We start from the raw sequence: 57,671 nt of genomic DNA on the forward strand, positions 1-57,671 counted from the left end.
TTTCAACAATTCTATCGATCAATCCTGTGCTTTTGGCGGCAAAGGAGACATCTGCAAAAGCATCCACAAAGTCCGCTTTGGCAAACCAACCAAGGTCACCGCCTCTTTGGGCTGTTCCGTCCTGACCGTTTTGTGCTGCAGCAGTGGCGAAATCAAGGCCATCCTGAATTTCTTTCAAAACCCTTTCAGCATTCAGCTTCACCTCTGCTTTGGCATCTTCGGACAATTCAGGACCAGCGCTGAACAAGATATGAGAAGCCCTCATTCTTGGTGTTCCTTCAAATTTTGAAGTCACTTTGTGTGTAATGTAAGAAGACCTGTTGGTCAAGAATGGACCATAAGTCTCACCCACCTGAATATCGTCAACATTTGAAGTCAAGGTATTTGGAAGTTCTTCACCCGGAGCAACCACCACAAATGGGGATTGGCCGTCAGAATTACGGATGGCAAAGGCCGAATCAGCTTCTGAGGTCCTGAGTTCTTCAGTCAATTTTTTCATCTCTGAAATTACCGCAGCAGAATCCTCCGAACTTGGAATAAGCTCGAAGCTCACATATTCAAGGTCAGCAGCATTCTTAACTTTGAATTTCTCAGGAAATTTGGAAATATAGGCTTTCAATTCGCTGTCAGAGACTTCAACAGATGAATCTGAAATCGCATAAAAAGGAATGAACAAGTGGTCCACATCTGCGATGCTGTTTGCCATTCTATGCTCTAACTTGCCCTCTTTGGAATTGGCATATTCGGACGTGGAAAGCAAGTTGTCATACTTGATTCTCAATCTTCCTTTTGCAAATAACTTTTCTTGCTGTTCCCAAAAAGCAATCTGCTCAGGTCCGGCTGTTTCGAGGGATTGCAAAAAGCTGATGAGCTGTGATCTATCAAACTCCCCTGTAGCAGGATTGGTCAATTGTTGTCTCAATTCGGCTATGATGTTTTTGCCCTGAACCATATCCACCAACTCGGCATCGGAAATGGTCAGTCCCAAAGCCTCGTACTGCTCTGCAAATACCTTGTCTACGATCAAGGCCTGCCAGGCCTGTTCACGCAAAGTACTCATTTCATTTTCGGAAGGAGTCCTTCCTGTATTTTGTTGGAATGAGATTTTGATCTCTTCGATCTTTCGGATGTATTCCTCATAGGAAACGTCTTCACCTGCAATCTCTCCCACATTGTTTGCGCTACTACCCAAAAGGGTAGAATTAGGGCCCAATAGATCCCCTCCAACGAGGAAAAATATCAATCCAACTGCTATAACACCGATTGCAAGACCTGTTCTTTGTCTGATTTTTTTAATTAAAGCCATTCTCCTGTTTTTTGAAGTGCCGCAAAATAATTCAATCTACCTGTAAATTCAAAATATTATCACTGTCAATAAATTACTTATTGGATTCCGCCCCGAAATGTATCTTGATTTTTACCGTTTCTATCCTATGGTCTAGTTTTGAAACTATGGTAAAAGTATATGATTCAAAGGTAATAGACTCCCCTTTTTGCGGAAAGTCCTCTTTCAGCGAGATAATAAATCCTGCCAAAGTTTCGAAATCTCCGTAAGGAAGATCCCATCCATATTTTTCATTTAAATAATCTATTTCATGTCTCGCACTCAATAAATACTCATTGTCAGAGAGTTTTTGCTCAATCAGGTCATCCTGATCATACTCATCCTGGATCTCCCCGAATATTTCTTCAATGATATCTTCCATGCTGACGATCCCGCTGGTCCCCCCAAATTCATCGACTACTAAAGCGAGGCTTTTCCGGTCCTTAATAAATTGGATCAGGAGTTCATTGGCCAATGCTGATTCGGGTACGATGATGATCGGAGTCAGGATATCAGAGATCCTTTTGGGTTTTTTGAACATCTCCAATTGGTGGCAATACCCAATCACATCATCAATGGATTCTTTGTAAACAATGATTTTTGAATGCCCGCTCTCGGCAAAAACCTGCTTGAGCTCATCAATTGTATCCTCTATATCCACGGCCACGATATCTGTACGGGGTACCATACATTCTCTTACCCGGATGGTTTTGAACTCTATAGCATTGTCAAAAATCTTTGCGTCCAAATCCACTTTCACATCCTGCCCGCTGTGGTGTAGGCTGTTTTTGATAAAACTGTTGAGATCGGTCACTTTAAATACCGGCTTGTCTTCACTGTAATCAAGCCTCAGTACTTTGGTGATAAACAACCTTGACAACCCCACAATCAACCATACCAAAGGATACATCAAAAAGTAAATAAGCTGGAAGGGTAATGTAAAAAAGGACAGCAAGCTGTTTGGGTTGAGCATGAAAATGCTCTTGGGAAGAAACTCCCCTGTAATCAGTACTATAATTGTCGACAAAATGGTCTGGATGATGACCACATTTGCTTGGTTGTTAAAGGTGGCAGGAAGCCAATAATCAAGCCAAGTAATTATCTCCGGCTCCAGCAAGTAAGCCATAAAAATACCGTATAAAACCAGCGCGATGGTATTACCGATAAGGGTTGTCCCGATAAATTGGCCCGGCTTTTTTACAAATGCGGAAAGCACCCTGCCTGAAAATGATCCCTGTTTGTTTTGAAGCTCTATCTGCAGCCTGTTGGCTGAAATAAAGGCCATCTCCATACCTGAAAAAAAGGCGGAAAAAAGCAAGGTGACGATAACGTAAATGAGGTATTGTGATTCTATCATTTTGATTTTCGGCTTTTTACTTTTTTGACTTGGACTTGCTTCACTTCATCGGATTTTATGGTTGCTTCATTTTTTCTATACCTAAACCAAAACAGTAAGGCCATCGCAAACATAAAGACCGGATAAGAACTGATCAGCCCTGAGGTAATCGTCAGATGGGTGCCGATGATTACCAAGGCTGCCGAGAGTGACAATAATAAGAAGTCCGGTAATTTCATGCTCAAATTCCTTCTCCGGGAAGAATGGTCCTGCTGTTGGTTACTTTAAATAACTTATATTCACTGAATCTGTCATCCGATTCCATTCCGGTACCATTGAAGATGGTTTCTTTTTCTTGGATGGTTACGAATTTCTCCGTGTAAATCTTCTTTGCATTGGGATCCCAAAACAGCTCCTCAGAAGAAAGCTTTTGGTCCTTTTCGGTATTATGGACCCTCACGTCCCCTTCCCCCCTGTAAATATTTTTTGTCTTGTCAAAAAACCCTTTATCGGCACGCATCGTGGTAGTGGTATTTCCTTCTTTGTCAAAAAAAGAAATATCTATTCCTTCCGGAAACTCCAGATCCCCGGTTGCAAACTCCATTTGCTTTTTGGCTTTGACATGGGTCCGGATGATCGTAGAATCGCTGTGGAAAAGCTCAACATCAAAAGCCAGTCCGACTGGTCCTTTGTAGGTTTCCAAAATACTCGTGTCCACTTCTTCCCCACATGAGAGGATGCCAAGCAAAAGCAATTGAATTACATATTTGATGCTGCCTTTAAGACTCATGGCTGCAAAGATAGGAAAGATTGGTAAATCATCGAGGACATAAAAAAAGGCAGCCTTTTTTGACTGCCTCTTGATTTTATATGTTGGAAAGATTAATCCCTTGTAGCCAAAGTAACTGTCTCCCCGATCCAGCATCCTACGGTAATAGTCTCACCTACTTGTCTGCTTTCGGTAAACAATTCTTCCCTAGATGGGAATCTTGCCCTTGCCTCTGCCATACCTTTGGAGTCACCTGCTCTTGAGTAGGCATTGTATGCCGCGATGTAAATGGCTTGGTCCTCTACCCTGCTCACGCCTCTCCTACAATCTGAAGAAGAACTCATATACATTTCAGCGATTAACTTCCAGGCATCTTTTGATTTCTCAGCATCCAATTTGGCAGCAGAAAGTGCTTCTGACCTTGCTGCACTTTTTCTTCCATCCTGAGCATGAACTTTTGCAAGGTCATAGTGGATTTCTGCTTTTTGGACATCATTTTCTGCCAAAGTCAAGGCCTTTTGTAATACAGGAAGCGCTTTGTCATATTCCCTGTTTTGCATGTACCTCATTGCCCTTACTTGCGAAGTGGCATAAGTTGGATTTTGGTTGTCTATAATTTCCAATGCAGAAAGGAAAGAAGCTGAGCTAAAGCATTTGTATTTTACTGAATAATTGAAAATCTGTTGGGCCAAAGCCATATTCGCAGGATCAGCTGTAAGTTTCGGTCCCAAAGTATTTTCGATGAAATCACAATTGATCAATTCCATTGCGATAAGCAAAGATTCAACATTGGATTTTGGTGTGGCTACATCTTTACCGTTTGCTTCAGCCTCGTCCAACAGTTTGGTAATCTTATCATGGATTTCCAATACCTGTACAGGAGTGTAAGCTTTATTCAGAAGATAATGTCTTCTGACCAAATCAAAGTAAGCTGCGGTATAAGCAGGATTGATCGTACCATTTACTTCAAAAGCCCTATCATAATTGCCAATTGCTTCTGCAAGCTTGGTTTTATCTTCTCTGAAATACTGATAACCGTAATAAGCTTTGTTTTCGATCCATTTGGTCTCGTTATCAAAATTAGCTTTACGAAGGTCATAAACCTTCATCACAGAATCCTGATAAATCCTTTTTTGGGCAGGATCCTTTGTGGCAACTGCAGCGCCGTTATAAACGGTAACACCATTGATATAGATGGATTCATTCAGTTTTGGAACATTGACAAGCAACCAGTTAAGGGGCTTCGTCGCATCGACAAATTGTTCCGATTTCATGTAGTCCACATAGGCCGCATTTAATTCGCGGGCTTTCACTTCCAATTGAGGATCTGAAGGCCAATTGAATTCCTGGGCTTGAGCCATTCCTACAAGGCTGAGGGTAAATAACCCGATGAGTGCGTTTTTAAGTTTCATATCTGTTAGTGTTATTCGAATACGCGTTTGTAAAACCAAGTATTATCGTTCAATGAGAATCCTAAGGTTAGACCGAAGTAATCTTCCTTGATCAAGTTATTGTTGAGGGTACCTCTCGAACCAAACTTGAAAGCGAAGTTCATCAAAGATAAGCTGTTGATAGGAACCGAAGCTCCAAAATTGATGCCAATATCAGTAATTTGTGTCTGGTTCAAAATGAAGGGTGTTTGCTGGTATTCAACTCCAAACCGGATGGTTGATCTTTTGAATACATTACTGGCCATGGAGAAGTTAGGAACAATCTGGCCTCCGAGAGCAACCCTGTAAGTATCACCGAGTTCCCCCTGAACTCCTGCAAAAGAACGATATAGGCTAAAATTTTGCATTTGGGCTTCTAGACCAATTACAAATTTATTTATTTTTTCATAAGAAATTCCATATCCTAGGTTACTTGGAATAAAAATCGTCCCCTTTTCATTGTTTGACAAGACATCTCCATCTGAATCAGGCCTGCTAGCTTGACCAAAATCGGCAATCTTAGCAAATTCTTTTCCATTAATATTTCCAAATGCATGATAGGTGGCACCCACATGAAGGTTGCTTTTGCTTCCTGTTTTGAAATAATAATGGATTCCTCCCTTAAAAGTGACGTCACTGACGGTCAGCCTTTCGTAATATTCTGTCTGAAATCCGAATTCTGATTCATCGGGATTCAGCAAAGCCAATTGGTTGGTCCGAATCGTAGAACCGAAAAGGTAAGAACCATGAATTCCCAAACTCAGGTTTTTGGCCAAAACAAAACCATAAGACAAATAAGCCTCTGAGATACCTCCTTCGCCCTCCACCCTGTTGATCGAAGATAAATCAGAATTGGTTACCTGACCTTTTACAAGAATACTGTAATTCACACTTGAAATCTGTCCAAGACCCATTCCAAGGGTCCTTTTCCCTGACTTGACAGGAAAAGACATAGTCACATAAGAAAGACCACCGCCATCAATGGTGGCATTGTCTGTCCCGCTTGTGACATTGATTCTCTTGTAGTTTAAAGCTGCCTGGAAATTAAAAATGGTGTTGCGGGTTGACAGAGCCGGGTTCATGTAATTTACTCCCCAGCCTGTACCAAAACTTATTCCCAATCCGCCCATTCCCTGATTTTGGGTTAGGCCAGAATAGTTGAATTCCCCCAATCCAAGCGCACTGTATGTCGACGCACTTGACTGTGGAAAGGCTTGTGTGAAAATGAAAAAGGTGCATAAAACACCCAGAAATCTAATCCTATTGGTAATTGACATTGTAAGTTAATATTCTATTCAATCCACGTAGGACCAAATTAGGGATTACAAATATGTGGTCTTTTGTTAAGCTTTCAAAGATTTTTGAGTCACCTCCACAAATAATGACCTTCAAACCATCGTGTTGGGCCTGGTATGCCTGGATAAATCCTTGCATTTCAAACTGAATCCCATAGTATACTCCAGCCCTCAAACAAGCCACTGTGCTGTCTCCTGTCAGCTTTGGCTTGTCTTCTTGCCCCATTTCAACCAGGGGCAATCTCGCAGTATGTTGGTTCATCGCCTTGAATCTCATCTGCAGTCCGGGAGAAATTGCTCCACCAAAATAGCTGTCCGATTCATCCATGAAATCATAGGTAATACAGCTTCCCAAGTCGATAGCTAAAATAGGGCAATTTTGAAAAACCGTCCTGGCACCTATTACAGCCGCTTTTCGATCCACTCCCAACGTCTCCGGGGTAGCATAAAGATTTTGGAATGGCATCCGGGTTTTGGTGCTGAGAAACAAAAACGGAAAATCCAATAAATCAATAAGCTGCGATTCGGTATAAGTAACAGAACTTACGATGGCATGGCTGAAATCCTGGTTTTTGGAATAAGTCAAAAACTGGGTAAAATCCTCAAAACTACTTTCTTCCAACAGGTTGTCCTGCTCAAAAACAGCCGTCTTGATCCTGGTGTTACCGATATCAATGATAAGTTGCTTCAACTTTAAGACAGATTTTGACCTTTGCGAAATTAGTCAAAATCCGATACCCCACTTTTTGAATAAATTAAATTTAACTTTAGGGAGAATTATTTAACAAAAATTAACCCATGAAGACCCCTTCCACTTATAAAGTAATTGGCTTGATGTCCGGTACATCAGGAGACGGACTCGATATTGCCTATTGTGAATTTAAAAAAGGTGACAATTGGAGTTTTGAAATCAAAGCAAGTGAAACAGTACCTTTTCCAAAAAAACTGGGAAAAAAACTGAAGAAGTCCCATCTCATGAAAGGATACAAACTTTCGCTTCTTGATCTGGGATTTGGACAATGGATGGGAGAGCAAGTTGGAATTTTTATCAAAAAGAATAACCTGGAAGTAGAAGCAGTTGCCTCCCATGGTCATACTGTCTTCCATCAGCCATCCAAAAAACTTAGCCTTCAGATCGGAAATGGCTGGGCCCTACACGCAGCATGCGGAATTCCGGTGATCAATGACTTCCGGATGCTGGATGTGCAGCTTGGCGGTCAGGGTGCCCCTTTGGTTCCCATTGGTGATAAGCTACTTTTTGGAGAATATGATTACTGTATCAATCTGGGCGGCATTGCCAACATCAGTATGGAATCAGGCGGAAACAGGATTGCTTTTGATATTTGTCCCTTTAATCTTCTGCTCAACCATTTTGCAGAGGAATGCGGCAAATCCTATGATAAAAACGGGAAATTGGCCAAAAAGGGAAAACTGCTGAAAAAAGAACTCGCACAGCTCAATAAGTTGCCTTATTATCAGATCGAAGGGGCAAAATCTCTTGGCAGGGAGGACTTGGAAGGCTATCTGAAAATACTGAAAATGAGCAGTGACATGAAACCCGAAAACATCCTCCATACGCTCGTTATTCATTTTGTAGACCAAATTAACAAGATTCTGATCCCGGTGCCGGGGAGGAAAACAAAAGTACTTGTGACAGGAGGCGGTGCATTCAATAAATTTTTTATAGAAAAACTGGAAGCGTCTCTTGATCCTAGTATTGAGATGGTACAAGCAGATCCAATGCTCATCAATTTCAAAGAGGCCCTCGTGTTTGCTTTTTTGGGGGTGTTGAAATTGAGAGGGGAAAACAACTCCCTGGCGACAGTAACCGGAGCCTCGAGGGATAATTGTGGTGGACTAATTCATGGATAAGAAAACCGGGGCTTTTTGGCGTGGAGATTATTTCTATTTTTGCCAGCTAAATAAACCCAAATATTTACCATGAAAGAACTACTCAAAAAATTTGAGAACAAGCAACCTGAAATTATTTTCGAATGGAGTGACAGCGAATCTGAAGCAGAAGGATGGGTAGTCATCAATTCTCTAAGAGGCGGTGCTGCCGGTGGAGGAACGAGAATGAGAAAAGGACTTGATAAAAGAGAGGTGGAATCCCTTGCCAAAACGATGGAGGTAAAATTCACCGTTTCTGGACCTGCGATCGGAGGCGCAAAATCAGGGATCAATTTCGACCCAAACGACCCAAGAAAAGAAGAGGTACTCAGACGATGGTACAAAGCCGTCATGCCTTTATTGAAAAATTATTATGGTACAGGAGGCGACCTCAATATTGATGAAATCCATGAGGTCATCCCGATTACAGAAAATTATGGCCTTTGGCATCCCCAAGAAGGAATTGTAAACGGCCATTTTCATGCGAATGAACCTGAAAAAATCCGAAAAATAGGGCAGTTGAGGCAGGGAGTATCGAAAGTTTTGGAAGACCCCCATTATACTCCCAACGGACCTAAGAAATATAAAGTGGCCGACATGATTACAGGCTTTGGAGTAGCTGAAGCCGTCAGACATTTCTATTCAATCTGGGGAGGAAACCTTGCCGGAAAGCGTGCCATCATTCAGGGCTGGGGAAATGTCGGTGCCGCAGCGGCTTGTTTTTTGGCTGTAGAGGGTGTAAAAATCGTCGGAATCATTGACCGTGAAGGCGGCTTGATCAATCCATCAGGATTTACTTTGGATGAAATCCGGAACCTATTCATAAAAAGGGAAGGGAATAAACTTATTGCCGACCAAATGATCCCTTTTGCAGAGATAAATGAAAAAATATGGGATACCGGATGTGAGATTTTCATTCCTGCCGCAGCCTCGAGATTGGTGACCAAAGAACAGGCCGAGAGGATGGTCAACGCCGGGCTTGAAGTCATCAGCTGTGGGGCAAATGTACCCTTTGCTGACCCTGAGATATTTTTTGGTCCGATAGGTGTATGGCTGGACGAGAAAGTGTCGCTCATTCCAGATTTCATAGCCAACTGTGGAATGGCGCGGGTATTTGCATACTTGATGTCCGATCAGGCATTGTTGACGGATGAAGCCATTTTTGGGGATGTGAGCAAGACCATTAAAAATGCCCTCCAAAAGACTTATGCAAAAAACAGCTCCAGAAACAAGGTTGCCGAAACCTCATTAGAAATTGCATTAAAGCAGTTGGTATAAACATTTTACCAATCATCAGCCAAGAGGGGTTAATTTTAAATTAATTCCTCTTGGAGCTGATTTAGTATGCTTACCTTTTCATTCAAAATAAGTAGTTTAGCGAAAATAAAATCCAAATTTGTATATTGATTGACATTATTTCCCCGGTTTTTCTGAAACCAAGAGTGTTGAAAAAGACTGCTTAATTTTAAAATTAATGAAGAACCTATTTGCCATTTTATTACTTGTTTTCGGGATGGTTTTTTTGAACCATATTCCTGAGGCAACAGCTCAAACAGAAACCCAAACAGAAATGACAAATGGGGACAGCTCCATCCATCAAAATGACGGAGAGGCTGTCCATAGTGATGGTCATGAAGCTCATGGTTCAGCGCCGTTATGGCTAGTCATTCCTTTTGTAGCCTTGCTTTTGATGATTGCAACCGGACCTTTGTTCTATGAAAACTTTTGGCACCACAATTACCCAAAGATTGCTGTGGGATTGGCGATGTTGGTGGTTTTCTATTACCTGTTTGTCCTGCATAATGTCCACGGACCTGTACATGCATTGGCAGAATATATCCAATTCATTGCACTTCTGACATCGCTCTATATTGCGTCTGGAGGAATCCTGATTGAAATTGACAAGAAAGCTACTCCAATAGCGAATGTCACGCTTCTTTTGGTCGGAGCTTTGGTTTCCAATCTCATAGGAACAACGGGGGCCTCAATGCTTCTAATCAGGCCCTTTATACGCCTGAACAAAGGAAATATCCAGGCTTACCACATCATATTTTTCATATTCATGGTGAGTAATATCGGAGGATCTTTGACTCCGATAGGAGATCCGCCGCTTTTTCTTGGCTTTTTAAAAGGAGTTCCCTTTTTCTGGACAATCACTAATAACTTCCCAGCATGGTCGCTCACCTTAATCCTATTGGCAGGGGTATTTTACTTCATAGACAAGAAACTAGGAAAAGCGAATGATGCTGATGAAATGGAAAGAGTAACCTATACCAATAAATTTGCCTTGATAGGTTCAAGGAATTTCTTGTGGCTATTGGTCATCATAGGTTCGGTATTTTTGGATCCAAATGTGTTGGATTGGGTTCCTGCCATAAACTATGACGGGCAAAAATTTTCATTTCTTAGAGAAATCATTATGCTTTCTGTTGCATTTATGAGTTATAAATTTGCAGACCGAAAAGCCATTAAAGGAAATGAATTTAACTTCGAACCTATCCTTGAAGTAGCATTCATATTTATTGGGATTTTTGGAACTATGATGCCTGCCTTGGAATTGGTTGGTAATTTTGCCAAATCTCCAGAAGGAGCTGCTTTAATCACACATAATACCCTTTATTGGGGAACAGGCGCTTTGTCCGGAGTCTTGGACAATGCCCCCACTTACCTCAACTTCCTGGCCGCTGCCATGGCTTCGCAAGGTGCGGAAATCGGTAGCATAGAGGATGTGAGAAATTTTGCCTTAAACAATTATCAGGATTCGGCTTTTGAGCTAATGGCCATTTCCCTTGCCTCTGTATTCTTTGGTGCAATGACTTACATCGGTAATGGGCCAAATTTTATGGTCAAATCCATTGCTGAACAAAACGGCATCAAAATGCCTTCTTTCTTCGGTTATATCATCAGGTTTTCACTTCCGATTTTACTGCCGATCTTATTCATCATCTGGCTGGTATTTTTCGCCTTCGTTTGATCTTAAAAAATAATCAGGCCAATTCTAATCAATTGGCCTGATGGCTACCAAACCACAGAGGCTTTCAGGATCATTTTATTGGGTTTTAGAAAAATTACTTTTTGGAGAGTTTCGACTACGTAATGATCAAGTTTTCCTGTTAGACTTTGATTAAAAATGACTCCTCGGGTCTCAGAGTTATAGAACATATTTGAATTTTTGATTACAAAGGAGACCTCTTTGATTATCTTTTCTTCGAATTTAACGACGATCTTCTGAACCTCTCCTTTTTCTCCTTCTTTTAAAGTGTGGATGAGGTATTCTGGGCTTCTTTGGGTTTCATAGGAAGCGGAGAGACTCGGCCTGCTAATATCTGCCTTGATAAAGAAATCAAGTTCTTTTAACCAATTTTCTGAAGTCAATGTATCCCGGATTATTTCCTTTTCACCATTTACATTCAATTCTTTGATAATCCCAACTCCTTCCAGTCCCGAAGCTGTTACCTCAATATAATCTTTGAGTGGAAAATAAACGGTTTCTGATTGCTTTCCTGCCTCATTTTCAGAGGAACAACCCCCAACAATAATCAAAATCAAAACCGCAATAAAATTATGTTTCATTCTCATCTGGTATTTTCTTTTTTAAATCAAAGGACCATGTATCCATTTCTACAGGAAAGGATACATGGTCAATAAATTTGTTATGCTATTTTAAAAGGATATTGCCGGTCATTTCGGCAGGTATAGGAAGGCCCATCAAAGTCAGGATGGTCGGGGCAAGATCTCCCAGTTTGCCATCATTGATCTGAATTTGATCCTGATTATCCACCATGATACAAGGGACTAAGTTAGTGGTATGGGCGGTATTTGGAGTTCCATCCTCATTGATCATCATGTCACTGTTTCCATGGTCAGCGATGACAATAAACGTATACCCATTTTCCAGTCCAAGTGTAATCACCTGTTTGGCGCACTCATCTACCGTCTCACAGGCTTTGACTGCTGCGTCAAAAACCCCGGTATGGCCCACCATGTCAGGATTGGCAAAATTGAGACAGACAAAATCCACTTCTTTCTTTTTGAGTTCGGTCTTGATTTTACTTGCGATTTCAAAGGCGCTCATTTCAGGTTTAAGGTCATAAGTCGCCACTTTTGGAGAGGGACAAAGGATTCTGCTTTCACCTTCAAATTCTTTTTCCCTGCCTCCTGAAAAGAAAAATGTCACGTGGGGATATTTTTCAGTCTCGGCTATTCTGATCTGTTTTTTACCCTGTTTTGCTAAGACCTCCCCCAAGGTATTGTTCAGGTTGTCTTTGTCATAGAGAACTTTGACATTCTTGAAAGTATCATCGTAATTGGTAAAGGTGATATAATTCAGTTTGAGTTTTTTCATGTTGAAATCTTCAAAGTCCTTTTGTGTCAGGACTTCAGTGATTTCCCTGCCACGATCTGTACGGAAATTGAAACAGATTACAACATCACCCTCTTTGATCATTGCCAAAGGTTTGCCTGCCTCATTTACCTGAATGATAGGCCTGATAAATTCGTCAGTAACTCCGTTAGAATAGGATTTGGTGATTGACGCAATGATATCTTTGGATTTTTCACCTTCCCCATTTACCATGGCATCATAGGCTAGCTTCACTCTTTCCCATCTTTTATCCCTATCCATGGCGTAATACCTACCAATGACAGAAGCAATTTTTCCAACCGAATGCTGTAAGTGTTCTTTCAATTCATTGAGGTAATGAATGCCTCCTTTTGGGTCTGTATCCCTTCCATCCGTAAAAGCATGGATATAGGCATCAGACATTCCATTGGCTTTGGCAGCATCGCAAAGGGCCTTTAGGTGGTTAATGTGTGCATGCACACCTCCATCTGAAAGCAACCCGATGAAATGGACATTCTTCTTGGATTTTTTGGCATAATCAAAAGCCTCCACCAATACGGGGTGGCTATTCAATTCACCTTCTTTCGCAGCTAGATTGATCCTGACCAGATCTTGGTAAACTACCCTACCGGCACCGATATTCATGTGCCCAACTTCAGAATTGCCCATTTGGCCATCCGGCAATCCGACAGCCAGACCTGAGGCCTGAAGTTTGGAATGGGGATATTTGGAATAAAGGCCGTCGATAAATGGCGTTTTTGCTTTGTCGATTGCAGAAACCTCCGGATTGGTAGCAATGCCCCATCCATCCAATATCATTAGCACTACTTTCTTACTGTTCATAGAAAAAGAATTTGAAATATTGAAAACTGAATTCAATCAACTTGTAAAGTTGCCTATTCTTTGTCAAGGGGACAAAATTCCACCAGTTAATTTTTATCCAGCCCTACTACAAGTGACAAATACACCCTAGCCAAGGCTTTTTTATGGTTTAAAAAGCAATTTTTTTTGGAAAAACTAAAAAATCAAAATGATTTGGCTTAATATTTGAACTATGCTTCGCCATGAAAAAGTCCCCCCTACTAGTGATATTTTTATTTGCCATATTTGTGTTTTCGGAAGCCATTGGTTTTGACAATAACAAGTTGGTTGCCAACGATGTAATCGTACATTTTAAAGCCGGATCAAGTAAGGAAATCGCAAGGTATTTTGACCAAACAGTACTCCTGAATATCAATGGAACAAACGGTGATTATTCTAAAAGCCAAGCAGAATACATTTTAAGGGATTTTTTCCTAAAATATCCTCCTCTGGACTTCAGTGTGGTGCATCAGGCGGGTTCGCCCGGCCCAACAGTTTTTTATGTGGGTTCATATCTGACAAAATCTGAACAGTTCAGGGTCTTGATAAAAGGATATTCCAAAACCGAAGCATTGCGGATTTACAGCATTGACATTATTAAAGCCAAAATTTAAGAGGCGCACCGACTTTATTTTTTAATTTTGGGTGTGGAAAATTTACCTTATTTGTCAGCAGAAAAAATTCATGGGTTTATCCGGGAAGCACTTGTAGAAGATGTCGGCCCGGGTGATTATTCGACTTTGGGTTCTATACCAAAGCACCAATATGGACAGGCCAAACTGATCATCAAAGAATCCGGAATCATCGCAGGTCTTGAACTTGCCGAAAAGATTTTCCATCAATTCGACCCGAGTCTAGTTGTGGAAATTCTATTAAAAGATGGCGACTTCGTGAATCCGGGAGATATTGGCCTGAAGGTAAAGGGTTCAGCAGCTTCCATTTTGACTACAGAAAGGCTGGTATTGAATTGCCTACAGCGCATGAGTGGAATCGCTACCAAAACCCATCAGCTTTCCCAGATGATAGCGCATACCAAAGCCCGCCTGATGGATACCAGGAAAACTACCCCAAACTTTAGAATGATCGAAAAATGGGCTGTCGTGCTGGGTGGCGGACTCAACCACCGGTTTGCCTTGTATGACATGGTGATGCTAAAAGACAACCATATTGATTTTGCAGGAGGTATTTCTAATGCGATACAAAATGTAAAACGCTATTTGGACCAAGAAGGGCTCAATCTCAAAATCGAAGTAGAAACAAGAAATCTCAAAGAAGTCGAGGAAGTCCTAGCCATAGGTGGCATTGATTTCATCATGCTGGACAATATGGACTATGATACCATGCGGAAAGCAGTGAGCATGGTTGGCGGAAAATATCCGCTGGAAGCTTCCGGTGGAATCACCGAAGAAACGCTTAAAAATGTAGCGGAATGCGGGGTTGATTATATCTCAGTCGGTGCACTGACACATCATTTGAGAAGCATGGATATCAGTTTGAAAGCATATTGAAAAAAAATCCTGAATATAAAATTCGATACTAATTGATATCGGATATTGGTGGATATTGAATCAGGTGTTTTACCTTAATAGACATTAATAGCCATTGTAAATTTATAATTACCTTAAAAAAAAATGCCCAAGAAAATGAATTCTTGGGCATTTTTAATTCTTCTTATGTAATCAAATTAGTCCTTTGAAGCAAAGTCAGGATAAGCCTGCATGCTATGCTCGTTGATATCCAGACCTTCGAGTTCTTCTCTTTCATCGACCCTGATGCCCACTGTTTTCTTTAAAGTAAAGAAAATCAGCCAGCTTGACCCAAAGCAAAACGCTCCAACAATCCCGATTCCGATTAATTGAGACATTAACTGCTGCATGCTTGCAAGATTTCCGAATAATCCAACTGCCAAAGTTCCCCAGATTCCCCCGATCAAATGCACGGAGATGGCTCCTACGGGATCGTCAATTTTTATCTTGTCAAAAAACACAACAGCAAATACTACCAGAGTACCGCCAATCAATCCAATGATCGCTGCTTCACCAACGCCCATTTGGTCGGCTCCGGCTGTGATGCCTACCAATCCTGCAAGTATCCCGTTGAGCACCATCGTGATGTCATAAGTTTTGAATTTGAGGTACGAGGCAATCAAAGCTCCAAAAGCCCCTGCGGAACCGGCGATTGCGGTAGTCACAAACACCAAAGAAACAGTCCCAGGATTTGCAGTAAGCACCGAACCACCATTAAATCCAAACCATCCAAACCACAATAAAAATACGCCTATAGTCGCCATCGGAATGCTATGCCCCGGAATGGCCTTCATGCCTGTTGGTGTATATTTTCCCAATCTTGGGCCGAGCAAAAATGCTCCTGCCAAGGCGGCCCAACCACCCACTGAATGTACAATGGTAGATCCCGCAAAATCATAAAAAGGAGTTTCCATTGTCTTCAAAAATCCTCCGCCCCACTGCCACATACCAACGATTGGATAGCAAAGACCTACATAAATGAAAGAGAATAAGATAAACACACCCAATTTCATTCGCTCAGCAACAGCACCGGAAACTATCGTCGCCGCAGTGGCTGCAAACATGGCCTGAAATATGAAATCTGTGTAAAAAGTATAACCTGCATTGTAATTACTTGAATCCCAACCTTCGGGAAGATTCAGGCCAAATCCCGCAAAACCAAAAAATTGGCCTGCAAAATCACTACCGGGGTACATCAGATTAAACCCCACAAAAGCATAGCAAAGGATCCCGATGGCGGGGGTAATGGTGTTTTTGAATAAAATGTTGACTGTATTTTTTGCTCTTGTCAGGCCGGCTTCCAGACTTGCAAAACCCAGGTGCATGATAAATACCAAAATGGTAGCTACCATCATCCAAAGGTTATTGATGGTAAATAATTCTTGAGTCATAGGTTTGATAGGTTAATTTGTTCTATTTTCTTCATTCTTTGGTCTTGATGCACTACAGTGCTTCCTCGCCCTTGTCACTGTTTCTGATCCTGTAAGCTTCGATGGCCTCATAGATAAAAATCTTCCCATCTCCCACTTCCCCTGTTTTGCCCATTTTCAGGATACAGTCTACCACTGCCGGTACCAATTCGTCTTGGGTGACAATTTCGAGTTTGGTCCTGTGTATGTAAGTGGGTTCATAAGCGACTCCCCGATAGGTCTGAAGCTTGGCATGCTCCATCCCCATTCCCTTTACTTCATAAAATGTCAGGAACTTCACACCAAGCCCGGCGACGCATTGGTGGATCTCATCGAATTTGGATGTTCTAATGATTGCTTCGATTTTTTTCATTTTTTTCAATTTTAACAGTGATTCATTGGAAAAACATTGCTAATGTAATAGAAAAATTAAGCGAAAACATAATTTGGTTATTTTTTCAGTCTATTTATTTAAAAAAAACACTTTTATGGTGTTGCAAGCATATTTTTAGAACTGTTAATTATATTTTTTCTATACTTTGATTATTTTTCAATTCTTTTTTAGACCAAAGGATGGCTATTTACTATAAAATGAAGGAATTAATGCTCTTTGGTAAATAAACTTCGCCAAATCTTTGTCCGAAACCTGAAAAACCTAACTTTGAGGCCTGAAAAAACATGAGCAATATTTTATGAGCAAAAAACCGACACTTTTAGTCCTTGCCGCCGGAATGGGCAGCAGATACGGAGGAAACAAACAGATCGATGGATTTGGACCTAATGGAGAGACTATTTTGGAATATTCAATCTATGATGCTATCCGTGCGGGATTTGGTAAGGTAGTCCTGATTGTCAGAGAGGAAATCCTTCAAACTGCCAAAGACCTACTTTTACCAAAACTGGAGGGCAAAATTGAAGTGGACTTTGTACTTCAATCAATTAAAAGTTTTGTCCCTGTGGAATTCCAAAATCCTGAAAGGGTAAAACCTTACGGAACAGCCCATGCGGTGCTTTGTGCCAAAGACGCCATCGCAGAACCATTTGCAGTAATCAATGCGGATGACTTTTATGGAAAAGAAGCTTTTGAAGTTTTGGGTAAATTTCTGGTTGAAAATGTGAGACCTGACCTGCATGCCATGGTAGGATATGCGATTCAGAATGTACTTTCTGAGCATGGCACCGTCAGTCGCGGCGTATGTTCCATGAATGAAGCCAACCAACTCATCGGCATGATCGAAAGGACTTCCATCGCCAGGGAAGGAGAAAAAATCCTTGCCAAAGGAGACGGTGAAGTGATCGAAATCAAAGAAGGAACACCCGTATCCATGAATTTTTGGGGTTTTCACCAAGATGTGTTTTCCGATATTGAAAAGATGTGGCTTGATTTCTTGCCTGCCAACAAAGAGAATCTCAAGTCTGAATTTTATATCCCGACGGTGGCCAACAACCTGATCCAATCAGGCGAAGCTGCTTTCGAAATCCTGGAAGGTGGCAAAACATGGTTTGGCGTCACCTACACCGAGGACAAACCTGTCGTGATCGATTCATTGAAAAAAATGCACGAGTCAGGAGAATATCCTGAGAAACTTTGGAAATAAAAATTTTCAAATCAAAAAAAGGGCTGCCCAGAACGATCTGGGCAGCCCTTTTTTGTTTTCTAAACGAATCACATTCCCGAAATTTCCTTCAAAACCTCAAAGGCCTCATCTCCGGGTCTAGGTGCATTGACATCAATGATCTTATTGTCCTTGCCGATGATCAGGTAGCGGGGAATACCCCAAACTTTAAAGTATTTCATTATATCTGCTTCGAATCCCTTTCCCGCAAAGAGGTGTACTCCGCCCATTTTGTTTTTGCTGAGGTAGTTTTTCCACGGTTCGGGTTGCTCATCGATAGATATATACATCAGGACAATGTCCGGATTTCCTTCCAGCTTCTTTTCGAAAAAAGGTGTCTTGGTCCGGAAAGTATTGATGCACGGTCCGCACCAAGATGCCCAAAGGTCTAGATAAATTATCTTGTCTTTGTAATCCATCAGACTGACGGACTTTCCTTCCAAATCGACAAAAGAAAAATTTTCTATAACTGCTCCTTCTTTGAGTTTTTCGATGGCAGAGAGACTTTTATTGACATCTGCCAAATAGATGGAATTGGGATAAGAATTTCTGAAACCTGCCACTTGATTTTTGCTCGATTCATAGCCTCCTGTCAGCATAAGCATGTCATTCAAGATAAAGGCTGCCTGAAATAGCTCTTTTTTTGGTTCAGCCATTCCATTGATATAAGCTTCGACTTCGGTATTTGGCATTCCAAAAGGGATCCCCATGGCAGCATGTAAGGTCATCATCATCGACCTAGACAGGTCCTCTGAAAGGTTATCAATGTCTGAATTCAGGCCGATACCTTCAAAATATTGATCCAAGAAACCCAGTTTTTGTGCGGGTTCTAGGTCCTGCACCCTATCCAGATAGAGTTCGCCTAGTTGAAGCAACATGGTATGGGAAAAAGTCTGGGCTCCGATTTTCTCCTGTTCCAAAAGCCCTTTGGAATTTTGCTCGTAAAATTGACCGATTTCGGCTTTCACTCCTTTGCAAAATTGGATGTAATCATCGGCTGATGGAGCGGCTTCAGCATCATATAGGATGGTTGAAACTTTTCCATAAAGGTCGTTTTGGACATAATTTTCCAAGCCTGACATATAGTCCAAATAAGCTTGGGTTGGGGTTTGGGCAGATGCCGTCAATTGGGCCGAAAAGGTGAAAAACAGGGTCAGAGCCCGTAAAATGAAGTTGCGAGATGGTTTCATATTTATTGTTTGGATGATTAATTCGAGGTATTAAGGGTACAATTTAGAAATCTGATTTCGATTTCTTATTACATTTGGTTGATTAAACCACATTATGTACCATTTGGATTCCAAAAAATGAAAAAACTTATCTTCTCGACCTCATCCTATTTTCAGGACATCTCATTGGCAATTTTACGGATCGGCGCAGCTTTGCTGATGTTGACACATGGTTGGCCGAAAATTGCAAATTTCAGCACCTACCTTACCAAGTTCAGCGATCCGATCGGTTTGGGTCCGGCTATTTCTCTTCAGCTTGCAATAGTTGCAGAGTTTTTCTGTGCGATCTTATTGGCATTTGGTTTTCTAACAAGACTTTCACTGATCCCCTTGATGATTACGATGTCTGTCGCGGCCTTTATCGCCCATGCGGATGATCCTTTTGGTTCTAAAGAAAAGCCCTTGCTGTTTCTCCTGATTTTCATATTCTTGTTCCTTGCAGGTCCGGGAAAATATTCTGTTGACAGTCAGATCAAAAAGTAAATTATTGATTCCACGGGGAAATTTCGCCTTCCTCGATTAGGAAAAACCTGCTTTCGGCACCAATTTCACTTAGGATCGCTTTTGACCTCTCTGGCCTTGCATCTGTGATAAAAAGCTGACCAAAGCGGTGGTCAGCCACCAACTTCATCAGCTTTTCTATTCTGTTATCATCCAACTTGTCAAAGATATCGTCCAGTAGCAGAACAGGTTTTGTCTTTTTATGAGTCAGGAAAATCTGAAACTGCGCCAGCTTGAGTGCGATTACAAATGATTTCTGCTGTCCCTGAGAACCGAATTTTTTGAGGGGATAGCCACCGATTTCAAAGACAAAATCATCTTTATGGATTCCCATGTTGGTCCGCTTCAAGATGAAATCCCTTTGGGCATTCTGGAGAAACTGATTTGAAAAATCTTCTGATAGGCAATTGGTTTCGTAAGTGATATTCACCGCCTCGTGGTTATCAGAAATGATGGCATAATATTCTTTGAGCAGAGGAATATATTCTTCCAAAAAGGCATTCCTTGCCGCTGCCAAAAATTGTGAAAGCGAGATGATCTCCCTGTCGTATGGCTCAACATGGGACTTTTCCCACCTTCCTCTATCGGCAAATTGCTTGATCAGGGCATTTCTTTGTTTGAGAAAATGCTGATACCTGACAAGTTTTTCAAGGTACTGCTTGTCCATTTGGCAAAGCATGTTGTCAAAAAATCTCCTTCTCTCTTCGCTTCCATCCTTGATCAGCATCGTATCATCAGGTGCAATCATGACCACCGGCAATAGCCCTACGTGGTCACTCATTTTATCTATTGCCTTGCCGTTTTGCAGCAACTGCTTTTTCTTTCCACTTTCAAAAATACACCTGACCTCGATTTCTTTTCCCTCAAGGTCAAAGTCTCCAAAAACCGTAAAAAATTCTTGGTCATGAAGCACATTAAGTTGGTCCACGCCGTTGATAGCCCCTTTGGTCAGACAGAGATAATGAATCGCATCCAATAGATTGGTTTTCCCGCTGCCATTGACCCCAACAAAGCAATTGATTTCGGGGGAAAACTGCACTTCCGCCTTTTGGTAATTCTTAAACTGCTTAAGGCGGATATTTTTGAGGTGCATGCTTAGAATCTGTGGGGTTTTTGACTAATTTCGCACTCGGCCTTAAAATTCAGCCTGTTTGATTATATTTGAGGCCTAATTTAGCATATTTTACGTTATACGATATGGCAAAGAAGAGTACAGCTCCCAAAGCAAAAGTGAAATATTCCGAAGAAACATATGCATTCTGGTACGAAAGCATGCTGTTGATGAGGAAGTTTGAGGAAAAAGCAGGTCAATTATACGGACAACAAAAAATCAGAGGATTTTGTCATTTATATATCGGGCAGGAAGCATGCGCTGCAGGTGCGATCACCGCATTGGACAAAGATGATAAGTGGATCACTGCATACCGTGACCATGCGCATCCACTTGGATTGGGCACTGATCCCGGAGCTGTGATGGCTGAATTGTATGGAAAAGCTACCGGCACCACAAAAGGTAAGGGTGGATCCATGCACATATTTGATAAGGAAAGAGGATTTATGGGAGGCCACGGAATCGTGGGTGCACAGGTTCCTATGGGCCTTGGAATCGGTTTTGCTGAGAAATACAGAGGGACAAAAAACCTTTGTATCTGTCATATGGGTGATGGTGCGGTAAGACAAGGTGCTGTGCACGAGGCATTGAACCTTGCCATGTTATACAAAACCCCGGTGATATTCGTTATCGAAAACAATGGTTACGCCATGGGAACTTCTGTAGAAAGAACTTCCAATGTCACTGAATTATATACTATCGGTGAAGCTTACGATATGCCTTCATTCCCTGTAGATGGGATGAATGTAGAAGCAATCCATGAAGCTGTAGCTGAAGCTGCCGACAGGGCAAGAAGAGGTGACGGACCGACATTGTTGGAATTCAGAACTTACCGATACAAGGGTCACTCCATGTCAGATCCCCAAAAATACAGAACAAGGGAGGAAGTAGAAGAATATAAGCAGAGAGATCCAATCGAGCAGGTGAAGCAAACCATTCTTGACAATAAAATATTGACAGAGGAAAAATTAGCCGAAATCGACAAAAGAGTGAAGCAACAGGTAGACGATTCCGTCAAATTTGCAGAAGAATCACCTTGGCCTGATGGTGAAAAGGCATTTGAGGATGTATATATGCAGGAGGATTATCCTTTTGTAATGGAATAAAATACGACAAGAACCAAAACCGGTCATGGGTATAAGTGAACATATTCATGACTGGTTTTTTTTATTGTTATTTGTGAATTAAGTAAAAGCCTTATATTTGCGGCGGAAAATTTTAAAGAATGGCTACGAAACAAACAAAGAAATCCCAATCTGCGCATCAGCATGAGCTTCTGGAAAATCCGGAAGAAATCAAAGGAAGATTGGAAAGAGGGGAAGCCTTTATCAGAAAGAATTCAAAAATATTTGGTGGTATACTCGTAGGTGTAATCTTATTGATCGCAGCTATTTTGTACTTGCAGATAGATACCCAAAATAAAAACACCAAAGCCCAGGCTGAAATGTTTCAGGCTGTGTATTACTTTGAGCAGGACAGCATAGAATTTGCGCTGAACGGTGACGGTTCCAACGCGGGTTTCCTAAAAATCATCGACGATTATGGAAGAACTGACGCAGCTAACCTTGCCCACTTCTATGTTGGTTCGATCTATTTGTCTCAAGGCGAATTTCAAAAGGCAGTCGATCACCTAAAACAATTCTCTGCAGATGACTTTTTTGTTCAGGCAAGAGCATTTGCCCTATTGGGAGATGCTTACATGGAGTTGGACAATACCAAAGACGCGATCGCTGCTTATAAAAGAGCCATTGACCATAAGGAAAACAAATTTTTCGCACCTCGTTACCTGAGCAAATTAGCCGTGGCTTACGAAGAAGCAGGCGACCTTGACAATGCTATCAAAGCATATGGCGAAATCGAAGACAAGTACTTTGAGTCATTTGAATATACTAACGCACGAAAACACAAAGCGCGCTTGGAAGGCCTTGCCTCTAAGTAATGCTTTGATATTTCAAAAGCATTTTGGAAGAGTAAGGCCCTGTGGTCTTACTCTTTTTTATTTATACCAAAAACCCAACTCCCATGGCAACTTCATTGAAAAGTCTAAGTCAGTATTCTGACAAAAACATCCAGGATATTTCCGGTAAAAAATTCGGCATAGTCGTTTCTGAATGGAATGAGCAAGTGACGGAATCTCTTTTCTCCGGCGCGGTAGAAACATTGTTGATGCACGGTGCCAAGAAAGAAAATATATTCAGAAAGAATGTGCCGGGTTCCTTTGAGCTGACCCTTGGGGCTCAATGGCTTGCAGAATTGGAAGAAATCGATGCCGTCATTTGCCTAGGATGTGTGATTCAGGGAGAAACAAGGCACTTTGATTTTATCTGTGATGCCGTAGCCCATGGAATTACCAATGTTGCTCTGAAGTTCAACAAACCGGTAATTTTTGGTGTTTTGACTCCGAATACCCTTCAACAGGCTTTGGATAGGTCCGGTGGGAAACACGGTAACAAAGGGGATGAAGCAGCCATCACCGCTATCAAAATGTTGGGATTTTGACCCACTTCAAAAAGAACAAACCTTTTAAACCATATCCATTATGAAAATAATGAAGTTCGGGGGAACCTCAGTGGGCAAACCCGAGAGAATGCATCAAGTAAAAGACCTGATAACCCGAGACAACAACAAAAAAATTGTCGTCCTTTCGGCACTTTCAGGGACAACCAATGCCCTCGTGGCTATAGGCGAAGCTTTGGCAGATGCCAACAAAGACTTGGCTAAAGAAAAAATCGAAGCGCTACACCAGCACTACCTTACCTTCTACAAGCAACTGCTCAAATCCGATGCTGCGCAAAAAAAGGCCGAAAAAATCATCAAAGAACACTTTGAGTTTTTGAATATCATCTTGAAAATCTCCTTCAACGAAGCCATCAACAGGGATATTTTGGCACAGGGAGAGCTCCTGTCCACCAAGCTGTTTTTTACACTCTTGCAGGAATTAGGGATCGGAGCGGTATTCTTGCCGGCTTTGGATTTCATGAGTATCGACGAAAACCATGAACCGGAACTGAAGAAAATCTCCGAAAAACTCAAAGCCATTCTCGCAAACTATCCCCAAGACAGGATTTTTGTGACACAAGGTTATATCTGTAAAAACCACAGAAATGAAGTCGATAACCTCAAAAGAGGAGGTTCTGATTATTCGGCATCCCTGATCGGGGCAGCCATCAATTCTGAAGTGATTGAAATCTGGACTGACATCGATGGCATGCACAACAATGACCCGAGGATCGTGGACAAAACCCGTCCCATCGCCCAACTTTCATTTGACGAAGCAGCGGAATTGGCCTATTTCGGAGCCAAAATTCTCCATCCAGCTTCCATTTGGCCGGCACAGCAATATAACATCCCCGTCAAATTACTGAATACCATGGAACCGGATGCACCCGGAACAACTATCACCGCCAAAGAACAGGGCTCGGGAGTGAAAGCCCTGGCAGCCAAAGACGGCATCACTGCCATCAAAATAAAATCAAGCAGGATGCTGTTGGCTTATGGGTTTTTGAGAAAGGTGTTCGAGGTATTTGAAAAGTATAAAACATCCATCGACATGATCACTACTTCAGAAGTGGCTGTTTCGGTGACTATTGATGACCTTTCCCATTTGGCAGAAATCATCAAAGAACTTGAAATTTACGGAACCGTGGAGGTGGACAGCAATCAGACGATAGTTTCGATAGTGGGAAATATGATTGCCGAATCCAAAGGAACCATGGCCAAAATCATGAATTGCCTGAAGGATTATCCGATCAGAATGGTTTCTTATGGTGGAAGCCGCCACAACGTGTCTCTCTTATTGGATGCAAAATATAAAAATGAGGCCCTGAAAAGCCTGAATGAAGGCTTGTTTGAGTGGTAAGCAAAAGCTCGATTTAGACGAACCCACCCAATGATCGGGTGGGTTTTTTCATTTTACAGTTTTGACATATTATTTGTTGCTTTTTTTCTTTCAGCCGGCAAGTGGCCAATATTCCAAAATCTGATTAAAAGGGAGGGCCATTACGTAAAGTACGTTACGCACTTTACGTCACGTACTTTATGTAATGGATTTCAGATTTTCAATGCCTAATAATTACAATCTCCCTTAGCATTACTTAGCCATTTTCCCCAAATTCGGGCATGAAAAAACCTTTCTTCCTATTGGTGGCATTTTGCCTTGGCTTTTCAGCTATTGCCCAAAAAAAATATCAGACCCAATTTGAATCCAGCGGCGGAAAGGAAACTCCAACTTACCATGATGTGATCGCATATTTTCAGATTCTGGCTGATGATTTTAAGGAAGTAAGAATTGTGGAGATGGGCATGACAGATGCCGGACTTCCCCTGCATGTGGTCCTATTTGACCGAAAAGGCGCTTTTGATCCCAAAGAATGGCATGATACCAACCGGCTCGTACTCTTCATCAACAATGCCATCCATCCTGGGGAACCCGATGGCATAGACGCCTCGATGATGTTTTTGAGGGATGTTTTGCTCAAAAAAATCGAGGTTCCAGAAAACCTCGCCATGGCCATCATCCCGGTATATAATATCGGTGGTCACCTGAACAGAGGCTCATTTAGCCGCGTCAACCAAAACGGTCCAGAGGAATTTGGCTTCCGTGGAAATGCAAGAAACTTTGACCTTAACAGGGATTTTATAAAAGCAGATACCAAAAATGCCAAGTCATTCCAGCAGATTTTCAATTGGCTGAGGCCGCAGGTATTTATCGATACGCACGTCAGCAACGGTGCCGATTACCAGCATGTGATGACTTTGATCTCCACCCAACACAACAGACTTGGTGGCAAATTGGGTACCTATCTGGATCAAGAAATGAATCCAATGCTGTATGAAAAGATGAAAGCCAAAGAATTCCCGATGGTTCCCTATGTCAATGCCTATGGATCAAAACCCGAAGACGGTTGGAACCAATTCAAGGACAGCGGCAGGTATAGCAGCGGCTATGCGGCGCTTTTCAGTACGCTGAGTTTCATGCCGGAGACCCACATGCTGAAGCCCTGTGACCAAAGGGTGAAATCCACCTATGCGCTGTTTGAAACCTTTATTGAAGTCTTCCAAAAAGATGGTGATAAAATCGTTGAAATGGCAAAGGCAGACCGGATGGCAAGAAAAACCCAAAAAGAATTTGCCTTAAACCACGTGTTGGACAAAAATCAACATTCACTGATTGAGTTTAACGGCTATGAATCGGGTCAAAAACCTTCAGAAATCTCAGGGCTTCCCAGGCTATATTATGACCGGACGAAGCCCTTTTCCAAAGAAGTAAAATTCTTTGATACTTATTCCGATGGCTTGGTCATCGAAAAACCAAAAGCCTATATCATTCCTCAAGCTTGGTATCCGGTGATTGAAAACCTCCAGAGAAACGGAATCAGAACCGAACAACTGAAAACCGATACAACGATGCAAGTCACCGTTTACCATATCAAAGATTTCCAAACCAGGCAGCGTCCTTTCGAAGGACATTACCTGCATACCGGGATACAGGTTGAAAAATCCCAGTCTGCATTGACTTTCAGAAAAGGAGATTACATGATTGAAATGAATCAGGAAACCAACCGCTATATCATGGAAGTGTTGGAACCGCAGGGAGAGGACAGCTTTTTTGCATGGAATTTCTTTGATACCATTCTTCAGGCCAAAGAAGGTTTTTCAGCCTATGTCTTTGAAGACTTGGCTGCTGAATTCCTGAAGCAAAACCCCGAACTCAAAAAGCAGCTGGAGGAGGAAAAAGCAAAAGATGAGGAATTGGCCAAGAATGCAGGTGCACAGTTGAGATGGGTTCATGAACGCTCTCCATGGAAAGAGAAAGAACATAACCGCTATCCAGTCTTTAGGGTCGAAAATTGAATCTACTCTCCCTTAAAATTCACCCAAAGTCATTTCAAAATGTCCCTGAGATTCCCTTTACCTTTAAAAATCAAAAATGTCTCAAGAACCCAAACCGAACTTCCTGACCAGGCTTCAGACCAAATGGAAACTGAATAGCCTGCTACAGGTTGTCTTGATTCTCATCGTCTTTGCGCTGACAGGCTTCACGATTTTATTTATCAAAAAACCGATTTTTGACTTTTTGGGAGTTAGTATGGAAAGGGGCGGGTTTTGGAAAACCGTCCTCTACCTGCTCTTGGTATTGCCTCTTTACCAGATTATTCTCCTGATGTGGGGATTTGTATTTGGTCAGTTTTCCTTCTTTTGGGAAAAGGAGAAACAGTTTTTTAGGAGGATATTCGGGAGGAAATAGCTTCTTAAATTAATTGGCCTAATTTCGAGAAATTGATATTAATGGATATTAGATACTAATTGATATTGTACTTAATCCAACTTTTTATAGATGGGTACGCCTTCTTGACGCTGAACATTTAGGACTTGGAGTGAAGTTCATTTCCCGTGGCCATGGACTATCGACCGTGGACCGTGGACCACTTATTTTTTCAAGCTTTTCAAATACTCCATACTTTGGGGAACTTGAATATAGTACACCGGACTTTCATCCTCAATGTAGTAATGCTTCACTTTTGCTTTTTTGGCAGCAACCAAAATGGCCGGAATATCCAATTGTCCGGTACCAAGAGCAACATCATTTTCTACAGGTGTTCCTCCGGACATGTTTCCTTCCACTCCTTTTCGCAAGTCTTTCAAATGCATCAAAGCAAACCTTTCTCCGTATTTTTCGAGATAAACCACAGGATCTTCTCCGGGAAAAAACGTCCACAAAATGTCCATTTCATAACTCACATACTTGGGGTCAGTTTTCTGAATCATCAGGTCAAATAGTGTCCCGTCCCCATGTGGATGAAACTCATAGCCATGGTTATGGTAGCAAAAAGTAAGGTCATACTTTTCTTTCAACACTTTCCCAACTGCATTGAAATCTGCAATAGCTTTTTCTGCAGCCACCAAATCAAATGGAGCAGTGTGGGGAATCCATGCAATCCTGACATACTTTGCTCCAAGGGTCTTGGCATTTTCCCCTACCTGATCGGTTTTTTCCATCAGATCGGCATAACTCACCCCAAAAGACGAACAGTACATATTCCTCTCATCCAACATTGTCCGCAAGTCCGCTGCCGTCTTTCCAAACAGATTGGAAAACTCCATGTCCTTGATGCCCATAGCCTGCAAAGTGTCCAAAGTGGACGCTACATCCTTTTGAAAGCTGTGCCGGTAAGTGTAAGAAACCATCCCGGGTGTGTCAGGAAACAGTGCTTTTTTGGATTGGGCTTCGATGTTTTCTACCAAAAGCAGGCTTATTATCAATGTGGCAAATAAGAACTTGTTCATTTTTTGATCTTTTTTGGTTAGTGGTACTTATGTGATTAATCATGAGATAATCTCCTCCCGCAGATATCGCAGACAGCCGCAGAATTTCCTACTTATAGAGATTACTTTAGGAATTTATCTGCGAAAATCTGCGCAGTCTGCGGGATTTAAACATTAGTCTAAAGATACCTTTTTTTGAAAGCTTCCATCATCCATGCATTTACTTCCCATTGATTGACGAGGGGTTCACCGGTCTGGGGATGCAGGACCATGTAAGGCGGTGCTCCAAACTCCGGTGTCACCGTGAAGGTTTTTTTACCTTCTTTAGCAGCCTTTTCAATTACCTGATCCCACCACATAAAGTGCCTCTCCAAAGCGGGTTTCCATTCAGGAACTCTTGGATCAGGAACCTGCGGCCCTTCTGTATACCCAACCCTCGCATGAAGGTGAGCTGTCGACCTTATGGCCGTCTGAACAGCCTCCTCTTGGTCTTCCAAAAAGGATTCCGCAGTCACACACCAATGGGAAATGTCCAAGGCGATTTTCAGTTCAGGAAGGCGGTCAAGGTAACCTTTGGTAATATGGGCAGCAAAACTCCATTTGCCCCGATGGGTTTCATGAAGGACAGGGATTCCTGTTTCAATTGAAATTTGGGATGCCAATTCAAATAAGGCTTTGTTTTGATCAAAGGAATAGTAGTCCTTGCCGGTTTGGGAATTGATAAATAGGGGATTGGTCGCAGCCAAATTTCTGAGTCTTCTTTCAAAATTTTTGCTGTGGACCAAAAAATCAGCATCGACAGTTTCCCAATGTTGGGCTATCAACTTTAAACCATAAGAATTAATCAGATTTGCCTTTTGATCTCTTTCCTTTTCATCCAAAGGAAAACTCATTTCCACACCGTCATACCCTGCCTCTAAAACACGGTTTAAAAAATCTTCAAAATGGATGGCTTCGGAGCCCCAAAGCGGGCAAAAGTATGCTATTTTCATATTGATGAAATTGGAATCAAGAGGACTTTACATCTTTTTCCCAACCTGTTTCTTTTAGCGCGGGATCATTTTCCTTTTTGAGAAAATCGGCAGAGGAAAGTGAGTCTGCCTCCCATTCCAAAATGGCTTCATCCGGAACCATGTCTACAGGAGTTTTCCAAGAAGTGGATGTTTCATTGTAGGCTAGGTTGGATTGGGAATTGTAACAGGCAATGATGGACCAACGGGGTTTGTCAGAAAGATTGGCTTCTGACCTGTGCAGCAAATTACTGTGAAAAAACAAGGCATCTCCCGGATCGATTTCACAATACACCAATTCCATTGTTTTGAGGGCATTTTCGACCATGACCATGTCCGCGCCGACCTGTTCCCCCGAAAACCCGTGATTAACCCTTCCCAATTTGTGGGAACCTTTTATTACCTGAAGGCAGCCATTTTCCTTGTTGGCTTCCGTCAATGCCACCATGACGCTAAGGAGTTGGTCGGGAAACACAAACTGGTTCTTGTACCAATACCCATAGTCTTGATGCCATTCCCAAGCTCCGCCGACACGTGGTTCTTTTTGCATGAGTTTGGAATGAAAGTGACAGACAGGTGCATCACTGTCCAACAATTTAGCCACTGACCTCACCATTTTTTCACTCCTTGTCAGGTATCCAAAAACATCATTCCCGGGCTTAAACCAAAGTGAAAGTCTTGTTTTCTTCCCTGAAAGGTCATTGAGGTCCAATGCGTTTTTTCTCATGGCATCGTCTTCGATGGCTGTCCTGTACATTTTTTCTGTCTCTTCTTTAGAACAGAATCCTTTGACCAGGACGTAACCGTCCCGGTGAAAATCAGCTACTTGGGCGGGAGTCAAGGTAGAGGCGCTCATGGGTTTGAAATTTGGTTTTTTATAAAAATACACAACTTGTAATTGGACTGCCAGCCTATTTTCAAAATAAATATTTCAACAGTCAGGTTCTCTCCCTGAAAATCTGATCTTTTATCTTCGGTCTATGGGCATATTGTTTAGATTTGCAGGTTAGGAATTCAGAATTAAAAGTATCCATGGCAAAAAAGAGAGGCAATGCCCTTGAAGAGCACGAAAAGCGCAAGTTGACCAAACAGAATCTGAGTAAGCTTGGGGGGATTTTTAGGTTTATCTTACCTTACAAATTGAATTTTTTCCTGGGGATGCTTTTCCTCATATTTTCAAGTTTGACACTCTTGACTTTTCCCTATGTGGCGGGAAAACTCATCGATACAGCTTCAGGGAAAACATGGTTGGTAGATGACATCAACGGAATCGCTTTTATCCTGTTAGGAATATTATTGGTTCAAAGTATTTTCTCCTTTTTCAGGGTCTGGCTTTTTGCCAAAGTATCCGAGCGAAGTATGCGGGACATCAGGATTTCATTGTACAGCCAATTGGTGCAGTTGCCGATGACCTTTTTTGACAAAAGGAGAACCGGAGAATTGATCAGCAGGATCACGGCAGATGTCAGCATGTTGCAGGATACTTTCTCTACAACCTTGGCTGAACTGCTAAGACAGATTATCACTTTGGTAGCTGGGGTGATTTTCCTGATGATGACCACCCCCAAATTGACACTTTTTATGTTGGCGACATTCCCGGTTTTGGTGATCATTGCGATGGTCTTTGGGAAGTTTATCCGCAAACTCTCCAAAGAAACCCAAGATGAACTTGCTGCTGCCAATGTGATTGTGGAAGAGACATTGCAGTCCATCATGACTGTCAAATCATTTGCTGGTGAAGAATACGAATCCAACAGGTATAGAAAAGGATTGAATAAAGTCGTGGCGGTAGCACTGAAAGCCGCAGGATTCAGAGGCGCTTTTATCTCATTTATCATTTTTGCTTTGTTTGGCGGCATCGTAGCGGTGATGTGGTACGGCGCGACATTAGTCGCTTCCGGAGACATGAGCGTGGGAGATTTGGTTTCATTTGTACTCTATACCACATTTATCGGCGGGTCGATTGCGGGCTTGGGAGACATTTATGGCCAACTCCAAAAAGCCATAGGATCGTCTGAGCGGGTTTTGGAAATCTTGGGCGAATCACCGGAAGTTTCCACAGCAGATTTCCAAAAAGTCCCGATGGAAGGAAAAGTAAGCTTCCGAGGTGTGCGGTTTTCTTATCCTACCCGTCCCGAAATGGAAGTGCTCAAAAGCATAGACTTTGAAATTCCTGCCGGCGAAAAAGTCGCTTTGGCAGGTCAAAGCGGAGCCGGCAAGTCTACCATTATCCAGCTTTTGTTGAAGTTTTACCCGATAGACAAAGGTCAGATTTTGATTGATGGCAAATCTATCGACACCTGGAATCTGAAGCAACTCCGATCCAATATCGGAATCGTCCCTCAAGAGGTCCTATTATTTGGTGGAAGCATCAAAGAAAATATAGCTTACGCCAAGCCCGATGCTTCAGAGGAAGAAATCATCGAAGCCGCCAAAAAAGCAAATGCCTGGCAGTTTATAAGCAAATTTCCGGAAGGAATGGAAACCAAAGTAGGTGAGCGAGGGATCAAACTTTCCGGTGGACAGCGTCAGCGTGTGGCTATTGCCCGGGCCATCCTGAAAGATCCTGCGATTTTGATTTTGGATGAAGCGACGTCCTCTTTGGATGCTGAATCTGAGGCATTGGTACAAGAGGCATTGGATGAACTGATGAAAAACAGGACGACCATTATCATCGCCCACCGCTTATCCACGATCCGCAAGGTGGACAGGATTTATGTGCTCAAAGAAGGGGAGATTGTCGAGGAAGGAACACACGAACAATTGGCTTTGCAGGAAGATGGGTTTTATGCCAATCTGGTAAGGTTGCAGTTTGCGGAGTAGAAAGGTGTAAGAATCTTTTCCAAAGTTTGAAACTTTGGAAGAGTATTTAACTCTCCAAAACCTTAATCCTTATACAAAACCAATACATCAATTTCCCGAGATTCTTTTTTGATTGCCAAGCCTAAACTTTTTAAGGCATCGATAAGACTTTGGGGATTTTCCTGTTCAAAATTCAGGTCAAAGAAATAGGTGCCATTGAGATTGGTTTCGTTTATTACAGGTAAACCCAAAATATCAAAATCCTCAAGATATTCGGCCAAATCATTCATAGATGCTCCCTCACTTTGAAATGTACCGCTTCGTCCACTGTAGTAGCTATAATCTTTTGATTCTGTCAGGTTTGGCTGTCCTTTTGAATACAAAACGAATACCTCGGTAGCCCTTTTTTCAAGTTTTCCTTTTATCTCAAACCATTCAGTAAGCCCTTTTGCAAAATATTCATGAAGGTAAGGTTCACTTCCTTTCGACACAATCACGTCCACGCTGTATAGGTTTCCGGGTTTATAGGCTACCAATTCTTTATCAATTAAATGCTCTAACCTCATGGAGCTTTTTTGAAATGCCATCCTATAAAGTCCTTCTATTGAGAAATTATGGGCTGTTATTCTTCTATTTGCAAATGTTCCTTGATTTGGAACTTTGGAAAAAGTGGGAACACCTTCGAATTCCTTTTGGATCACAAAATATTGATCTACATCCTCGTCCACTTCAAAAAAATCATGGCTGGGATCAAAACCTACCTGCTCCTGTTTTAATGGCATAATAGGTTTTTCTCCATCCAATAAGTCCCGGATTGTTTTTTCGGTGATTTGATCCGGTGAGGTAATGGCTATCACTTCGCCGTACTTATCAATCAAAACTGTGTGCGGGATAATCCTGTGTGGGAAATATTTCTGCAGATTCTTCTCTTTATCTGATACAAAGGAAAAACCGAAAGGCCTGTTCACCATAAATTTTTTAATTCTTTCCGGACTTTCATCACTGACAGCGAGCACCAGAATTTCAGAAGTAAAAGTCTTTTGGAGACTTTCCAAATGCGGCATTCCCGCAATACAAGGTCCGCACCATGTTGCCCAAAAGTCGATTAGAATGATTTTTCCGGTTTGATTTTCAAATTTCTTAACCTCATCCGTCTTAAGATCTAGTACTTCAAATGCAGGGATTTTTTCTCCTAAACCTACCACTTGGGACATGGAAAAGTGACTAAAAAGCGAAAAAGCAAGGATCAGGCAAACAAATTTCACTCTCGGGTATGGGTTCATAAATGGGTCTTTGGTAAACATTAACGGGTAGGTATTTAAAAAAGATATGAGCAACTCTTGACTTAAAATTTGGAGACAGGATTAAAACCAAAATTTAGTGATTTAAAAGTTTTTGACCTAAACGTTTTTTTTTGATTATTTTTTCCAACCTTTAAACGAAGTATTAAATATCCGCAAGAGATGAAAAAATCTGCCTATCTCATATTGTTTATTATTCCCCTTTTGTTTTCCTGTATCGACAAAAGCGTCCCTGACTTCAGCGAATGTACAGCTTCAGGTTCTTTGGAAAAATCGGTCCTTGAAACAGAAGTATTGGGAACTTGGGAATGGCAGTTTACAGTCTGTTGTCCTGAATCAAGGGAAGGAATGAAAAAAGATTCCAATATGTATTCAGGCACCAAAATCACCTTTTACGATGATGGTACAGGCAAGAAGGAAGACAAATCCGGAATAGCGGATTTTTCTTGGACGCTAAAAACAGTAGATTTCAACTATTATGGGTTTGATACTGACCCGGCGATATTTTTGATTTCAGGGAGATTATTTATCTGCAATGACCAATTGTTTGCCAATGACAGCTATCGTGACGGGGCTGACAAGTACTTCAGGAAAATCAATGGAACTGAGATTAAACCCAAATAAAATCTTTTCCAAAGTTTGAAACTTTGGAAGAGTTATTCTTCAAAATCAAACCGTCACCCCATAGAGTTCTTTCAGCTTCTCCACAGTATAATCGATCTCTTCTTTGGTAGTGAACCTGCTGAAGGAAAACCTCACGGATTCTCTTTCGGGATCGTGGTTGATTGCCCGGAGTACATGCGAACCGACAGTAGCACCGCTGCTGCAGGCCGATCCGCCGGAAGCCGATATCCCATGTAAGTCAAGGTTGAAAAGCAACATGCCCCTGTTTTCTTCAGAAGGAGGCAGACTCACATTCAATACCGTGTAGAGACTTTTCTCAAAATCCGCTGAAAGCCCATTGAATCCGACTTCAGGAAGATGGTATTGGAGTGATTCAATAAAATGTTTTTTCAATCCTTCTATATGGGCGCGATGTCCTGCCATATCTTCATAGGCAAGTTCCAAGGCTTTGGCGATGCCTACGATGCCGATGACATTTTCGGTACCTCCACGCATATTCCTTTCCTGGGCACCGCCGTGGATGAAGGGATGGATTTTTTTATCCTTTCTCACATATAAAAAACCTGAACCTTTTGGTCCGTGGAATTTGTGCCCACCGGACACGATGGCATCTACAGGAAGATTTTTGAGATCATGGACAAAATGTCCCATGGTCTGCACGGTGTCCGAATGGAAGAAAGCCCCGTATTCTTTTGTCATACCACCGATGGCAGCCAAGTCATTGATATTTCCGATTTCATTGTTGGCATGCATCAGGGAAACCAACGAATTGGGATTCGCCTGAAGCAATTCCCTGAGTTGGTCAAGGTTGATTTCTCCTTTATTATTGACATCCAAAAGGCTGAGTTTTACCTTTCCTTTTTTGGCACAATCCTCCAAAGTATGCAAGACGGCATGATGCTCTATCGGGGAAGTGATGGCATGCTTGATCCCGTGAGTTTCTATGCCGCAGACGAGTGCAGTATTGTCAGCTTCTGTACCGCCTGAAGTAAAAAATATTTCAGTAGGAGAGGAATTGAGCAATTCCGCCACTTTCTTTCTTGCCTTTTCGATCGCAGACCGGACTTCCCTTCCATGGCTGTGTACGGATGAAGGATTGCCGTAATGCTGTCTCATAAAAGGAAGCATGGCCTCGATCACGCGGTCGTCCATGGCAGTGGTGGCGGCATTGTCTAAATAAACTCTCATTTTCTTCTATTTGGGCTGGGTATTGCGTATTTATTTGAAATCGTAGCCAATGGGGAAGGATTAGCGGTTCAGTGGATTGTGGACTGTCGTCCGTGGACGAGTATCTTTTAGCCAATGTTGTGTCTCCACAAACATTAATTAACTCAATAACCTATCATTTTGTATTCGTCACCACTTCTTTGATATCAAGAATAATTTTATTCGCCAAGTGGTCAGCAGTGGCTTGACTTTCGGATTCAGAATAAATCCTGATAATGGGTTCTGTATTTGATTTTCTCAAATGCACCCATTCCTTGTCAAACTCTATTTTGACACCGTCAATGTCATTGATCGGCTGCTTTTTATATTTCTTTTTGACTTCCTCTAGGATCTTGTCCACGTTGATTTCTGGAGTCAGTTCGATTTTGTTTTTAGAAATATGGTAATTCGGATAGCTCGCTCTCAGTCTGGAGATTGTCTTGCCAAACTTGGCCAGATGCGTCAAAAACAAACCAATTCCCACCAATGCATCACGTCCATAATGGGATTCCGGATAGATGACCCCGCCGTTGCCTTCCCCACCGATGATCGCATTTGTCTCCTTCATTTTGTTGACGACGTTGACTTCGCCAACAGCCGCTGCGTGGTAGTGTCCACCTCTTTTTTCGGTGACATCTCTCAATGCCCGTGTAGAACTCAGGTTGGAAACGGTATTGCCGGGAGTCTGCGAAAGCACGTAATCTGCCACAGCCACCAAGGTATATTCCTCCCCAAAAGGACTCCCGTCTTCATTCATAAAGCAAAGTCTGTCGACATCAGGATCGACGACGATGCCCAGGTCATATTTGCCTTTTTTAAGCTTATCGGCAATGTCCCTGAGATTTTCAGGAAGAGGTTCGGGATTATGGGGAAAATGTCCGTCAGGAGTACAATACATTTCCTCGATATCCTCCACGCCAAGTGCCCTCAGCAATTTTGGCAAGGCAATGCCTCCTGTGGAATTCACACAATCAATGACTACTTTAAATTTTTTGGCAGCAATGGCCTCTTTGTCTACAAGCTTGAGACCAAGAACATGCTGTACATGTCGGTCGATGTAATCGTCGATTTGGATATATTTTCCAATTTTTTTGACTTCCGCAAAGGAGAAATTTCCCTTCTCTGCATTATCCAAAATGGATTTTCCTTCCAGGTCTGAAATGAATTCCCCTTTGTCATTTAGCAGTTTCAAGGCATTCCATTGAATAGGATTATGGCTTGCGGTAAGGATGATTCCTCCACCTGCTTTTTCCAAAGGAACAGCCAATTCGACTGTCGGAGTAGTGCTCAGACCAAGGTCGATCACATCAATTCCCAAACCCTGAAGCGTTGCTGCAACAAGTTTGGAGACCATTTCACCTGAGATCCTTGCATCCCTGCCGATGACCACTTTTGGATTTTTTGTTTGGCTGATCACCCAACTGCCATAGGCGGAAGTAAATTTGACAACATCCAAAGGAGTCAATCCTTCACCGGGTTTGCCTCCGATGGTACCTCTAATACCGGAAATAGATTTGATTAACGCCACATTGAAGAGTTTTAAGTGCTAATTGAAAAATCCCGGTAAATCCGGGAGATGAAAAATTTTTATTTGAATTTGGCTAGAACTTTATCCGTTTCATTGTCTGGATTAGCACATGAACTGTTTGCGTCAACAACTTTGCCACAATAACTGCAAGTACCACCGTCCTTATTTAAGAATGGACTTTGTGAAGCACAGGTCCCTTTAAACTCGCCATTTTTGAGGAAAATAAGCCTAACAGACATCAAAACGAAGAACAATGCCAAGAATCCCAAAGTCAAATACAAGGTTGCCATATCAATATAATTTGCGCAAATTTACGTAATACTTTGAAAACGTCCTCACTTTCCGATTAGTTTCCCGAATATGTCTGATTTATCTTTAAGAAAAACCCAACTACAATCTTTTGATAGACTATTGACCATCATGGATGAGCTCCGTGAGCAGTGTCCGTGGGATAGAAAACAGACCCTTGAGAGCCTCAGACACCTCACTATCGAAGAAACTTTTGAGTTGTCAGACGCTATTCTTGAAAACAACCTAGAAGAAATCAAAAAGGAGTTGGGGGATATTCTCCTACATATTGTTTTTTATTCCAAAATCGGTGCCGAAAAAGAAGCCTTCGATATCGGAACAGTCATTGACAGCCTTTGTGAAAAGCTGATCCGGCGACATCCCCACATCTATGGAGATACCGTGGCCAAAGATGAGGAAACCGTCAAACAAAACTGGGAGAAAATCAAACTCAGTGAGAAAGGAAATACGTCCGTTCTTGGTGGTGTGCCGAAGTCTTTACCGGCTTTGATCAAGGCCATGCGGATCCAGGAAAAGGCACGCGGAGTTGGATTTGATTGGGAAGAAAAGCATCAGGTATGGGAAAAAGTGGAAGAGGAAATGCAGGAATTCAAGGAAGAATTTAACACCTTGGAGGGACAGGAAATTGATAAAACGAAGGCAACCGGGGAGTTTGGAGATTTACTTTTTTCTTTGATCAATTACGCAAGGTTTATCGATATCAATCCTGAGGAAGCATTGGAACGGACCAACCTCAAGTTTATCAAACGCTTCCAATACCTCGAAAATGCCGCAAAATCAGCCGGAAGAAAAATAGAGGACATGAGCCTGGCAGAAATGGATGTGTATTGGGAAGAAGCAAAAAAAATCTAGACTGGGATCAAGGAGCTGTTTCTCAAACTTTCTTTTTGTCAAAAAATCCCAAAATCGAATCCCGATTTTGAGCTATTTATTGAAAACAAAACTGCAATGAAAGCCAAATTTTTCTCCGACAGGATCGCCCAATTGGATCCAAAAAAGGACCACAGGGAAATCGCGTTTTTATTAACCTGTCACTGTTTTCCCTGGGATATGGAAAGGGCTTTGGAATTTGCTCTTTTCAGGACTTTTGCAGTTCCCTCCATTTCCAAAATCCTTGTTGGAACAGGCGAGTTTACTTCCCGGACAAGGAAGCGCTATGACGACACCGAACTGATCCTCTATGAAATTCTCGAACACGGAATGGACAGCCTACGTGGCGGGAAGGCCATAGACCGCATGAATGACATGCATGGGAGGTTTAAAATACCGAACGAAGATTTTTTATATGTCTTGTCGACTTTCATCTTTGAACCCATCAGGTGGATGGACAGATTTGGTTGGAGACCGTTTACTGAATTAGAAAAAGAGGCAATTTTAACCAATTACACTTTGCTTGGCCAAAAAATGCATATCACCGGGATACCCGAAACATTGGAAGCTTTTGAAGCTTTTAACCTGGAATATGAAAAAGTACATTTCCGCTTTGACCGCCACAACCAAATAATTGGCAATAAAACCATTGAATTGTTACTTGGATTTTATGTTCCAAAGTTTCTTTTCCCGCTTGGAAAACCACTTTTATATTCTCTCATGGACCGACCTTTACAAAATGCCATGGGATTTAAAAGTCCACCAAAAATTATTTCAGCATTGATGAGTTCACTTTTAAAAACCAGAGCTTGGTTTATTAAATTTTTGCCGGAAAGAAAAAATCCCAAGTTAGGGACCAAACGAAAAAGAGCCACTTACCCAAATGGATACCAAATCGAATCTCTCGGGACGTTTCCTCCACGCCAAAACCATTCAACCTGAAGGTCTTTTCAAAATGGAAATAGATAACCTTTTCCCAAAAAAATTAATTAGTAGTATATTGACCTATCAGACCAAAAAAATCAGAAGTTGAAAAAGGGTGTCCAAAAGGATTATTTTAAAGAAAGGATAAAGGGTGTAGCCGATAATTTATCCCATTTTGTCAAGGATCAAAACCTGGAGGCCCTCCACCAAATGCGCGTAGAGTCCAAAAAGGCGCATTCCTTGTTAAAGCTTCAGGTATTTTCTGATCCTGACAACAAAACCATCAAGTATTTTACACCCATAAGAAAAATATTTAGGCAGGCAGGTTTGATTAGAGAAGCACAATTAAACCTTGAAAACTTGGATTCCATCCAAATTCAGGATGAAAAAATGCGGCACCTTCTTCAAATCACTGTGGAGAAAGAAACCAAAACTTTCCTTTTCAAAGCCAGGCATTTTGGAGACCATCTAAAAAAAAGCGTGGAAAAAACCCTGAAAAAGGTGGAAACTATGCCGGATAAAGCGATATCGGATTTTTTCAGAAATCATTTGCAGCTAGCAAGTAAAAACCTCAAAAGAAAGCTTTTTATCAGTCACCTGCATGAAAGTCGAAAATCTCTAAAGGTTTTGATTCATCTTCATGAATTATCACCAAACTACCAAACCGGAGAATTGCAGCTTAATTGGCCCTACCTTGATCTTCTTCAGGACAAAATCGGAAAATGGCACGACATGCACCGGACAGAATTATGGATGAAAAAGAGCAAGGCAAATAAAAGCAGCCTCAAAGTTATCCATGCCAAGCTCCAAGAACAATTGGCCGAAATCAGGGAACTGAAAAAGGATTTTGAAATAAAAACTTTGGGTTTAAATGGGAACGGGGCTTAGTCAGGAATGAATTTCTTCCTGTTCCGTGTTAATCCTTACTTTTGTCAAAAAACAACAATGTCCAAAATCAACCTTCCCAAAGCATTCGAGTCCCAAATGAAATCCTATCTGGGCGAAAATGAATTCACGGAATTTGCCAAGGCATTGGAAAAAGAACCAAGGGTATCCGTTCGGATCAACAGACATAAAACCCAAACCCAACCCGAAAACAGCATCCAGGTTCCATGGAATGAGGATGGGTATTTTTTAGAAGAAAGGCCTTCCTTTACGCTAGATCCACTTTTTCACGCAGGATGTTATTATGTCCAAGAAGCTTCTTCAATGTTTATCCAACATATACTGAAAAGTATCGAGGCTCCTCAAGACGGCATTTATCTTGATCTTGCCGCGGCTCCCGGAGGCAAGTCTACTTTGTTGAGTAGCTATTTGGGAAACAATGGTTTTTTGGTAGCCAATGAAGTCATCAAATCGCGGGCAAGTATTCTCAAAGAAAACATCATCAAATGGGGGATCGGAAATACCCTGGTCACTCAAAATGATCCTGAGCATTTTGGGGATTTGGCCGGTTTTTTTGATTTGGTATTGGTGGATGCTCCCTGTTCGGGCGAAGGGATGTTTCGCAAAGATCCGGACGCCATGTCGGAATGGTCTGCAGATCACGTGGCACTTTGTGCAGCAAGACAGGAAAGAATCATGGACCATGCCGGCTCTTTTGTCAAAGGTGGCGGCTACCTGATTTACAGCACCTGTACTTTCAACGAAAAGGAAAATGAAGAAATGATCAGGTTTATCGTAACAGAATACGATTATGAACCTGTCAGAATTCCTTTGGATAGTGCTTGGGGAATTGTGGAGTCGGAAGTTGATATTGATGGAAACAGTTTTTTTGGGTACCGATTTTTCCCACACCGTGTGGAAGGAGAGGGATTTTTTATAACTGTCCTCAAAAGACCCGAAAACTCTTTGGTACACGAACCAAAAAGAACCAAAGATTTCAAGCATCCTTACATCAAACCGGTCGGAAAACAAGAAGCGGAAAACCTGATGGTTCAGTTGGGGTTACCGGATTACAGTTGTTTTTACAATCTTCAGGATAGTTTTTTTTGGGTTAACAAAGATTTTCAGCAGCATTTTGAATACCTGTGCAGGTTTTTGAATATCCGGTATTTTGGAGTAGAACTTGGCAAAATCAACAAGCAGCAATTCATTCCCAACCATGAATTAGCCGTAAGTATATTGCCAAAATCAGGGTTTTTGACTTATGACCTTGACTTGAAGGAGGCTTTGGATTTTTTGAGAAAAGAGGATATTCCTTTAAAGGATTTACCGGATGGTTGGGTTTTGGTAAAGTATAAAAACATGCCTTTGGGATGGCTGAAAAACCTTGGCAACCGAACCAACAATTACTATCCAAAAGATTGGCGGATCAGGATGAAGTAATTTATCAAGACAGCCCTCCTTTTATTTTATTGGGATTTTGGCTGGTATGAAATATTTTTAGAATAATGATTTCACTGTTGGTTACTTCATAAATTATTTTGTAACTCCAAATAGTTCGTGACCGAAAATTCCCTTCCAATTCTTCTAAGAAAGGCTCTTTTGCAAATTTTTCCTCGTAGAGAGGTATATTTTTAACTATTTCTAAAATTCTGTTTTTTACTTTTTTTGCTTGAACTACAGAATCTTCTTTAATGAAAAAATATATATTCTTTAAATCCTCCTTTGCTGAGATATCCCACTTGATTGGGAGTTTTTTACCAGGATTCGGATTCATTTTCTACTTCTTCCTGATTAAAAAACTTTCCTGATTTTACCCTTTTTGAAGCTTCAAACAACTCTTTCCTGAGGCCATCACCAGTTATGGCACTTCCATTTGTGGATATCCCAATAAAATCTTCTTCGGAAATAAAATTTTTTTCTAGGTTGTCAAAAATTCTCCCTGTTTTTATATCGGCTTCAGATTTTTCAGCATTTACAATTAATTGAATTCTAATTGCCTCCTCAATTGATTTGCTTTCCAAAAGTTCTTTAATGCCCTGCAGAACCTTCAGGTCTGAAATTTCCTCCAACATTTCTTTCAATTCATTCCTAAGTATGTTTAGGTCTTTCATAATTCAATTTTTCTATCAATTTACAAATTTTCCATTTTGAAGGAAATTATTCACCTTCAAACTTTGACATATCCACTACTTCATCTTCGAGGTAATGCGGATAGATTTTGAGATGTTGCTTTTTGACTTCTTTCACCAGTGATTCCCTGAATGCCTCGACATTGGTTCCATCACCAGCAGCCATAAATACTGGAGCAATGCCATACTTCTTTTGATACGCAACAGCTAATTTTTGAAAATCCAGGTACTTGCTTTCCGCCACTTCCAATTCAGTCATGTGCATCATTTCTTCTTCTGTTGGCATTTTGGGAACCAAGTCAATTTTATTAAATACCAAAAATACCGGCTTATCACCTGCTCCGATCTCATTCAAAGTATTGTTGACCACGGTAATATGGTCCTCAAAGTTGGGATGAGAGAGATCCACCACATGTACCAACAAATCTGCTTCCCGGATTTCATCCAAAGTTGACTTGAATGATTCTATCAGATGGGTTGGCAGTTTTCGGATAAAACCGACGGTGTCCGAAAGGAGGAACGGAATATTTTCATACACAACTTTCCTAACTGTGGAGTCTACCGTGGCAAAAAGCTTGTTTTCAGCCAAAATATCAGACTTGGTGATCAGGTTCATCAAGGTGCTTTTGCCGACATTGGTGTACCCTACCAGGGCAACCCTTACGATTCCCTTTCTTCCCTTCCGTTGGGTAGCACTCTGCTTTTCAATTTCCTTCAGTTTTTCTTTCAGTAGAGTGATTTTGGTTCGGATATCCCTTTTATCTGTTTCAATTTCTTTTTCACCGGCGCCACCTCTGGTTCCTGTTCCTCCCCGCTGTCTTTCCAAGTGGGTCCACATTCGGGTAAGCCTAGGCAAGAGGTATTGGAATCGCGCCAATTCAACCTGAGTTTTGGCTTGGGCAGTCTGTGCTCTTTTTAGAAAAATATCCAGGATCAATAAAGAACGGTCGTAGACTTTTACTTTGAGTTCATTTTCCAGATTTCTCATTTGGGATGGCGAAAGGTCATCATCAAAAATGACCATATCCACTTCAAAATGCGTCACATAAGCTTTTATTTCCTCAAGCTTACCTGTTCCCACAAAGGTCCTCACGTCAGGTCTCTCCAGCCTTTGGGTAAACTTATAGACTGTTCTGGCTCCAAGAGTCTCCGTCAGAAATGCAAGTTCATCCAGGTATTCGTTCACTTGTTGCTCCGTTTGACCCTGACGGATCAGGGCCACCATGACGGCAGTTTCCTGAATCGGGGCAGTTTCAAACAGTTTTTGGAATTTTCTTGAAATTTTACTCATAGCATTTTGGCAGTATAATTGAAAAAGGGAAGCAAACCGGAAATAGTTCCAAATAGGAATGTAGTACAAATTTAACATCCTAAGGACAATTAGCCTTATATTTGGAACATTAAAACCCAGTGTTTGCGTATTATCCTAAATTTTATTCTCCCAAATTGATACCGGTATTGGGGTTTTCCCCAGTCTGTCATCGGATTCTAATTGGCTTATTTACCTGCAACGACAAAAAATGAAAGTAACAACCACGCCTATCGAAGGTCTATTTGAAATACATCCTGTCGTATTTAAAGACGAACGCGGTTATTTTTTCGAATCATTCAGAAAGGAAACCTTCCTTTCCCAGGGCATCGACAAAGACTGGGTTCAGGAAAACCAATCATTCTCCAAAGCTGGCACAATTCGTGGGCTCCATTACCAAAATGAACCATATGCCCAAGCCAAGCTGGTCAAAGTTATCAGCGGAAAGGTTCTTGATGTGGTGGTAGACCTCAGAAAAGGATCAAAAACCTTTGGAAAGGTATTCAGCAAAGTTTTGGATGACCAAAACCACAACATGCTTTATGTACCAGAGGGTTTTGGGCATGGATTTTCAGTATTGGAAGACGCGGTATTTTCTTACAAATGTTCCAATTATTACAACAAATCGAGCGAAGGCGGAGTAATATGGAATGACCCGGTATTGGATATAGACTGGCAGGTGGATTCACCCATAATTTCTGCCAAAGACCAAGTTCTTCCAACATTCGAAGAATTTACAGAAATGACCAAAGGAGGACTATAATGGGATTATTTGATTTTTTGAAAGGTAAGACAAAAGAAAATACACCTGAAAAGCTCGATCTGAGCTGGATGCAAGCCGACATGCATTCACACCTGATTCCGGGTATCGATGATGGATCCAAGACAATTGAAGAATCTTTGGAGATGATCTCCCGATTGAAGGATTTTGGCATCCGGAAGATCGTGACCACCCCGCATATCATGTCGGAGTTTTACAAAAATACACCGGAGATTATTCTTGGTGGATTGGAAATAGTAAAAAAGGCACTTCAAAAAGAGTCCATAAATATTGAAATCAGCGCTGCTGCTGAATATTACCTAGACGAATTTTTTCTCGAAAAGGTAAGGAACGGAGAGAAACTGCTTACCGTCTACAAAAACCATGTGTTGGTAGAAACAGGTTTTGTGGCAAAACCGCTGATGTTGGTGGAGATTTTTTTTGAAATGGAAATGAACGGGTATAAGCCGATATTGGCACATCCTGAGCGCTATCAATACCTGGCACAAGACAAGAAATTGCTCCATGAAATGATCGATCGAGATATTTATTTCCAGCTCAACCTTTTGTCCCTCACGGGATTTTATTCAAGGCACATTCAGACTTTTGCAGAATTGCTCGTAAAAGAAGGAAGGGTCAAATACCTTGGCACAGATACCCATAACCACCGCTATCTGGACGCTTTGCAAAACCTGCCCCAAAGCAAATATTTCGATATCATTCAGAAAATCCCCTTATTCAATACCCATTTATGAAAATATTGGTCACAGGAGCAACCGGTCTTTTTGGGAGTTACCTTTCCAAAAAATTTATGGAGGAAGGTGAAATTCTTGCTCTGAAAAGAGAAAACAGGTCGAAAGGACTCTTGGATGGAAGAGATGAGGGCATCACTTGGGTGGAAGGAGATATCCTTGATCCCCTTTCTTTGGAGGAGGCCATGGAAAATGTGGATCTGGTCATCCATTCAGCAGGGATGGTTTCCTTCAATCCGGGAGACGAAGATGAATTGATGAAAATCAATGTAGGCGGCACTGCCAATGTGGTCAATGCGATGCTTGCAAAAGGGGTCAAAAAACTGATCCATGTAAGTTCGGTTTCGGCACTTGGCCGTACAGCCGAAGCAAAGGTTTCTGATGAAAATACCCCTTGGGTGGAATCCAAACTTAACACACCGTATGCCATTTCCAAGTACCAGGCCGAACTAGAAGTCTGGCGGGGAGTGCAGGAGGGATTAGAAGCTTTGGTGGTTTTGCCTACGGTCATTTTGGGAAAAGTCAGTGATGACAGAAGCAGTACACAGATCTACCACTACGTTTTGGAGGAAAGTAAATTTTATCCTGCCGGCACAGTCAATTTTATAGATATCAGGGATGCAGTAGCCATCACCCACCAACTTTTCAAAAAAAACCTTTGGGACCAAAAATTTATCCTCAACCACAGTGCAGTTCTTTACAAAGATTTTTTTAATACCATGGCCAAAATTTTCGGAAAAAAAGGCCCCTCCAAAAAAGTAAGCCCCATCCAGATCAGGCTTGCCATATTTTTTATAGGAATCGGAAGGCTTCTTGGATTGACCAAAAACCCCCTCAACAAGCAGACCGCCATGCTATCACAGCTGTCGATCACCATGGACAACCAAAAAGTACAGCAGGAGATCAACTTCAGGTACCGAACTTTGGAGGACAGTTTCAGATGGGCCATCTCGAACGAAAAATAAGAGAGGGACGTTTATTCATTTGAAATTTCAAAATCCGCTATTTGGGGAATTTGGCCACTGTTGGCTACTTCTTTAAAAAAATATTCAAAGAGGGATTTTGTACCAAAAAATAATTTGGTATCTTAAGTAAACTATTAAAAGAAACAGATGACCGGAGATTTTGATAACGATTGGGAAGAAGACAAAGAACTTGTAGAACGGTTTGAAAATTCACTTAAATCCAATTTGGATCTTTATTTTGAAGAAGAGGAATTGGAAAACATTGTCCGGTTTTATTTTGATCAGCAGAAGTACGTAAAGGCACTCAAAGCATCCGCCCATGCTTTGGAAAAATTCCCATTTAGTGTGGAAATCAAGCTTCTAAAGGCACAGTGCCTCATATTCAATGATGAACTGGAAGAAGGATTGGAAATACTTGAAAATCTGAACAACCTTTCACCTAACAATGAAGACATTGTCTTGGCGCTCAGTCAGGCTTTGATGATCAACAGCAACATCAAAGAAGCCATAGATTTGTTGGAGGATTTTTTACCCTTGGCCGAAGATAAGGCTGAAGTGTATTATACCCTCGGCAACCTTTATAAAGCCAATGAAAACAACGAAAAAGCCACTTATTATTACAAGGAGTGCGTCAAGGTCAAAATCAACCATGAAGATGCCTTGTTCCAACTGGCAATGATCACTGAGGAGGAAGGTTCCTTTGATGAGATACTGGATTTTTATCAGGAATTTATCGATCAGGATCCGTATAGCGCAGGCGCATGGTATAACCTTGGTGTGGTTTATAACAGACTTGGAAGGTTTGAAGAAGCGATTCAGGCATATGATTATGCACTGATTATCGACGATGCCTTTGCCTCTGCGTATTTCAACTTGGGCAATGCTTACATGAATACCAACCAATTTGAACTTGCGCTTGAAGCCTATCAAAACACCATCAATTGTGAGGGAGCAAATGCCGAAAACTGCTGCTATCTCGGTGCCGCCTATGAAAAACTGGATCAGATAGACCTGGCTTTCAAAAATTTCAAGAAATCAGCCAAGCTTGATCCTGAATATGACGATGCATGGTTTGGATTGGGAATGTGCATGCTCAAAAAAGAAAAATTTTTTGAAGCCATCCATTATTTCAAAAAAGCGATCAAAATCACCAAAGAAAACGCAACCTATTGGGTAGGCCTTGCAGATGCTGAATACAACCTCGGCAACCTTCAGGCAAGTTCTGAAGCCTATGAAGAAGCCATCACGCTAGAACCGGGCATTATAGAAACTTATGTCAACCTGTCGATCATATATTTTGACCAAAATAGGTTTGAGGAGGCAGAAGACGTGATCAAAGAAGGGATCGAAGAACTGCCGGAAGAGTCAGAACTATATTACAGACTGGTAGTCTACCTCTTAAAATCAGCTAAATACAAGGAAGCCTTTTCATATTTAGAAAATGCATTAACTTTGGACTTTGGGAGACACACACTGTTGTATGATTTGATGCCAGAAATAAAGCATCAAAAGGCTATTTTCAAAATCATCTCCCAATATAAGGATGCCGATACATCATCCAATCTAAACAATTAATTACCTGAAATTCGAACTTAATGAATTACGTTCTGAAGAATCTGCCTGTACGAACCGAAAAACCACGTACTACGGGGTTTACTATGGTTATGGACAAAGGCATGGGCATCAGGGAAGTCGAAAACTTCGTTGATGCAAACAGTGATTATGTGGACATTGTCAAGTTGGGATGGGCAACGTCCTATCTCACAAAAAATCTTGCACAAAAGATCCAGATTTATAAAGACGCAGGAATTCCTGTCTATTTGGGAGGCACCTTGTTTGAGGCATTTGTCATCAGAGGTCAATTTGAAGATTATAGACGGGTTCTAGAAAAGTTTGACCTGACTTTTGCAGAGGTTTCTGACGGTTCAATCAGTCTCAACCACGGCAAAAAGTGTGAATACATAGAGATTCTTTCCAAAGATGTCACCGTCTTGTCCGAAGTAGGATCAAAAGATGCTGCCAAAATCATCCCTCCATATAAATGGATTGAACAGATGCAAAGTGAACTTGATGCAGGTTCATGGAAGGTCATCGGTGAAGCAAGAGAAGGGGGAAATGTGGGTTTGTTCAGAGATTCCGGAGAGGTCAGACAAGGTCTGGTGGAAGAAATCCTGACAAAAATCCCCGAAGACCGTATCATCTGGGAAGCTCCGCAAAAAGAACAGCAAGTTTGGTTTGTAAAACTTCTTGGTGCCAATGTCAATTTAGGAAATATCGCCCCTAATGAACTTATTCCGCTTGAAACCATCCGATTGGGACTTAGGGGAGATACTTTTGACCATTTCTTGGGCGCACATCTCATGTAATAATATTTACGGACAGCTCAGCATATAAGCTGTCCTTCTTTTCAATTTATGAAAAATCTTAAAGATTATATTTTGACATACCTGAAAGGAATGTCAATGGGAGCGGCTGATGTCGTTCCTGGCGTTTCAGGAGGTTCTATTGCCTTAATTGCAGGAATTTACGAGAGACTCCTCGACAGCATCAAGTCTGTGGATAAAACTGCACTTGGGTTACTATTGAAATTTGAGATAAAAAATCTTTGGAATCATATTGATGCCAGTTTCTTGTTTACCCTGTTAGCCGGGATCATGACAAGTATTTTTTCACTTTCCAAAGTGATTACGTATTTGATGGACTACCATCCAATTCCACTTTGGTCATTCTTTTGTGGTTTGATCATCATTTCAGCTATACTTATTCTTAAAGATATTCAACGTTGGACTTTTGGGGTTGTCCTGGCGCTGATTATCGGGACTGTCGTTGCTTATTGGATTACAAGTCTCCCGCCAACCACCACACCAAACACGCTATGGTTTACATTCGTAGCAGGTGCCATTGCAATTTGTGCTATGATTTTGCCGGGTATCTCAGGAAGCTTTTTGCTTTTGGTCATGGGGCAATATGAAAGAATAATTGGTGCAGTCAATGAAAAGGACTTTCTTATTATTATCGTTTTTGGATCCGGATGCCTCGTCGGCATTCTTGCATTCAGTCGAGTAGTTTCCTATTTATTGAAACATTACCATGCTGTCACTATCGGTGTTCTTTCCGGATTTATGGTAGGTTCGCTCAATAAAATCTGGCCTTGGAAAGAGATCTTATCTTATCAGATTTCGGCCAAAGGTGAACAAATTCCGATGGTAACCAAAAACATTCTTCCTCAAAATTATTTAGAAACCTCAGGTCAAGAGCCTTTGGTTCTGTATGCCATTCTTGCATTTCTTTTTGGTATCCTGTTGGTATTGGGAATCGAAAGAACTGCCGCATACCTACAGAAAAGATGAGAAAATTTGGATTGATAGGCTATCCTTTGACCCATTCTTTTTCGAAGAAGTATTTTACTTCCAAATTCGCAAGGGAGGGAATCGTTGACTGTCAATACGATTTATATGAAATCCCGGACATTTCCCTTTTTCCCAAAATACTGTCCGAAAATCCTGAACTGGAAGGCATCAATGTCACCATTCCATACAAGGAAAAGGTTATTCCCTTTCTGGATGAAATGGATCCTGCCTGCCAAAAAATCGGTGCTGTCAATTGTATCCAAAACAAAGAGGGAAAACTCAAAGGATACAATACTGACTATTTGGGGTTCAGACAATCTTTGGAATCTTTTCTTGGAAATACCAGGCCCAAAGCATTGGTCTTGGGAACAGGAGGAGCGTCCAAAGCAGTAGTACAGGCTCTTGCAGATATGGAAATTCCTTTCCAGATGGTTTCCAGAACTCGTTCCGAAAAACATGGATGGATCACTTATCAGGATTTGGAACAGAATCCTGAATTCTTGGAAACCCACCATCTCATCATCAATACCACTCCTGTAGGCACGTATCCCAAAACTGAGGAAATGCCCCAAATCAACCCCAACTACATCACCGGGATGCATAAAGTATATGATTTGGTGTACAATCCCGAAAAAACATTTTTGATGCGGTCCCTTGAGGCGCGCGGTGCACTGGTAAAAAATGGATTGGAAATGCTCCAACTTCAGGCCGAGGCTGCCTGGAGAATCTGGAATTGATTTCTTTTCACATTTTAATCTTATTGCCATGTACTGGAAAAAACAATCACACGAACAAATCAAAGAAACCATATTCAATGCCCTGGCCCATAATATGGACTACCGAGGCGACCATCCCATTCTCGGAATTCCCGGGACCTATCTGGATACGGCTGAGTTTTATCCGGATGCGCCTTTCCTGAAGGATGCGCCCTACATGTCAGCCATGGTCCGCAATCCAAACCATATTGGGGTCCATACCTTGAGCGACAAATCCGTTTTGGAGATTTTTGAGGGAACCCAAAAAATCGAAAAAGACCTGGTCCACTTGGTGGCAGAAGAAATCCTCAATGGTGATCCCAACCAACAGGATGGCTACGTCGCTACCGGAGGAACAGAGGCCAATATCCAAGCCATGTGGATTTACAGGAATTTTTTCAAAAAAGAATATGATGCCCGTATTGGTGAAATCGGCTTGGTCTATTCACAGGACTCACACTATTCTATGCCAAAGGGTGCCAACCTGCTCAACCTTACCAGCATCATCTTGGAAGTGGATCCAGAAACCAGGCAGATTACCAAGGAATCCTTAGAATCCAAAGTGAACGCTGCCATGGAAGAAGGGATCAAATATTTCATCGTCATCGCCAATCTCTCTACCACTATGTTCGGTTCAGTTGATGACATCGATATGTTGGGTGAGTTCTTTACGAATATAAATGCTCCTTTCAAAATCCATGTAGATGCGGCTTATGGAGGGTTTATCTACCCTTTTACAAATCCGATGAGCAGGTTTACTTTCCAAAATCCCTACATGAATTCAATCACAGCGGATGGGCACAAAATGCTTCAGACTCCTTACGGAACAGGGCTTTTTCTGATCCGAAAGGGTTACTTTGACTATGTCAAGACTGAAGAAGCACAATATATCCCCGGAAAGGATTATACCGTCAGTGGCAGCAGGTCCGGCGCCAATGCCATATCCATGTGGATGATCCTACAGATTCACGGATCGGAAGGATGGAAATATAAAATGGAGACACTCTGTGACCACACAGAGCGGATCTGCAAGCGCCTTGAAAGGATGGGCGTGGAATTTTTCAGAAATCCTTACCTGAATATCATTGCAATAAAAGCCAAATACCTGTCCAAAGAATTGGCATACAAGTATTACCTCGTGGCCAATTCCTATGAATTTGAACCGGAATGGTACAAAATTGTCATCATGCCCCACGTCAAACCGGGTACGATAGATAGCTTTCTGATAGAACTCGAAGGGGAACTCCAATCTAACTTACGGAAATAAGTACCTTCTCAAAAAAGCCAATGACTAAAGCCATTGACTTTTTTTTATTTTAAATATTCAAAGTTGGAATTTGAAGGAGAGACCCTACCGATAAATCTCTTTTCTAAATGCGTAAATAAATCAAACCAAAAACGAGCCATTTCCATTTTTTGCCAAGGTTAGATACTCGAAAGAGAATGGTTTTATATTTTCAAGAAAAACATATTTTTTCACAAAATTTTGTTGGATATACTATAATTGTCTTTAAAAAATTTCACCTACTTTTTCTATTTTTATAGAATATAAATTCTTTTAAAACTTTATTTAAAAAAACATTCTATGGAAGAGGTAACCACATACACATCAAAATTTATGGAATGGGTCTATGTTTTCGGCCCAAAATTATTAGGCGCACTTGCCGTTTTCATTGTCGGTCTTTATGTGGTCAACTTCATTTCGAAGCTTGTTTCCAAAGCACTCAACAAAAGAGGAATTGACGTTTCCCTGCAATCCTTTTTAGGAAGTCTTGTCAGTGGAGGCCTGAAAGTCCTTTTATTGATATCTGTCGCCGGGATGCTCGGAATTCAGACCACCTCCTTCGTGGCAGTCGTGGGTGCTTTGGGTTTGGCGGTGGGTTTGGCCTTGCAGGGTTCCCTTGCCAATTTTGCAGGCGGTGTTTTGCTATTGGTATTCAAACCGTTTAAAATCGGTGACCTCATCGAATCCAACGGTCAGACCGGAGTAGTCACCGAAATCCAGATATTCAATACCATTCTCCTGACTGCAGAAAACAAAACAGTCATCCTTGCCAACGGTGCGGTATCGAACAGCACGATTGTGAATTACTCCCGTCATGGCAATCTCCGCGTGGATATCAGCATGGCTGTAGCACCGGACAGTGACGTCCCCAAAGCAAAAAGTGTGGCTTTAGACATTCTCAAGAATCATGAATTTGTATTGGAAGAACCCGCCCCATCGGTCAATGTGTTGAAAGTTGGAGACGGGATGGTGACTCTTGCCATACGTCCTTATGCCAGTCCGGCACATTATTGGGATGTTTTCTTTTCCGTTCAGGAACAAATAAGAACTGCTTTTGACCAAAATAACATTTCAGGTCCAACTCCGACTAGGGTCATCATCAATAAATAGAATATGAAATCCAAACTGCCATGAAAGCGTGATTAACATTGAGTTGCAGGACGAATACAAAAAACTACCTAGGCGTAAAATCTTGAAAATAAATACTTTGAAAAGGTAAAAAATCGTAAGTTTGATTTGGCTTTTAATTTAAGAGCCTAAAAAAAATCACCAACAACAAAAAAGTAAAACTATGAAATTGTTAAAAAAATTGAAATCAAGTACACTATTGGTGTTGGCCTTTGGCTTCCTGTTTGCTGCATCTGTTAGTTCTTGCGGAGGCAAAAAAGAAGGTGAAGAGTCAACTGAACAAGTAGAAGGTACTGAAGAAGCAGAGCATCCAACTGAAGGTGCTGAACATCCAACCGACTCTACTTCTGAGCATCCTGCAGATACCACTGCTACAAATTAATTTCAATCAGTTTTTATTTTTTTTGAAAAAGTGTCTGAAAAGCGGATTTCGAGATCCGGATTTTCAGACACTTCTGTTTTTTTGAGATATCTTAATCTAGGTTTTGGACGGCAAATCATCATCTTATTTCTCCCGCTGATTTAGCAGAATACCACAGAAGTAATTGACAGATTAGGTGATAATTTAGACAGAAAATAATCCCCACCAATCTGCGCAGTCTGCGGGTTATTAAAATTTTCCTACTGCTGATTTCGTGGACCTATTCCGCTTTCCTGTTGAAAGAAAAAATGGTTTCAGGAAAAGCTGGTTCACCATCAATCTCCATAATGGGATAAGCCATAAAGTTGATCGGGCCTCCTTTCGGACCAGGGCTTACTTTGAGGTCACGGCCCTGACTGAACTCAATCCTGTTGGCGGGATGTCTTCCAAAATAATACGTCGCTAATGCTGTATACTTGTTACCCTCGCTGATATCAACAGGCCACCACTTTCCTTCTGCATAGAATTCGGCCCAACAATGGTACCCGTCTATGCCTCCTTCGTCTCTGTCAGAAGGAATCGAAGCTCCAATGGAAAACCTCGCCGGAATATCAATAGACCTTGCCAAGGAAATGAAAAACGAATGGAACTCGGTACAGTTACCCGTCTTGGAATCACAGGCATAATTAGAATCCCCACGGCCATACTTCCCGAATTTCATATACCTCATGTTGTCTATTATATAATCATACAGTGCCCTGGCTTGGACGAGTTTGTTGTCCTTTTCCTTGCCTTTGATGGCTTCTTTGGCGATTTCTTCAAATCTTCCGCCTATTGGCATGAGAAGATTTGAAAGTAGGTATTTCTCATCTATTGGTCCCACAGCCTCATACGGGCCTTTTTCCTTCCGTTCTACTTGATACGTAATGTCTATTTCTTTGCCGCTATCTTCGGGGCCGAGTTCGAGGTAAAGAACTGTATTGTCAAAATCCTGTTCATTCAACATCTGATGCTTACCTGGAAGAGACATATTGGTGACCTCCACAGTTTGAAAATTATCGCTTTTGGCAATTGGAATCCACATTTTGGCAGTTCCACTGATCTTGGGAAGTTTGGAATAATAGTGGAAATCAAATTCATCCTGCCCTTCCACCACGCCAAGCAAGTCCGTGGATGCGGTTTCAACCGGGACGCGGCGCCAGGTTTTATCCACAACCTGCTTCCAGGTGTAGAAAGGTTTACCGTTCAGTTTGTGAAGCGAAGTTTCAGTGACCTTCATATTGCCCGGTTCACCTTCCATAAAAAAATCCACGTCGTACACATCACCTTTTTCATCAGCCAAATCCACACAGGCAAAATGCTTCTTTGGTCCAAGGTTGGAAAGGTATTCGGTGTGTACTCGGACGAGTTTCAACCTGAAATTTCCCCTTTCGTCGTTGACATGAAAGTACCCGTCACTTGTCGCTGTCTCGGCGGCTATATAAGCTTTGATGCCGGCTTCAATTTCGGCGATGGATACTTTTTTAGGCTTTGGCTGTTCTTCCTGTTCAACTTTGGTTTCGTTTGGGGATTGGCAGGACACACCCAAAAGGAGCAATCCAAATAAAATAATAAATCGGCTTCTCATCTTTGGACTTGGTATTGGTGATTGGTTGATCGGGTTATGGATTTCTGGAAATCGGAGCTTTACCTTGCCCAAATATACAATTTATCTAAAGAAGGGGATTCCAAATAAATACCTAAAATCGAACAGTTACTTTAGCGTTTTTTTTAAAGCATCTTTTTATCCATTTGCATAATCTGCTACAAAAATGAATTGAATGTTTTTTAGATTGTGGGAATGTTATTCCAAATTTATTTTACCATTATGGCCAAATCCATCTATCTCCTTTTTCTATTGATTATTCAGAACTTGGGCGGTATGCCGGACAATAAATTGGCAGAAAAGGAATTATCCTCCACCAGACCCAAAGTCGCTTTTACATTTGACGATGGGTCGACCCGTGACATGCCCAATTATTCCCTTGAAGAATGGAACGAAATGATCCTCTCCAACCTCAGAAAGCACGATGCCAAAGCGGTCCTATTTGCCAATGTTGGTCCATTACAGAATGAAAAAGGGAAATATGTACTTTCATCTTGGGACAAAGCAGGCCACAAAATCGCAAACCATACCTACACCCATCCGAGATTCAGTGACCCAAAGACAACTTTGGAAATGTTCAAGACTGAATTGCTCCGCAACGATTCTGTCATCCGCTCTTACCCTAATTTTTATCAATATTTCAGATTTCCTTACCTCAAGGAAGGTGAAACCAAAGAGAAAGTGGAAGGATTCAGGGCTTTTCTAAAGGAAAAAGGCTACAAAAACGGACACGTCACCATCGACGCTTCAGACTGGTATATTGCCAGCCGCCTAGTCGAAAGACTCACAGAAAACCCACAGGCTGACGTCAGCGGGTTCAGGGATTTTTATATCGAACACATGTATGACCGTGCTGTATTTTATGACGGATTGGCTGATGAATTGACGGGAAGGAAAATCCACCACACTATCCTGCTTCACCACAACCTCGCTGCGGCGATGTTTCTTGATGACCTGATCGCACATTTCAAAGAAAAAGGATGGGAAATCATCGATGCAGATGAAGCTTTCAAAGACCCGGTTTTCAATGAAGTCCCCACCGTTGTTCCTGCAGGGGAAAGTCTGATTTGGGCACTCGCCAAGCAAAGCGGCAAGTATGAAAAAGACCTCCGCTACCCGGCCGAAAACGGCGACTACCTCAAAGCAAAAATGGATAGCCTCGGATTATAAAATTTCAAAAAAACCTAACCTATCACACAATGGTATCGCAGGAAAATTTTGACAAGTTGAGAATCGAACTCTCTGTCAAAGCGAAAAATGAACTGAATTTTACTTTGGCGGCAAGCATTATCTGGCTGGCGATTGCATATGTGTGGAGCAATGAGCATCCTCTTATTGATTCTTACTATTTTCCTTTTCGTAGGTAGCAATTCAAAACCAGTCAATAACATTGAAAACTGATCTGAAATCAATTGTTGAGGGATTTGAAAATTCGAATCTTCCCAAAGAAAAATGGACACATGAAGCACACCTTGCGGTCGGCACATGGTATGTCAAAAAGTACAATTTTCATGACGCTATCATCAGGATGCGGATGGGGATAATTTTACTAAATGATTTTCATGGGACTGCCAATACCCAAAACTCCGGCTACCATGAGACGCTAACGGTCTTTTGGGCAAAGGTAATCCACTTCCATCAGGAGTTTAGTGAGGGATTTTTTGCTGAAGAATTGGTAGCAGAATTTCTGAAATCACCTTTGGCATCTAGGGAACTGCCTTTTCAATTTTATAACAGGGAGGCAATCCTAAGTACATCTCACAGAGCGTTCTTCCATGAGCCTAGATTAAAGAAGTTGGACTTTCCGACCATCAGAGATCTCTTTAAAAATGGCTGATTTCCATTCCTGCTTAAAAATTTTTTTATTCTCTTGCAGAGTTTAGCAGACTTTTTCTTTGGAAAAATTATTGAAGCTAGATTAAATTGGTTTGAATCCTATTTTGGTTTTGCTACTGACAAAAACCTTCTGCGGAGGTCTGTGAGATCTGCGGGAAAATATTTTTCACAAAAAAAAGCGGCAGGAAAAACCCACCGCTCCATATCCTTATTGTTAATTGATTACATTTTTGCTGAATAATTCGGTGCTTCACGAGTGATACTCACATCATGTGGATGCGATTCTTTGACACCTGCAGCGGTGATTTTGACAAACTTGCCGTTCTTCTGCAAAGCTTCCACAGTCGGCGTACCACAGTATCCCATTCCTGCCTGCAATCCACCTACCAATTGGTACAACACTTCTGACACCAAGCCTTTGTAGGCTACCCTACCCACGATTCCTTCCGGCACAAGTTTCTTGATATTGTCCTCCGCATCCTGGAAATAACGGTCTTTGGAACCTGATTCCATGGCTTCGAGTGAACCCATACCTCTGTATGTTTTGAATTTTCTTCCCTCAAAAATCAGCATTTCTCCCGGAGCTTCTTCAGTACCTGCCAACAAAGATCCAATCATGATGGATCCTGCACCTGCGGCGATGGCTTTGACCAAGTCACCGGAATAACGGATTCCTCCATCAGCGATGACAGGTACATTTCTCCCTTTCAAGGCTTCAGCACATTCGAAGACAGCAGAAAGTTGGGGAACTCCCACACCTGCAATCACCCTGGTAGTACAGATACTTCCCGGTCCGACTCCGACTTTCACTGCATCCGCACCTGCATCTGCAAGTGCTATTGCAGCTTCAGGAGTCGCAATATTTCCAACAATCACTTCCAAATCAGGAAATGCGTTCTTGATTTTCCTGCAGGCATCCATCACACCTTTGGAATGACCATGTGCTGTATCAATAGAGACTACATCTACACCGGCATTTTTTAGGGCTTCGACCCTCTCGACAATATCAGCTGTAACACCCACAGCTGCACCGACACGAAGTCTGCCAAACTCATCCTTACAGGCAAAAGGTTTGTCCCTTCTTTTCAGGATATCCTTGTAAGTAATCAGCCCGGTCAATTTACCTTCCTCATCTACGATAGGAAGTTTTTCGATTTTATATTCTTGAAGTATTTCCTCAGCCTGTTCGAGAGAAATCCCCGCTTTTGCTGTAATGAGGTTTTCGCGGGTCATGATATCCTTGATCTTCACATTGGGGTCTTTGATAAATCTCAAATCCCTGTTGGTGATGATCCCCATCAATACCCTGTTTTCATTCACTACTGGAATCCCACCGATGTGGTATTCGCGCATGATGGCATCCGCATCTCTCACTTTGGATTCGATATCCAAGGTAATCGGGTCGAGAATCATCCCTGCCTGAGAACGCTTTACTTTTCTCACCTGTGCTGCCTGTTGATCGATAGACATGTTTTTGTGGATGAAGCCTAAACCGCCTTCAAGGGCAATGGCAATAGCCAGTTCGGATTCAGTCACCGTATCCATCGCAGCGGAAACAAGCGGAATATTCAGTCTGATTTTTTTGGTAAGTTGGGAGGAGGTATCTGTATTACGGGGGAGGACTTCAGAATATCCAGGTACTAAAAGCACATCGTCGTAGGTGAGTGCTTCAAAAAGAAATTTATCGGAGTTTCGATTCATGGCAAATTCGGTTAGGTAACCCTATTTGCCCGTCAAAGATAAGAACATTTTCAGTTGTCCATCAAATCGGTTTGAAAATAAATTAATTGAGAGATGTGAGACGTGAGATATGAGATGGGAGACTTAAGATTCAAGACGCAAGACACAAGATTCAAGACTTGGATCACATATATGAGAAAGGAGTTCCCTTTTCATTTCGAAGGAGGAACTGCCTATTCCGTTTTCTTCAGAAACTTACATTGGTTTCCTCGTCATCCTGAAGGAGGAACAGCCTGTCCCGTTTTCTTCGGGAACTGAAGGATCTCATTTGCCTTAGGTGAGACCCTTC

The 57,671-nt window shown here is 41.7% G+C and carries 57 protein-coding genes (1 of these 57 only partly in view); 32 read left to right on the forward strand and 25 right to left on the reverse strand.

The window, feature by feature from the left end:
• From DQW11_RS06660 to DQW11_RS06690, 7 genes are all read right to left on the reverse strand, one after another.
• On the reverse strand, positions 1–1,306 hold the 5' portion of the coding sequence (locus DQW11_RS06660; protein WP_113923290.1) for a SurA N-terminal domain-containing protein. 809 nt of this gene lie to the left of the window's left edge; 1,306 of the gene's 2,115 nt are visible here — the first part of the coding sequence; it begins with the start codon at positions 1,304–1,306; its stop codon lies off the left edge, out of view.
• A 73-nt stretch (positions 1,307–1,379) separates the two neighbouring features.
• Entirely contained in the window at positions 1,380–2,678 is a 1,299-nt protein-coding gene (locus DQW11_RS06665) for a hemolysin family protein (protein ID WP_113923692.1), read from the reverse strand.
• The gene (locus DQW11_RS06670) at positions 2,678–2,899 is read right to left on the reverse strand and encodes a hypothetical protein (RefSeq protein WP_113923291.1); all 222 of its coding nucleotides are present in this window, start codon (positions 2,897–2,899) and stop codon (positions 2,678–2,680) included. The genes DQW11_RS06665 and DQW11_RS06670 overlap by 1 nt, the downstream gene beginning before the upstream one ends.
• A 2-nt stretch (positions 2,900–2,901) precedes the next feature.
• Positions 2,902–3,450: an LPS export ABC transporter periplasmic protein LptC gene (gene lptC, locus DQW11_RS06675; protein ID WP_113923693.1), complete on the reverse strand. Its 549-nt coding sequence runs from the start codon at positions 3,448–3,450 to the stop codon at positions 2,902–2,904.
• Between the two features lie 92 nt (positions 3,451–3,542).
• On the reverse strand, positions 3,543–4,841 hold the full coding sequence (locus DQW11_RS06680; RefSeq protein WP_113923292.1) for a tetratricopeptide repeat protein: 1,299 nt from the start codon (positions 4,839–4,841) through the stop codon (positions 3,543–3,545).
• Positions 4,842–4,852: 11 nt separating this feature from the next.
• Positions 4,853–6,136, reverse strand: a complete 1,284-nt coding sequence (locus DQW11_RS06685; RefSeq protein WP_113923293.1) for a hypothetical protein — start codon at positions 6,134–6,136, stop codon at positions 4,853–4,855.
• Complete coding sequence (locus DQW11_RS06690; protein WP_113923294.1) at positions 6,120–6,845, reverse strand: type III pantothenate kinase; 726 nt, start codon at positions 6,843–6,845, stop codon at positions 6,120–6,122. The genes DQW11_RS06685 and DQW11_RS06690 overlap by 17 nt, the downstream gene beginning before the upstream one ends.
• Before the next feature lie 107 nt (positions 6,846–6,952).
• Here DQW11_RS06690 and DQW11_RS06695 point away from each other — a divergent pair, with 107 nt between their 5' ends.
• The 3 genes from DQW11_RS06695 to DQW11_RS06705 all read left to right on the forward strand — a co-directional run bounded on the left by DQW11_RS06695 (position 6,953) and on the right by DQW11_RS06705 (position 11,018).
• Positions 6,953–8,026, forward strand: a complete 1,074-nt coding sequence (locus DQW11_RS06695) for an anhydro-N-acetylmuramic acid kinase (RefSeq protein WP_113923295.1) — start codon at positions 6,953–6,955, stop codon at positions 8,024–8,026.
• Positions 8,027–8,095: 69 nt separating this feature from the next.
• Complete coding sequence (locus DQW11_RS06700) at positions 8,096–9,322, forward strand: Glu/Leu/Phe/Val dehydrogenase dimerization domain-containing protein (RefSeq protein WP_113923296.1); 1,227 nt, start codon at positions 8,096–8,098, stop codon at positions 9,320–9,322.
• Between the two features lie 196 nt (positions 9,323–9,518).
• Positions 9,519–11,018, forward strand: coding sequence for a sodium:proton antiporter (locus DQW11_RS06705; RefSeq protein ID WP_113923297.1), 1,500 nt, complete (start codon positions 9,519–9,521; stop codon positions 11,016–11,018).
• Positions 11,019–11,062: 44 nt separating this feature from the next.
• Here the strand turns inward: DQW11_RS06705 and DQW11_RS06710 are convergent, their stop codons facing one another.
• Entirely contained in the window at positions 11,063–11,617 is a 555-nt protein-coding gene (locus tag DQW11_RS06710; protein WP_113923298.1) for a hypothetical protein, read from the reverse strand.
• An 85-nt stretch (positions 11,618–11,702) separates the two neighbouring features.
• Positions 11,703–13,229, reverse strand: coding sequence for a 2,3-bisphosphoglycerate-independent phosphoglycerate mutase (gpmI, locus tag DQW11_RS06715; RefSeq protein ID WP_113923299.1), 1,527 nt, complete (start codon positions 13,227–13,229; stop codon positions 11,703–11,705).
• A gap of 221 nt (positions 13,230–13,450) precedes the next feature.
• On the opposite strand from gpmI, the gene DQW11_RS06720 reads away from it, so the two are divergent.
• The gene (locus tag DQW11_RS06720; protein WP_113923300.1) at positions 13,451–13,861 is read left to right on the forward strand and encodes a DUF4783 domain-containing protein; all 411 of its coding nucleotides are present in this window, start codon (positions 13,451–13,453) and stop codon (positions 13,859–13,861) included.
• 33 nt (positions 13,862–13,894) lie between these two features.
• Positions 13,895–14,755: a carboxylating nicotinate-nucleotide diphosphorylase gene (gene nadC, locus DQW11_RS06725; protein ID WP_113923694.1), complete on the forward strand. Its 861-nt coding sequence runs from the start codon at positions 13,895–13,897 to the stop codon at positions 14,753–14,755.
• A gap of 176 nt (positions 14,756–14,931) precedes the next feature.
• On the opposite strand, the gene DQW11_RS06730 is transcribed toward nadC, so the two are convergent.
• Both DQW11_RS06730 and DQW11_RS06735 read right to left on the reverse strand, forming a co-directional pair.
• Positions 14,932–16,164 (reverse strand): ammonium transporter, encoded by a 1,233-nt coding sequence (locus tag DQW11_RS06730; protein WP_113923301.1) that lies wholly within the window; start codon positions 16,162–16,164, stop codon positions 14,932–14,934.
• Between the two features lie 52 nt (positions 16,165–16,216).
• Positions 16,217–16,555, reverse strand: a complete 339-nt coding sequence (locus tag DQW11_RS06735) for a P-II family nitrogen regulator (RefSeq protein ID WP_113923302.1) — start codon at positions 16,553–16,555, stop codon at positions 16,217–16,219.
• A 319-nt stretch (positions 16,556–16,874) separates the two neighbouring features.
• On the opposite strand from DQW11_RS06735, the gene DQW11_RS06740 reads away from it, so the two are divergent.
• Positions 16,875–17,780, forward strand: coding sequence for a nucleotidyltransferase family protein (locus tag DQW11_RS06740; RefSeq protein WP_113923303.1), 906 nt, complete (start codon positions 16,875–16,877; stop codon positions 17,778–17,780).
• A 68-nt stretch (positions 17,781–17,848) separates the two neighbouring features.
• On the opposite strand, the gene DQW11_RS06745 is transcribed toward DQW11_RS06740, so the two are convergent.
• Positions 17,849–18,988: a TlpA family protein disulfide reductase gene (locus DQW11_RS06745; protein WP_113923304.1), complete on the reverse strand. Its 1,140-nt coding sequence runs from the start codon at positions 18,986–18,988 to the stop codon at positions 17,849–17,851.
• A 117-nt stretch (positions 18,989–19,105) separates the two neighbouring features.
• On the opposite strand from DQW11_RS06745, the gene DQW11_RS06750 reads away from it, so the two are divergent.
• Positions 19,106–19,510: a DoxX family protein gene (locus tag DQW11_RS06750; RefSeq protein WP_113923305.1), complete on the forward strand. Its 405-nt coding sequence runs from the start codon at positions 19,106–19,108 to the stop codon at positions 19,508–19,510.
• 1 nt (position 19,511) lies between these two features.
• Here the strand turns inward: DQW11_RS06750 and recF are convergent, their stop codons facing one another.
• On the reverse strand, positions 19,512–20,621 hold the full coding sequence (gene recF / locus DQW11_RS06755) for a DNA replication/repair protein RecF (RefSeq protein WP_113923306.1): 1,110 nt from the start codon (positions 20,619–20,621) through the stop codon (positions 19,512–19,514).
• Between the two features lie 104 nt (positions 20,622–20,725).
• Between recF and pdhA the strand changes: the two genes are divergently transcribed.
• The 6 genes from pdhA to DQW11_RS06785 all read left to right on the forward strand — a co-directional run bounded on the left by pdhA (position 20,726) and on the right by DQW11_RS06785 (position 26,886).
• Positions 20,726–21,745 carry a pyruvate dehydrogenase (acetyl-transferring) E1 component subunit alpha gene (gene pdhA / locus DQW11_RS06760; RefSeq protein WP_113923307.1) on the forward strand — a complete coding sequence of 340 codons (1,020 nt, stop codon included), beginning with the start codon at positions 20,726–20,728 and terminating at the stop codon, positions 21,743–21,745.
• Between the two features lie 119 nt (positions 21,746–21,864).
• Positions 21,865–22,578, forward strand: coding sequence for a tetratricopeptide repeat protein (locus tag DQW11_RS06765; RefSeq protein ID WP_113923308.1), 714 nt, complete (start codon positions 21,865–21,867; stop codon positions 22,576–22,578).
• 83 nt (positions 22,579–22,661) lie between these two features.
• Entirely contained in the window at positions 22,662–23,138 is a 477-nt protein-coding gene (gene ribH / locus DQW11_RS06770) for a 6,7-dimethyl-8-ribityllumazine synthase (RefSeq protein WP_113923309.1), read from the forward strand.
• Between the two features lie 40 nt (positions 23,139–23,178).
• A complete protein-coding gene (locus DQW11_RS06775; protein ID WP_113923310.1) occupies positions 23,179–24,498 on the forward strand; it encodes an aspartate kinase in 1,320 nt (439 codons plus the stop codon).
• Positions 24,499–24,758: 260 nt separating this feature from the next.
• The gene (locus DQW11_RS06780) at positions 24,759–26,492 is read left to right on the forward strand and encodes a M14 family metallopeptidase (protein WP_113923311.1); all 1,734 of its coding nucleotides are present in this window, start codon (positions 24,759–24,761) and stop codon (positions 26,490–26,492) included.
• A 76-nt stretch (positions 26,493–26,568) separates the two neighbouring features.
• A complete protein-coding gene (locus DQW11_RS06785) occupies positions 26,569–26,886 on the forward strand; it encodes a DUF6787 family protein (protein ID WP_113923312.1) in 318 nt (105 codons plus the stop codon).
• A gap of 182 nt (positions 26,887–27,068) precedes the next feature.
• On the opposite strand, the gene DQW11_RS06790 is transcribed toward DQW11_RS06785, so the two are convergent.
• The 3 genes from DQW11_RS06790 to DQW11_RS06800 form a co-directional block, all read right to left on the reverse strand.
• The gene (locus DQW11_RS06790) at positions 27,069–27,926 is read right to left on the reverse strand and encodes a sugar phosphate isomerase/epimerase family protein (RefSeq protein WP_113923313.1); all 858 of its coding nucleotides are present in this window, start codon (positions 27,924–27,926) and stop codon (positions 27,069–27,071) included.
• 158 nt (positions 27,927–28,084) lie between these two features.
• Entirely contained in the window at positions 28,085–28,897 is an 813-nt protein-coding gene (locus DQW11_RS06795; RefSeq protein WP_113923314.1) for a sugar phosphate isomerase/epimerase family protein, read from the reverse strand.
• A 16-nt stretch (positions 28,898–28,913) separates the two neighbouring features.
• Positions 28,914–29,771 (reverse strand): phytanoyl-CoA dioxygenase family protein, encoded by an 858-nt coding sequence (locus DQW11_RS06800; RefSeq protein WP_113923695.1) that lies wholly within the window; start codon positions 29,769–29,771, stop codon positions 28,914–28,916.
• Between the two features lie 176 nt (positions 29,772–29,947).
• Here DQW11_RS06800 and DQW11_RS06805 point away from each other — a divergent pair, with 176 nt between their 5' ends.
• Entirely contained in the window at positions 29,948–31,738 is a 1,791-nt protein-coding gene (locus DQW11_RS06805) for an ABC transporter ATP-binding protein (RefSeq protein ID WP_113923315.1), read from the forward strand.
• 62 nt (positions 31,739–31,800) lie between these two features.
• Here the strand turns inward: DQW11_RS06805 and DQW11_RS06810 are convergent, their stop codons facing one another.
• Entirely contained in the window at positions 31,801–33,000 is a 1,200-nt protein-coding gene (locus DQW11_RS06810) for a redoxin domain-containing protein (protein WP_198669859.1), read from the reverse strand.
• A 180-nt stretch (positions 33,001–33,180) separates the two neighbouring features.
• Between DQW11_RS06810 and DQW11_RS06815 the strand changes: the two genes are divergently transcribed.
• Positions 33,181–33,642 (forward strand): hypothetical protein, encoded by a 462-nt coding sequence (locus tag DQW11_RS06815; RefSeq protein ID WP_113923317.1) that lies wholly within the window; start codon positions 33,181–33,183, stop codon positions 33,640–33,642.
• A gap of 45 nt (positions 33,643–33,687) precedes the next feature.
• On the opposite strand, the gene DQW11_RS06820 is transcribed toward DQW11_RS06815, so the two are convergent.
• The 3 genes from DQW11_RS06820 to DQW11_RS22475 all read right to left on the reverse strand — a co-directional run bounded on the left by DQW11_RS06820 (position 33,688) and on the right by DQW11_RS22475 (position 36,666).
• Positions 33,688–34,830, reverse strand: a complete 1,143-nt coding sequence (locus DQW11_RS06820; protein ID WP_113923318.1) for a cysteine desulfurase family protein — start codon at positions 34,828–34,830, stop codon at positions 33,688–33,690.
• A 154-nt stretch (positions 34,831–34,984) separates the two neighbouring features.
• The gene (glmM, locus tag DQW11_RS06825; RefSeq protein ID WP_113923319.1) at positions 34,985–36,376 is read right to left on the reverse strand and encodes a phosphoglucosamine mutase; all 1,392 of its coding nucleotides are present in this window, start codon (positions 36,374–36,376) and stop codon (positions 34,985–34,987) included.
• 59 nt (positions 36,377–36,435) lie between these two features.
• Entirely contained in the window at positions 36,436–36,666 is a 231-nt protein-coding gene (locus tag DQW11_RS22475; protein ID WP_113923320.1) for a hypothetical protein, read from the reverse strand.
• A gap of 70 nt (positions 36,667–36,736) precedes the next feature.
• Here DQW11_RS22475 and mazG point away from each other — a divergent pair, with 70 nt between their 5' ends.
• The 4 genes from mazG (at position 36,737) to DQW11_RS06850 (ending at position 40,807) form a co-directional block, all read left to right on the forward strand.
• On the forward strand, positions 36,737–37,537 hold the full coding sequence (mazG, locus tag DQW11_RS06835; protein WP_113923321.1) for a nucleoside triphosphate pyrophosphohydrolase: 801 nt from the start codon (positions 36,737–36,739) through the stop codon (positions 37,535–37,537).
• 96 nt (positions 37,538–37,633) lie between these two features.
• The gene (locus DQW11_RS06840) at positions 37,634–38,497 is read left to right on the forward strand and encodes an oxygenase MpaB family protein (protein ID WP_113923322.1); all 864 of its coding nucleotides are present in this window, start codon (positions 37,634–37,636) and stop codon (positions 38,495–38,497) included.
• Between the two features lie 87 nt (positions 38,498–38,584).
• Positions 38,585–39,367: a CHAD domain-containing protein gene (locus tag DQW11_RS06845; protein ID WP_157966062.1), complete on the forward strand. Its 783-nt coding sequence runs from the start codon at positions 38,585–38,587 to the stop codon at positions 39,365–39,367.
• Positions 39,368–39,424: 57 nt separating this feature from the next.
• The gene (locus tag DQW11_RS06850; RefSeq protein WP_113923324.1) at positions 39,425–40,807 is read left to right on the forward strand and encodes a methyltransferase RsmF C-terminal domain-like protein; all 1,383 of its coding nucleotides are present in this window, start codon (positions 39,425–39,427) and stop codon (positions 40,805–40,807) included.
• Positions 40,808–40,811: 4 nt separating this feature from the next.
• Here DQW11_RS06850 and DQW11_RS06855 read toward each other — a convergent pair whose 3' ends face one another.
• The 3 genes from DQW11_RS06855 to hflX are packed head-to-tail and all read right to left on the reverse strand — an operon-like array spanning position 40,812 to position 42,787.
• Positions 40,812–41,141 (reverse strand): type II toxin-antitoxin system RelE/ParE family toxin, encoded by a 330-nt coding sequence (locus tag DQW11_RS06855; protein WP_113923325.1) that lies wholly within the window; start codon positions 41,139–41,141, stop codon positions 40,812–40,814.
• Positions 41,122–41,478, reverse strand: coding sequence for a hypothetical protein (locus tag DQW11_RS06860; protein WP_113923326.1), 357 nt, complete (start codon positions 41,476–41,478; stop codon positions 41,122–41,124). Before DQW11_RS06860 ends, DQW11_RS06855 begins: the two co-directional genes overlap by 20 nt.
• A 46-nt stretch (positions 41,479–41,524) precedes the next feature.
• On the reverse strand, positions 41,525–42,787 hold the full coding sequence (gene hflX, locus DQW11_RS06865; RefSeq protein WP_113923696.1) for a GTPase HflX: 1,263 nt from the start codon (positions 42,785–42,787) through the stop codon (positions 41,525–41,527).
• A gap of 229 nt (positions 42,788–43,016) precedes the next feature.
• Between hflX and rfbC the strand changes: the two genes are divergently transcribed.
• From rfbC to DQW11_RS06915, 10 genes are all read left to right on the forward strand, one after another.
• On the forward strand, positions 43,017–43,568 hold the full coding sequence (gene rfbC, locus DQW11_RS06870; RefSeq protein ID WP_113923327.1) for a dTDP-4-dehydrorhamnose 3,5-epimerase: 552 nt from the start codon (positions 43,017–43,019) through the stop codon (positions 43,566–43,568).
• The gene (locus DQW11_RS06875) at positions 43,568–44,320 is read left to right on the forward strand and encodes a tyrosine-protein phosphatase (protein WP_113923328.1); all 753 of its coding nucleotides are present in this window, start codon (positions 43,568–43,570) and stop codon (positions 44,318–44,320) included. Before rfbC ends, DQW11_RS06875 begins: the two co-directional genes overlap by 1 nt.
• A complete protein-coding gene (locus DQW11_RS06880) occupies positions 44,317–45,282 on the forward strand; it encodes an NAD-dependent epimerase/dehydratase family protein (protein ID WP_113923329.1) in 966 nt (321 codons plus the stop codon). Before DQW11_RS06875 ends, DQW11_RS06880 begins: the two co-directional genes overlap by 4 nt.
• Before the next feature lie 147 nt (positions 45,283–45,429).
• Entirely contained in the window at positions 45,430–46,857 is a 1,428-nt protein-coding gene (locus tag DQW11_RS06885; RefSeq protein WP_113923330.1) for a tetratricopeptide repeat protein, read from the forward strand.
• 20 nt (positions 46,858–46,877) lie between these two features.
• A complete protein-coding gene (locus tag DQW11_RS06890; RefSeq protein ID WP_113923331.1) occupies positions 46,878–47,648 on the forward strand; it encodes a phosphosulfolactate synthase in 771 nt (256 codons plus the stop codon).
• A 48-nt stretch (positions 47,649–47,696) separates the two neighbouring features.
• Complete coding sequence (locus DQW11_RS06895; RefSeq protein ID WP_113923332.1) at positions 47,697–48,632, forward strand: DUF368 domain-containing protein; 936 nt, start codon at positions 47,697–47,699, stop codon at positions 48,630–48,632.
• Positions 48,629–49,369, forward strand: a complete 741-nt coding sequence (locus DQW11_RS06900) for a shikimate dehydrogenase family protein (RefSeq protein WP_113923333.1) — start codon at positions 48,629–48,631, stop codon at positions 49,367–49,369. Before DQW11_RS06895 ends, DQW11_RS06900 begins: the two co-directional genes overlap by 4 nt.
• Before the next feature lie 28 nt (positions 49,370–49,397).
• Positions 49,398–50,654 carry a pyridoxal-dependent decarboxylase gene (locus DQW11_RS06905; RefSeq protein WP_113923334.1) on the forward strand — a complete coding sequence of 419 codons (1,257 nt, stop codon included), beginning with the start codon at positions 49,398–49,400 and terminating at the stop codon, positions 50,652–50,654.
• Positions 50,655–50,972: 318 nt separating this feature from the next.
• On the forward strand, positions 50,973–51,782 hold the full coding sequence (locus tag DQW11_RS06910) for a mechanosensitive ion channel family protein (RefSeq protein WP_113923335.1): 810 nt from the start codon (positions 50,973–50,975) through the stop codon (positions 51,780–51,782).
• Between the two features lie 181 nt (positions 51,783–51,963).
• Complete coding sequence (locus DQW11_RS06915; protein ID WP_232826700.1) at positions 51,964–52,182, forward strand: hypothetical protein; 219 nt, start codon at positions 51,964–51,966, stop codon at positions 52,180–52,182.
• Between the two features lie 259 nt (positions 52,183–52,441).
• Here DQW11_RS06915 and DQW11_RS06920 read toward each other — a convergent pair whose 3' ends face one another.
• Entirely contained in the window at positions 52,442–53,788 is a 1,347-nt protein-coding gene (locus DQW11_RS06920) for a transglutaminase-like domain-containing protein (protein WP_113923698.1), read from the reverse strand.
• 240 nt (positions 53,789–54,028) lie between these two features.
• Here DQW11_RS06920 and DQW11_RS06925 point away from each other — a divergent pair, with 240 nt between their 5' ends.
• Genes DQW11_RS06925 through DQW11_RS06930 form a run of 3 tightly spaced genes read left to right on the forward strand, consistent with a single transcriptional unit; the run spans position 54,029 to position 55,643 of the window.
• Positions 54,029–54,976 carry a polysaccharide deacetylase family protein gene (locus DQW11_RS06925; RefSeq protein WP_157966063.1) on the forward strand — a complete coding sequence of 316 codons (948 nt, stop codon included), beginning with the start codon at positions 54,029–54,031 and terminating at the stop codon, positions 54,974–54,976.
• 29 nt (positions 54,977–55,005) lie between these two features.
• Positions 55,006–55,173, forward strand: coding sequence for a DUF7010 family protein (locus tag DQW11_RS22230; protein WP_157966064.1), 168 nt, complete (start codon positions 55,006–55,008; stop codon positions 55,171–55,173).
• Positions 55,174–55,196: 23 nt separating this feature from the next.
• The gene (locus tag DQW11_RS06930) at positions 55,197–55,643 is read left to right on the forward strand and encodes a hypothetical protein (RefSeq protein ID WP_113923337.1); all 447 of its coding nucleotides are present in this window, start codon (positions 55,197–55,199) and stop codon (positions 55,641–55,643) included.
• A gap of 221 nt (positions 55,644–55,864) precedes the next feature.
• Here the strand turns inward: DQW11_RS06930 and guaB are convergent, their stop codons facing one another.
• Positions 55,865–57,343 (reverse strand): IMP dehydrogenase, encoded by a 1,479-nt coding sequence (guaB, locus tag DQW11_RS06940; RefSeq protein ID WP_113923339.1) that lies wholly within the window; start codon positions 57,341–57,343, stop codon positions 55,865–55,867.
• Between the last annotated feature and the right edge of the window lie 328 nt (positions 57,344–57,671).

The organism is Cognataquiflexum aquatile, from assembly GCF_003316845.1.
In the GTDB taxonomy this organism is placed as follows: domain Bacteria; phylum Bacteroidota; class Bacteroidia; order Cytophagales; family Cyclobacteriaceae; genus Cognataquiflexum; species Cognataquiflexum aquatile.

What these genes read in the sequence shown, in the direction of transcription:
- DQW11_RS06670 (WP_113923291.1), bottom strand. Translation starts at nt 2,899, where the DNA reads ATGAAATTACCGGACTTCTTATTATTGTCACTCTCGGCAGCCTTGGTA.
- lptC (WP_113923693.1), bottom strand. Translation starts at nt 3,450, where the DNA reads ATGAGTCTTAAAGGCAGCATCAAATATGTAATTCAATTGCTTTTGCTT.
- DQW11_RS06680 (WP_113923292.1), bottom strand. Translation starts at nt 4,841, where the DNA reads ATGAAACTTAAAAACGCACTCATCGGGTTATTTACCCTCAGCCTTGTA.
- DQW11_RS06685 (WP_113923293.1), bottom strand. Translation starts at nt 6,136, where the DNA reads ATGTCAATTACCAATAGGATTAGATTTCTGGGTGTTTTATGCACCTTT.
- DQW11_RS06695 (WP_113923295.1), top strand. Translation starts at nt 6,953, where the DNA reads ATGAAGACCCCTTCCACTTATAAAGTAATTGGCTTGATGTCCGGTACA.
- DQW11_RS06700 (WP_113923296.1), top strand. Translation starts at nt 8,096, where the DNA reads ATGAAAGAACTACTCAAAAAATTTGAGAACAAGCAACCTGAAATTATT.
- DQW11_RS06705 (WP_113923297.1), top strand. Translation starts at nt 9,519, where the DNA reads ATGAAGAACCTATTTGCCATTTTATTACTTGTTTTCGGGATGGTTTTT.
- DQW11_RS06710 (WP_113923298.1), bottom strand. Translation starts at nt 11,617, where the DNA reads ATGAAACATAATTTTATTGCGGTTTTGATTTTGATTATTGTTGGGGGT.
- gpmI (WP_113923299.1), bottom strand. Translation starts at nt 13,229, where the DNA reads ATGAACAGTAAGAAAGTAGTGCTAATGATATTGGATGGATGGGGCATT.
- DQW11_RS06720 (WP_113923300.1), top strand. Translation starts at nt 13,451, where the DNA reads ATGAAAAAGTCCCCCCTACTAGTGATATTTTTATTTGCCATATTTGTG.
- DQW11_RS06730 (WP_113923301.1), bottom strand. Translation starts at nt 16,164, where the DNA reads ATGACTCAAGAATTATTTACCATCAATAACCTTTGGATGATGGTAGCT.
- DQW11_RS06735 (WP_113923302.1), bottom strand. Translation starts at nt 16,555, where the DNA reads ATGAAAAAAATCGAAGCAATCATTAGAACATCCAAATTCGATGAGATC.
- DQW11_RS06740 (WP_113923303.1), top strand. Translation starts at nt 16,875, where the DNA reads ATGAGCAAAAAACCGACACTTTTAGTCCTTGCCGCCGGAATGGGCAGC.
- DQW11_RS06745 (WP_113923304.1), bottom strand. Translation starts at nt 18,988, where the DNA reads ATGAAACCATCTCGCAACTTCATTTTACGGGCTCTGACCCTGTTTTTC.
- DQW11_RS06750 (WP_113923305.1), top strand. Translation starts at nt 19,106, where the DNA reads ATGAAAAAACTTATCTTCTCGACCTCATCCTATTTTCAGGACATCTCA.
- recF (WP_113923306.1), bottom strand. Translation starts at nt 20,621, where the DNA reads ATGCACCTCAAAAATATCCGCCTTAAGCAGTTTAAGAATTACCAAAAG.
- pdhA (WP_113923307.1), top strand. Translation starts at nt 20,726, where the DNA reads ATGGCAAAGAAGAGTACAGCTCCCAAAGCAAAAGTGAAATATTCCGAA.
- DQW11_RS06765 (WP_113923308.1), top strand. Translation starts at nt 21,865, where the DNA reads ATGGCTACGAAACAAACAAAGAAATCCCAATCTGCGCATCAGCATGAG.
- ribH (WP_113923309.1), top strand. Translation starts at nt 22,662, where the DNA reads ATGGCAACTTCATTGAAAAGTCTAAGTCAGTATTCTGACAAAAACATC.
- DQW11_RS06775 (WP_113923310.1), top strand. Translation starts at nt 23,179, where the DNA reads ATGAAAATAATGAAGTTCGGGGGAACCTCAGTGGGCAAACCCGAGAGA.
- DQW11_RS06780 (WP_113923311.1), top strand. Translation starts at nt 24,759, where the DNA reads ATGAAAAAACCTTTCTTCCTATTGGTGGCATTTTGCCTTGGCTTTTCA.
- DQW11_RS06785 (WP_113923312.1), top strand. Translation starts at nt 26,569, where the DNA reads ATGTCTCAAGAACCCAAACCGAACTTCCTGACCAGGCTTCAGACCAAA.
- DQW11_RS06790 (WP_113923313.1), bottom strand. Translation starts at nt 27,926, where the DNA reads ATGAACAAGTTCTTATTTGCCACATTGATAATAAGCCTGCTTTTGGTA.
- DQW11_RS06795 (WP_113923314.1), bottom strand. Translation starts at nt 28,897, where the DNA reads ATGAAAATAGCATACTTTTGCCCGCTTTGGGGCTCCGAAGCCATCCAT.
- DQW11_RS06800 (WP_113923695.1), bottom strand. Translation starts at nt 29,771, where the DNA reads ATGAGCGCCTCTACCTTGACTCCCGCCCAAGTAGCTGATTTTCACCGG.
- DQW11_RS06805 (WP_113923315.1), top strand. Translation starts at nt 29,948, where the DNA reads ATGGCAAAAAAGAGAGGCAATGCCCTTGAAGAGCACGAAAAGCGCAAG.
- DQW11_RS06810 (WP_198669859.1), bottom strand. Translation starts at nt 33,000, where the DNA reads ATGAACCCATACCCGAGAGTGAAATTTGTTTGCCTGATCCTTGCTTTT.
- DQW11_RS06815 (WP_113923317.1), top strand. Translation starts at nt 33,181, where the DNA reads ATGAAAAAATCTGCCTATCTCATATTGTTTATTATTCCCCTTTTGTTT.
- DQW11_RS06820 (WP_113923318.1), bottom strand. Translation starts at nt 34,830, where the DNA reads ATGAGAGTTTATTTAGACAATGCCGCCACCACTGCCATGGACGACCGC.
- DQW11_RS22475 (WP_113923320.1), bottom strand. Translation starts at nt 36,666, where the DNA reads ATGGCAACCTTGTATTTGACTTTGGGATTCTTGGCATTGTTCTTCGTT.
- mazG (WP_113923321.1), top strand. Translation starts at nt 36,737, where the DNA reads ATGTCTGATTTATCTTTAAGAAAAACCCAACTACAATCTTTTGATAGA.
- DQW11_RS06840 (WP_113923322.1), top strand. Translation starts at nt 37,634, where the DNA reads ATGAAAGCCAAATTTTTCTCCGACAGGATCGCCCAATTGGATCCAAAA.
- DQW11_RS06850 (WP_113923324.1), top strand. Translation starts at nt 39,425, where the DNA reads ATGTCCAAAATCAACCTTCCCAAAGCATTCGAGTCCCAAATGAAATCC.
- DQW11_RS06855 (WP_113923325.1), bottom strand. Translation starts at nt 41,141, where the DNA reads ATGAATCCGAATCCTGGTAAAAAACTCCCAATCAAGTGGGATATCTCA.
- DQW11_RS06860 (WP_113923326.1), bottom strand. Translation starts at nt 41,478, where the DNA reads ATGAAAGACCTAAACATACTTAGGAATGAATTGAAAGAAATGTTGGAG.
- hflX (WP_113923696.1), bottom strand. Translation starts at nt 42,787, where the DNA reads ATGAGTAAAATTTCAAGAAAATTCCAAAAACTGTTTGAAACTGCCCCG.
- rfbC (WP_113923327.1), top strand. Translation starts at nt 43,017, where the DNA reads ATGAAAGTAACAACCACGCCTATCGAAGGTCTATTTGAAATACATCCT.
- DQW11_RS06875 (WP_113923328.1), top strand. Translation starts at nt 43,568, where the DNA reads ATGGGATTATTTGATTTTTTGAAAGGTAAGACAAAAGAAAATACACCT.
- DQW11_RS06880 (WP_113923329.1), top strand. Translation starts at nt 44,317, where the DNA reads ATGAAAATATTGGTCACAGGAGCAACCGGTCTTTTTGGGAGTTACCTT.
- DQW11_RS06885 (WP_113923330.1), top strand. Translation starts at nt 45,430, where the DNA reads ATGACCGGAGATTTTGATAACGATTGGGAAGAAGACAAAGAACTTGTA.
- DQW11_RS06890 (WP_113923331.1), top strand. Translation starts at nt 46,878, where the DNA reads ATGAATTACGTTCTGAAGAATCTGCCTGTACGAACCGAAAAACCACGT.
- DQW11_RS06895 (WP_113923332.1), top strand. Translation starts at nt 47,697, where the DNA reads ATGAAAAATCTTAAAGATTATATTTTGACATACCTGAAAGGAATGTCA.
- DQW11_RS06900 (WP_113923333.1), top strand. Translation starts at nt 48,629, where the DNA reads ATGAGAAAATTTGGATTGATAGGCTATCCTTTGACCCATTCTTTTTCG.
- DQW11_RS06905 (WP_113923334.1), top strand. Translation starts at nt 49,398, where the DNA reads ATGTACTGGAAAAAACAATCACACGAACAAATCAAAGAAACCATATTC.
- DQW11_RS06910 (WP_113923335.1), top strand. Translation starts at nt 50,973, where the DNA reads ATGGAAGAGGTAACCACATACACATCAAAATTTATGGAATGGGTCTAT.
- DQW11_RS06915 (WP_232826700.1), top strand. Translation starts at nt 51,964, where the DNA reads ATGAAATTGTTAAAAAAATTGAAATCAAGTACACTATTGGTGTTGGCC.
- DQW11_RS06920 (WP_113923698.1), bottom strand. Translation starts at nt 53,788, where the DNA reads ATGAGAAGCCGATTTATTATTTTATTTGGATTGCTCCTTTTGGGTGTG.
- DQW11_RS06925 (WP_157966063.1), top strand. Translation starts at nt 54,029, where the DNA reads ATGGCCAAATCCATCTATCTCCTTTTTCTATTGATTATTCAGAACTTG.
- DQW11_RS22230 (WP_157966064.1), top strand. Translation starts at nt 55,006, where the DNA reads ATGGTATCGCAGGAAAATTTTGACAAGTTGAGAATCGAACTCTCTGTC.
- guaB (WP_113923339.1), bottom strand. Translation starts at nt 57,343, where the DNA reads ATGAATCGAAACTCCGATAAATTTCTTTTTGAAGCACTCACCTACGAC.